The organism is Rhizobium sp. BE258 (assembly GCF_031457345.1).
Classification (GTDB): domain Bacteria; phylum Pseudomonadota; class Alphaproteobacteria; order Rhizobiales; family Rhizobiaceae; genus Rhizobium.
Genome location: NZ_JAVDWL010000008.1, coordinates 52646 through 107801, shown reverse-complemented (window position 1 = coordinate 107801; position 55156 = coordinate 52646). Strand labels below are relative to the sequence as shown.

Genomic DNA, 55156 nt, shown 5'->3' with positions numbered 1-55156 from the left:
GAGCTTGCAACCCGCACCCTGCCCGGTTGCAGCACGTGGCAGGAGAAGTGCCGGTGCATGCTGCGCATGAAGCCGGCCTTGTTGTCGTGCAATCTGACGAACACCACCTGGCCATCGGCCGTCGCCTGCAGCTGGCGGATCGCTTCGTGCGGGAACGCGCGGTTGAACTCGAGGATCGCGAGACCCATGTCGCGCAGCCCCTCTTCTTCCTTGTTCTGCGACGCCATGCGTGTCGCGACGAAAGCCAGGACAAACAGGCCAGCGAAAATGATCGACCAGATGATAATGCTCAACGCGGTCTCCAATCCCGAATTGCGGTTGCCGCCTTATAATGCCCGAGGCTTGCGCGAGTTTGAACTCGCCTCAGATTTTCTTGCGCATCAAGGAAAAGGTCATTCCCAGCTGACGGCGCCATTGCGGCTGCTGCAACGGCCTGTCGAACAACGCCGCCCCTACCCGTTGCGCCCCTGCCAGCACCGGGCCGGCAAGCGTTGCCGGCAGGAAAGCCGGAAAGACGGAGGGCGGGATTACCGCCTTTTGCGCCTTGGCAAGATGATCGCGGCCGAGCCCGGCAAAGGCTTCGATCGCTGCGGAAATCCGGGTCTTATCGGCGCCTGCGATGAAACTGTCGCGGTCGAGCCCGGTCGCGCTCAGGATCTCCAGCGGAATATAGACCTGGCCGCGGTGGCGGTGCAGCGGCATCAGCAGCAGCATACCTGAAATCGCCTGCGCGACACCCGCATGTCCGGCGGCATCGGCGGATTTCGCCGCGTCCTCCGGCGACAATACCAGGCTTGCCAGCTGGATCAGCGCCGAGGCGGTTTCCCCTGCATAGCCTTCCAGAGACGTGCGGCTCTCCATCGGATCGTCATAGAGATCGAAGATGCGGGATTCGATCATGTCGACCAGCGTCTGCCGCGGCAGGCGGTGGGTTTCGATCGCGCTCAGAAGCTCGGCGGCCACGGGATTTGCTTCGGTCGAGCCATGGGCGCTGCCCTCAAGCAGGTCGCGCCAATATTGCATGCGCACTTCACCCGGGAGGGGCTCGTGCACGAGATCGCGGATCTTGGCGAGCTCGGCATTGAAGGCATAGAGAGCGACAAGCGCTGCACGCTTGTCCGGCGGCGACAGCAGGCTTGCGAGATAGCGGTCCCGGTCGCTGTCGCGCAGCATCGCCAGGCAGATCTCCTGGTTGGTCATTGTCTGCTCGGCCATGGTCAGACCGCGATCAACGCTGCGGCGACGGCCCGCGATTCGGCCAGCATGATATTGTAGGTGCGCACGGCAGCGCCGGTGCTCATCGGATCGGACGAGATTCCGCGGGCCTTCAGCGCCTGCTTCAGCTCGGGCGGCAGGCGTTTCAGTTCCGGGCCGGTGCCGACCAGCAGCACTTCGATATCGCCGGCCTCTTCGAGCACGCGGATGAAATTTTCCGGCGACAGCGGCTTCGTCACGTCCATCTCCCAGCCATAGATGCCCGAAGGCAGGCAAAGGATGGAGCCGCGATGCGACATGTCGGCGAAGCGGAAGCCGCCGTTTCCATAGCTGTCGATGGGCGCCCGGCCGGGAAAATGTGCCGCGCGGATTTCGATGCCTCTTGCCATGACTTAGACTGTAGCCTTTCCGGGTGCGCCGCCCGCGGTCTCGTTTTCGTCCTCGTCGTCATAGGATTTCGGGCGAAGCCTGAAAAGGATCAGGACCGGCGCAGCAATATAGATGGAGGAAAACGTGCCGACGGCAACACCGAAGAGCATGATGAGCGCGAAGGGACGGATCACTTCGCCGCCGAACAATGTCAGCGCCAGAAGCGCGAGTAGCGTCGTGGCCGCCGTCAGGATGGTGCGCGACAGCGTCTGGTTGATAGAGGCGTCGATGAGGATCGGCAGCGGCATGCGCGTGTAGCGCTTCAGGTTCTCGCGCATGCGGTCGTAGACCACCACGGTATCGTTCAGCGAGTAGCCGACGATAACAAGCAGCGCGGCAATGCTCGTCAGATTGAACTCGATGCCCGTGACGACGAAGAAGCCGAGCGTCAGGATGACGTCGTGCAGCGTGGCGATGATGGCGCCGATCGCGAACTGCCACTCGAAGCGGATCCAGATATAGATCAGGATCGCAGCCAGCGATGCCAGAACACCGAGCGTCGCTGTGCGCGCCAGTTCGCCGGAGACGGCCGGCCCGACGACATCGACGCGGCGGAAATCATATTCGTCCTGCAATTCGCTGCGGACCAGCGAGATCGCCGATTGTTCGGCGTTGTCACCGCCGCCCTGCGACTGGAGGCGGATCGCAGCACTGTTCGGATCACGCAGGCGCTTGACCTCGACGTCGCCGAGATTGAGCTCGCTGAGCCGCGAGCGGATATCTTCGAGATCGGCAGGTCCCTGTTTCGAGCGTGCCTCGATCAGCGAGCCGCCGGTGAAATCGACACCGAGATGCAAGCCGGATGCGGCGACGCCCAGCATGCAGACCAGCGACAGCGCGGCAAGCGCCGTGAAGCTGTAGCGGCGGATGCCCATGAAGCGGATAGAGGTGCCGTCGAACACGTCGGTGTGCACGCTTTTCGGCAGATGCTTCAAGCGGCGGCGGCGCACCCAGGCCTCGACCAGCGGACGAGTGAACAGGAATGCGGTGAATGCCGTCGTGACGATGCCGGCCGCCAGCGTTACGGCAAAGCCGCGGATCGCATCGCTGCCGAGATAGAAGAGGATCGCCGACGCGATCAGCGTCGTGATATTGGCATCGACGACGGTCATGAAGGCGCGCGAATACCCCGCCGAGATCGCCTGATCGAGATGCAGTCCGGCCTTCAGTTCTTCGCGGATGCGCTCGTAGATCAGCACGCTGGCATCGACGGCAATGCCGATCATCAGCACGATGCCTGCAACGCCCGGCAGCGTCAGCGGCGCGCCGAGTACGCCGAGAACGGCGATGATCATCAGGACGTTGACGAGCAGCGCGAGGCTGGCGATGACACCGAGCATGCCGTAGAGGCCGATCATCAGCCCGGCAACGAGGACGGCGCCGATGATGCCGGCCAGCAGACCAGCGCGGATCGCGCCGCCGCTGAGCCCCGGATCAATCGTGCGTTCCTCGACGATGGTCAAGCCGGCCGGGAGAGGACCGGAGCGAAGCATTGCTGCCAGATCTTCGGTCTCATCAGGAGCGTAAGCCAGCGGAATGCGGCTGCTGTCGCCCACCTGCAGTTTGCTGATTTCGGGCGCGGCGAGCACCTGATCGTCGAGGAGGACCGCAAGTGTGCGTCCGGCATTCTTTTGGACGAGATCGGCAAAGCGTCTGGACCCGTCGAGATTGAAGTTGAAACTCAGGAACGAGTCGTCGGGCGAATTGCCCGGCTCGACGGCAAAGTCGCCGAGATCCGACTGGTGCATGACCTCGGCGCGTTCGACGAGATAGGCGATCGGCGGATCGTCCTGCGAGTAGACGATCTCGGAACCGGCGGGAACGGTGCCCGCCATGGCATCCTGCGGCGTCACGCTCGCATCGACCAGACGGAAGGTGATCTTGCCCGGCTGGCTGAGCAGATCCTTGAAGCGCTGCGGATCGCCGAGACCGGGGATCTGCACCGTCAGCCGGTCGCGGCCCTCGGTGGTGATCACAGGATCGGCTCCGCCGGCTTCGACGGCGCGATGCGCGACGATGGCGATCGAGCGTTGCAGGGCCGATGCCAGGTCGCGATCGATCGACTTGCCCGAGATTGCAAGGTTCAGCTGCCCGTCGGCACTCTTCGTGATCGTGAAATCGGGATCTGCTGATCCGCCCGAGGCGACTGCCAGCGGCGAAAGCAATGATGCGGCTTGGTCGGTCTGCGCGGGATCGGTAATGCGGACCTGGATGGTCTGATCGTTGCCTGCCAGACCGGTATAGCGGATATTCGCGTCGCGGAGCCGCGAACGAACACTGGCGACCGTGTTTTCGAGCCGGTTCTTGACGATATCGGCCCGCTCGATCTTCACCACCAGATGCGCCCCGCCCTCGATATCGAGGCCCGGCGTCAGCGCCTTATGCGGCAGCCATTGCGGCAGTGAAGAAAGCGTGTTGGCGGAGAAGAGATTTGGCGCGGCGGCCAATGCCGCCGCGGCGACGACAAGCCAGATCAGAAATGTTTTCCAACGGGAAAAGTGGTGCATGCTGCCTTTCCGATCCGGCTCGTCTGAAGCCGGTCTTTATGCGGCGTCTGCCTTGACGGGCTCGCCCTTGACGCGGACGTCTGCAATGCCGCTGCGGACGACGCGAACGCGAACGCCATCAGCAATTTCCACTTCCACTTCCTTGTCGTCAACGACCTTCGTGACCTTGCCGACGAGACCGCCGGCGGTAACGACCTGGTCGCCGCGGCGAATGGCGGAAAGGGTCTCGGCGCGCTTCTTGGCCTGGGCGCGCTGCGGACGGATCAGCAGGAAATACCAGACGACCATCAGAGGCACGAACAGGATGATCATTTCGAAGCCGGAGCCGAATGGCGACGCGGCAGTATCCGTTGCGGCCTGGGCAAATGCCGGGGTGATGAACATTGATAAACTCCTCAGCTGCGGGCGGCGAAATTCCGCCTCTCTTTTCAGTGGCCGGACTATAGTTGCGGTAAGAACGAATGCAACAAAAACAGCCGTGAGGCGTACCGAATCCGCCGCCTGATAACCTTTCGGCTGTGGAAAGGCCATGTTACGCCGCCACGAAGGACAAGAGGCGGTTCGCCGCAGTCTATTTTCAGGAGGACATAGCATGGCTGAAGAGATCAACAGCGTCATCCTGCAGGAATTGAAGCGGCTAACGGCAGCCGTCGAGCGGCTTGCCGGTCCCGCCCCTGCCGTGAACGACTGTAACGCCGCGGACTGTTTTGTCTGGTCCCCCGCCCGCCAGCACCTGCAGCCCGTGGCACGGCCGAACCGCGTGGCGCTGAAGCTCATCCGCGGCGTCGACCACGTGCGCGATATCCTGCATGAAAACACCGTGCGTTTCGCCGACGGCTTTCCGGCCAACAACGTGCTCCTGTGGGGCGCACGCGGCATGGGCAAGTCGTCGCTGGTCAAGGCAGTGCACGAGGATGTCAGGCGCGAAAGCGGCGTTTCGCTGAAGCTGGTTGAGGTTCATCGCGAAGACATCGCCAGCCTGCCTGCCCTTCTCGACCTGATGAAGGATGTGCCGCACCGGATCATCGTTTTCTGCGACGACCTCTCCTTCGATCATGACGACACGGCCTACAAGTCGCTGAAGGCGGCCTTGGATGGCGGCGTCGAAGGGCGGCCCGACAATGTGCTTTTCTATGCCACGTCCAACCGCCGCCATCTGCTGCCGCGCCACATGATGGAAAACGAGCAGTCGACGGCGATCAATCCATCGGAAGCGGTGGAAGAGAAGGTATCGCTTTCGGATCGTTTCGGTCTCTGGCTCGGCTTCCACAAGTGCAGCCAGGAAGACTATTTGACGATGATCGACGGCTATGCCGATCATTTCAAGCTGACGCTCGATCGCGACAAGATGCGGGCCGAGGCGCTGGAATGGGCAACCACGCGCGGCGCGCGCTCCGGCCGTGTCGCCTGGCAGTATATCCAGGACCTGGCTGGCCGCATGCGCATCAATCTTCCCCGCGACTGATGCTGCTGGCCCTCGCCCAAAACGCAAAAAGCCCGGCGCAAGGCCGGGCTTTCGCATTTCCCCGTACGCGCTAACTATTCGAGGAAGGTGATCGGGTTGACCGGCGAGGCATCCTTGCGGACTTCGAAATGGACCTGCGGCTGCTTGACGTTGCCGCTCATGCCGGAGACAGCGACGGTCTGGCCGCGCTGGATTTTCTGGCCGCGGGTAACGCTCAGCGTATCGGCATTGCCGTAAACGGTAACCGTGCCGTCGTCGTGGCGGACGAGAACGGTGTTGCCGAGCTCCTTCAGGCCGTTGCCTGCATAGATGACGACGCCGTTTTCAGCAGCCTTGATCGGTGTGCCCTGCGGAACCGAGATATCGATACCGTCGTTGCGGCTGCCGTTGACGTTGGCGCCGTAGGCAGCGATGACCGCACCGCGGACCGGCCAGCGATACTTGCCGATGCCGGTTGCCTCAGGCGCTGCGGAAGCAACATCGGACTTCTTCTCGACTTCATCGACGGTCTGCGTTGCCGCGGGCGCCTTGTAGCCCGCAGGCTGGTTCGACGCGGTCTCGGTTGCGGCAGGCGCGGCAGCCTTCGGCTCTGCGGCCTTGGCCGGGATCGAAGCCGTCTTCATCTGGTCGGTTCCGGCAGAGCCGCCCGGAATGGTCAGCGTCTGGCCGATGCGGATCGAGCTTGCCTGCAGATTGTTGGCCTGCTTGATAGAGTCGACGCTGGCGCCGGTGGCCTTGGCGATCTTGGCGAGCGAGTCACCCTGCTTGACGGTATAGCTTCCGGCGCCGCCGGGAGCCTTGCCGCCGGCAGCTGCAACCTTGCCCATGGCACCGTCAGCGCTGACCTGCGACTTGTCGCGTGCCGTATTGGCACCCGGCAGAACGGCGACGTTCTGCTCCGGCGTCTTGTAGGGCTCCGGAGCCTTGCCCGGCTTGGAGAGGTCAGCCGTCTGCGAGGCGGCCTTGGCCGCGTTGCTGCCGCCGTTGAAGGTCGGGATCAGGATCGACTGGCCGGGCTTGACGGCCGAAGCGGACTTCATGCCGTTCGCACGGAGGATTTCGTTTTCAGGAACACCATAGCGGCGTGCCAGCACAGCGAGGCTTTCGCCCGGACGAACAGTGACGGACGGAGCGTTGGCTGCAGACCAGCCGGTTGCCTTTGGCGTCGAACCCGTTGTCAGCGTGTCAGGTGCTGCAAGCTTCGGAGCAGTCTGCAGCTTGCGCGGTGCGGAAGCCGACTGCGATGCGGGGAACGGCTGAGCCAGGGCTTCCTGGCGTTCGCGGGATGCGACGGGAGCAGCTGCGCCCGGCGCCGAGAGCTCGGAGCGCTGAACCGTGACCGGCGCCGATGCGATGCGGGCATTGGAGCGGATCGCGCCAGTGGAAGCCGGGTAAGGCTGATTGTACGACTGGTTGCCGTAGGACTGATTGTTGTTGCCGTAGGCCGGCTGCATGGCGCCACCGCCCTGCATGTCGCCCTGCGGTACGGGATCGCCCTGCAGTCCGCTCATGCTGCGGCGCGGGACCGAACCCGTTGCCATCTGATCCTGACCGGAGCCGAAAAGACCACCGCTGAAGCGCGAAACATCTGAACTGCAGCCTGTCGCTGCACTCGCCAGCAAGGCGACGGCCAGAAGATTGAAGGCCGATTTTCCGAACTTTGGCGATACACAAAAACTCATGATACGACCCACTCACAACGCAACCATTTGTGGGAGTATTAAAGCGCGTTAGTATTACCACGCGGTTAAAGCGCTGGAATTGGAGCAGTTTTTTAGAGGAATTGATAACCATAGTCTTTCGGGTGAAAAATCGCACCCCGCGAAAGCGGCGCGAAATGCGCGCAGATCAGAGCTGCGAAGCGACCCGTGGAACGATCGGCAGATAGGGAACGGTGAAGAGTTCCTCGCGCTCGAAGCGGCTGCCGGTTTTCGTCAACCGCACCATCCGGCATTCTTCGTCCGATATCATCAGCGGCGCGATCATCGATCCGCCGGAGACCAGCTGATCGGTATAGACGCGCGGCATCGAGGCGAACGCGGCGGTCACGAGAATGCGGTCGAAGGTGCCCTCGCCCTGCAGGCCGTTGCTGCCATCGGCCTGGCGGACGATGATATTGCGCAGGCTGAGCTGATCCATGCGCTTCTGCGCATTGACCACCAGCGTCTTGTAACGGTCGATGGTCAGAACCCGTTCGGCAATCCGGCCCATGACGGCGGCCATGAAGCCGCTGCCGGTGCCGACCTCGAGAACGCGCTGGCCGGGCTTGACCTTCAGATGATGGAGAATGCGGACGGCAAGATCGACGCCTTCAAGAAACGAGCCGCACTCGATCGGGATCGTCCGTGTTGAATAGGCCTCATCGGCAAACTGCGCCGGAACAAAGCGCGAGCGCGGCGTCTGCTCGACCGCCGTCAGAAGGTCGATATCGGAAATACCCTGGGCCCGCAGTCTCAGGACGAGAGCCGCAAAACCTTCCTTCTCGACCAGCTGTGACGTCAATGCCTGCTTACTCCGTAACCGAAAGCGCCCGCTCGACGCGGTCCTTCACGGAATAATCAGTCAGATCCAGTTTCAAAGGTGTTACCGAAATCTTATTATGCTTCAAAGCGTGGATATCGGTGCCTTCGGCGAAGGCGCCGGCGCGCTCGCCGAACTTCAGCCAGTAGTACGGAAAGCCCCGGCCATCCGAGCGGGCGTCGACCTGCAGGTTGAAGGCAAGCTTGCCCTGTGCGGTAACCTCGACCCCATCGACGTCTTCGGGACGGCAGTTCGGGAAGTTCAGGTTGAGGAAGGTGCCCTCCGGCAGATCGACATTCATCAGCTTCTGCAGCAGAGCCGGTGCATGTGCCTCGCAGACCTCCCATGGCACAATGCGAGCGCCGTCCGCATAGACATAGGCCTGGCTGAGAGCGAAGGAGCGTACCCCCTGCATCGTGCCTTCGATGGCGCCAGCGATCGTGCCGGAATAGGTCACGTCATCGGCGACGTTGGAACCGGAATTGACGCCGGACAGGATGAGATCCGGCTTGATGTCCATGACCTGCTTGACGCCCATGATCACGCAATCGGTCGGTGTGCCGCGCAGCGCGAAGTGCTTGTCGGAAACCTTGCGCAGGCGCAGCGGCTCCGACAGACTCAGCGAATGGGCAAGACCGCTCTGATCAGTCTCGGGTGCCACGATCCAGACGTCGTCGGAGAGAGTGCGCGCAATCCGCTCAAGGGCTGCGAGGCCTTCGGCATGAATGCCATCGTCATTGGTGAGCAGAATGCGCATGGTCTCAGGCCGCCCGTTCGATCTTCTTCAAGCCGCCCATATAGGGAAGCAGCACATCGGGGATAGTCACCGAGCCGTCTTCGTTCAGGTAGTTTTCCAGAACGGCGATCAGGCAGCGGCCGACGGCGGTACCCGAGCCGTTTAGCGTGTGAACGAATCTGGTGCCCTTCTCGCCCTTGACGCGGTAGCGCGAATCCATGCGCCGTCCCTGGAAATCGCCGCAGACCGAGCAGGAGGAGATTTCGCGGAAGGTATCCTGCCCCGGCAGCCAGACTTCCAGATCGTAGGTCTTGCGGGCGCCGAAACCCATGTCGCCGGTGCAGAGCGTCATGGTGCGGAAATGCAGGCCGAGGCGCTTCAGCACCTCTTCGGCACAGGCGGTCATCCGCTCGTGCTCGGCGACCGCGCTTTCCGCGTCGGTGATCGATACGAGCTCGCACTTCCAGAACTGGTGCTGGCGCAGCATGCCGCGGGTATCGCGGCCGGCAGAACCGGCTTCCGAGCGGAAGGACGGGGTCAGCGCCGTGAAGCGCAGCGGCAGCTTTTCCTGCTCGAGGATTTCGGCAGAGACGAGATTGGTGAGCGTCACCTCAGCCGTCGGGATCAGCCAGCGCCCATCCGTCGTCTTAAAGAGGTCGTCGGCGAATTTCGGAAGCTGGCCCGTGCCGAACATCGCCTCGTCGCGTACCATCAGCGGCGACGACACCTCGGTGTAGCCATGCTCGCCGGTATGCAGGTCGATCATGAACTGGCCGAGCGCCCGCTCCAAACGCGCCAGCGGGCCGGTCAGGACCGTGAAACGCGAGCCGGAAAGCTTGGTCGCGCGGTCAAAATCCATGTAGCCGAGCGCTTCGCCGATTTCGAAATGCTCCTTGGGCGTATGGTTCCAGCGCGGCTTTTCACCGATCGTGCGCGTGACGACATTGCCGCTCTCGTCGACGCCGACAGGAACGTCATCGAACGGGATGTTCGGGATGCGTGATAGCGCGTCGTTGAGTTCGGCGGTGAACTGGCGCTCGTCGTCTTCGGCAGCCGGCAGCGTCACCTTGATGTCGGCGACTTCGGCCTTCAGTTTCTCGGCAAGCTCGGTGTTCTTCTGCGCCATCGCCGCGCCGATCTCCTTCGAGGCGGTGTTGCGGCGTGACAGCAGGTCCTGCGCCTTCTGCACGGCGGAGCGGCGCTTCTCATCGAGGGCTACGAGGGACTGGGCCAAAGCGTCCGCACCACGCTTTGCAAGCGCGGCGTCTAGAGCCTCGGGGTTCTCACGGATCCATTTGATATCGAGCATTGTCGTTCCGGGTCGTTACAAAACAGGAACCGGCCGGAGCCTGACCTGGCTGCGGCCGGAAGATACGGAAGCGTACGGGAAGAGATTGCGAAGCCGCTCAGACGCTGTCCGTGTTGGCAACATCCGCGGATCGTTCCGCCTCTTCGACCGACTGCCGCGCACGCTGGCGCTCGACGAGTCGAGCCGCGTGGATTGCAATCTCGTAGAGAAGGATCGTCGGCAGTGCAAGACCGATCTGGGACATCGGATCGGGCGGTGTCAGAACCGCAGCGACGATGAAGGCCATGACGATCGCGAACTTGCGCTTTTCGGCAAGCCACTGCGAGGTGAGCAGGCCGACGCGGGCGAGCAGCGTGGTGATGACGGGGAGCTGGAAGACCAGGCCGAAGGACAGCACCAGCGTCATGATCAGGCTCAGATATTCCGAGACCTTCGGCAGCAGCGAGATGGCGACGTCGCCATGGCCCGGCGTCTGCTGCATGGCCAGGAAGAACCACATGACCATCGGCGTGAAGAAGAAATAGACGAGTGCGGCGCCGAGCAGGAACAGGATCGGCGAGGCGATCAGGAACGGCAGGAAGGCCGCGCGCTCGTTCTTGTAGAGGCCGGGCGCCACGAACTTGTAGATCTGCGCGGCGATGATCGGGAATGCGATCACCACGCCGCCGAACATGGCGACCTTCACCTGCGTGAAGAAGAATTCCTGCGGCGCCGTGTAGATCAGCTGTGCCTTGTCGACATCCATGCCCGCCCAGATGACCGCGAGCTTGTACGGATAGACGAGGTAGTTGAAGAGATGCTTGGCAAAGAAGAAGCAGACGATGAAGGCGATGAAAAACGCGCCGATCGACCACATCAGCCGCCGGCGCAGCTCCATGAGGTGCTCGATCAAGGGCTGCGGCTTGTCTTCGATATCGCCGCTCATGCCTCATCCTTTTTCGTTGCCGCTGCCTTCTTCGGAGCAGCTGCGGTCTTCTTTGCTGGTGTGGCCTTTGCGGCCACGGTCTTGGCAGGCGCCTTTGCCGGGGCCGCCTTGGCGGCCGCAGTCTTTGCCGGAGCGGCAGAGGCCTTGGCAGCCGGTGCAGGCTTTGCCTTGGCCGCGGGAGCGGCAGCCACGGGCTCAACCTTTGCAGCAGCCACGGCACGCGGTTTGCGCACGGCCTTCGGCTTTTCAACGGCCGCGGCAACAGCCGGCTCGGGCAGCGGCGCCACGATCGGCGGCGTTTCCGGCAGGCTCATCGACGGTTCCGGGACGCTGACAGGCGGCACGTCGGTCTTGTTCTCGACCTTGGTGGCGCTCTGCAGATCTGCCTTGATGTCGTTGCCCATCTGGCGCAGCGGGTTCATCGCCTCGCGCAGCGTATTGGCCGGGTTCAGACGCTGGGCGTCGGCGAGTGTCTGACGCACCTCGTCGAGATCTGCCTCACGCAGCGCCTCGTCGAACTGTGCGCGGAATTCACCGGCGACCTTCTTGGCGCGCTGGGTCATTTTTCCAAACGCACGCAGCATCGGCGGCAGGTCTTTCGGACCGACCACAACAATCAACACGACCGCGATGACGAGCAGCTCGGTCCAGCCAATATCGAACATTCAAGGCTCCTGGATGGGAAGCGGGGCAAGCCACCCGTTTCCGGACTGGTTACTTCGTTTCGTCGGCCTTGTGATCGACGGTCTTGCCGTCGACCGGCGCGTCCTCGTCGTTCATGCCCTTCTTGAAGCTCTTGATGCCCTTGGCGACGTCGCCCATCAATTCCGGGATCTTGCCGCGACCGAACAACAACAGCACGATGACCAGAACGATCAACCAGTGCCACATGCTAAAAGAACCCATTACGCATACTCCCTGTTGCGATGTCTCTTCGATGTAAGAGTTTCCGCCATCGTTTCCAACACCAAAATTCCCCTTGGATTGACGCTTAATGTCACGGCTTCGGCCATTGTGACAAGTCATTGCGCCATCGAATTATGGTGATCACTATTGTTTTCGCCCTCGGTGTCAAAACAAAGACCAGCAACCGCTAATCTTCGGAGGCGCCGCCGGGGGCAAGAAGACCCAATTCCTCCAGATCCATCTGGGTGATCGGGTCCTCATCCTCCGTCAGTTCATCGCTCATCAGCGGTGACGGAATATTGAAATTCGCCGGGATACGGCCAGAGAGCAGCCCTGCCCCCTTGAGCTCTTCGATACCCGGCAGATCGCGCAGTTCCTCGAGGCCGAAATGGTCGAGAAAGTCCCGCGTGGTGCCGAGCGTGACGGGACGTCCGGGGGTGCGGCGGCGGCCGCGGAAACGAACCCATCCGGCCTCCATCAGCACATCGAGCGTGCCGCGGGATGTCTGGACGCCTCTTATGTCCTCGATCTCGGCGCGCGTCACCGGCTGGTGATAGGCGATGATCGCCAGGACCTCGAGCGCGGCCCGCGAAAGCTTCTTCGCCTCGTTCTCATCACGGCGGATCACAAATGAGAGATCGGCCGCCGTGCGGAAGGCCCAGGCGTCGTCGACCTGCACAAGATTGACCCCGCGCGGCGCATATTGCTCCTTCAACCGGAGCATGATGGCGCGGACATTGAAGTGCTTGGCAATGCGATCGGCGATGAAGGCTTCCGACACGGGCTGTGACGAGGCGAAGACCAGCGCCTCGGCGATACGCTCTGCCTCGAGCTCCGCCTGGAAATCCCGGCTTTCGGTGCCCTCGCCTTCCTCTCCGCCGATATCGTCCTCAGGATCGATCACAGCGGTGTCTCCTGCTCGATAACTTGCAATGTGGCGTGCTTCGGTCCGCGGCGCATGTAGAGTGGCTCAAAGGCGCCCTCCTGGCGGATTTCGAGCTTGCCCTCGCGCACCAGCTCCAGCGACGCCGCAAAGGCGCTGGCAATCGCCGTGACGCGTTCTTCCGGCGAGGTCATGTATCGCAGCAGGTAGTGCTCCAGCGCCGTCCAGTCGGAAACGTCACCGATCATCCGGGTCAACAGCTCGCGCGCTTCGGTCAGCGACCAGACGGTGCGCCGCGCGATCGTGACCTGCGTCACCGCCTGACGCTGGCGCAGCGACGCATAGGCGGTCAGGAGATCATACAGGCTGGCATCGTAGGCGGACCGGTGGCGATCCGGGATATGTTCGGGCGCACCGCGAGCGAAGATATCGCGGCCGAGACGGTTGCGGTTGACGAGACCGCTGGCGGCCTCACGCATCGCTTCCAGGCGTTTCAGGCGGAAGGCAAGCGTTGCCGCCATCTCCTCGCCCGACGGGCCGTCGTCCTTGATCTGCTGCGGGATCAGGAGGCGCGATTTCAGATAGGCAAGCCAGGCCGCCATGACGAGGTAATCGGCGGCCAGTTCGATGCGGATGCGGCGGGCGCTGTCGACAAACAGCAGATACTGCTCGGCAAGTGCCAGAACCGAGATCCGCGACAGATCGACCTTCTGATTACGGGCGAGATAAAGCAGCAGGTCCAACGGGCCCTCGAAGCCCGCGACGTCGATCACCAGCGCCGGCTCGTGGGTGGCGCGTTCGGCCCCGTTATCCTGCCATAGCTTGTCCATCGGCGTTGCTGACGACGGCGACCGCTCGGGACCCTTGACTACGTTCAACTCTGCCTCGCTTCCAGTTTTCAGACGGTGGCGAACATCGCATCGAATTCACTGCGGATTGCAGCTTCCTCGGATTGATCGGGCTTCGGCATGCCGGCCAGGACCGCGTCGGCGCGCTTCAGCGAAGCGTCCGACAGGACCGGAACATTGGCGACCACCTGCAGCATCTCGTCCATGTGGCCGTTGCAATGCAGCACGATATCGCATCCGCCTGCAATGATATTCGCGGCGCGCTCGCCGATCGTGCCAGCCAGCGCGTTCATCGATGTATCATCGGAAAGCAACAGGCCGTTGAAGCCGATGTGGCTGCGGATGACGCCGTCGATCACCTTGCGGGACGTGGTTGCCGGATTGGCATCGTCGATCGCCGTGAAGACGACATGGCAGGTCATCGCCGCGAGTTCATCCTTCATGGCGATGAAGGGCGGGAAGTCGTGGGCTTCGAGCTCCTCGCGCGAAACGGTGACGACGGGGAGTTCATGATGGGAATCCGCAAAGCCGCGGCCGTGACCGGGCATATGCTTCATCACGGGCAATACGCCGCCGGCCTTCAAACCATCGCTGGCAGCACGGCCCATCGCGGTCACCGTCTGGGGATCGCCGCCATAGGCGCGGTTGCCGATGACATTGCTGCTGCCTTCGACCGGCACGTCGAGCACCGGCAGGCAATCGACATTGATGCCGAACTTCAGAAGATCGAACGCGTGCAGGCGCGACATCAGCCAGGCGGCGCGAAGCCCCTGCTCCCGATCCTGGCGATAGATGTCGCCGAGCGCCTGACCGGATGGATAGTGCTTCAGAATCGGCGGACGGATACGCTGGACGCGACCGCCCTCCTGGTCGATCAGCACAGGCGCGTGCCAGCCGACGCTTTCGCGCATCTCGGCGACGAGATCGGCGATCTGCTGCGGCTCGGAGATGTTGCGTCCAAAAAGAATGAAGCCCCAGGGGCGCTCGGCCCTGTAGAAGGCCTTTTCTTCCGGGGTCAGTGACAGGCCGCTACAGCCCAGGATCATCGCTTTTGATTCGGTCATACCCGAATCATAGAGGTGCTGAGGCGAATTGCGATAGAGGTCAACAGGCATTCACAGGAAAGGCTGGGCAAAACGAAAGCGGCGGGACCATGCCCGCCGCCTTGAATGCGTGTGATCGTGCTTACTTCGAGATCAGGCATGTGCCGCCGGCGGCACGATACTTTTCGCAAAGCGCTGCGGCTTCATCCTTTGAGCCGGCCGGGATACGGACGCGGTAGAAGGTGCCCTTGCCAGCGATATCAGCCTTGCGGATTTCGAAGCTGCGGCCAGCCAGAACGCTGCCAAACTTCTTCGAGAGGCTTGCATAAGACTTGTTGGCCTCGGCCTCAGAGGGCAGCGATGCGATCTGGACACCGTAGCCGCCGGAAGGCGCTGAAGCCTGCGGCTGGGTGGCTGCGGGCGCCACAGAGGCAACCTCGGCCGGCTTCGGCGGCTGGGGAGCTGCGGCGGCTGCAGGCTTGGCAGCCGGGCGGACTGCCGGGACCGGAGCAGCATCTGCAGGCTTTGCTGCCGCAGCCTGGGGCTCGACCGGCGTCGACTGAACCTGACGGACCGGCGGCTCGACATTGGCAGGGTTGCTCGCGGCAACCTTGGCAAGGACCGATTCGGACGCGCCAGCCTGGGCAGGCGGCGTTGCCGTGTTCTCGACCGGGGTCGAGCGGATGTCGGCAGATGCGACTTCGGTGCTGGCCGGGAAGCTGGCAGCCGAGCCGTTCGGCGTGATCGTGGTCGTCTTGACCTGTTTGACAACAGGCGCGTCGACGGGTGCTTCGTCCTCACGGGCTACCAGAGTCCCGTCAGGCTTGACGATCATCGTGCGGACCTTGCGTGGCGAAACGGCCGGGACGCGGTCTGCGTCGCCGTCATTTGCGGCCTGCTCTGGCTGGTTTTGGTCCGGAAGAAGACGCGGATCCTGCGTATCGCTGACCGGCGTGCTCATCGCCTGATCGGTGACATCGCCGTCATTGTCTTCAGGGGCAATCTCAGGCGTCAGCGTGCGCTGAACGACGTCGACAGGTTCCTCATCCGAAGACACCAAGGCCGTCTGCTTCGGCGTCTCGGTGGCGCCAGCGACACGGTCGTAAACGGCCTTGTCCTGGTTCGGAACGGTCTTGCCGCCCGGATTGTCAGGAACGACCTTAACAGGTTCCTTGTCGGCGGAAATGATGCGCGGCTCGCCCGAGCCACCGGCAATGCCTGAGTCGGCGACGACCGTGTAGAGACCGTAGGCACCGCCTGCGAAAACCACCACCATGGCAGCGGCGGCAAGCATACGCTTCATCGAGCGGGCGCGGTGCATGTCTTCGGCAGCGCCTGCGGACTGGATGTGGACCTCCGCGAGCTGCTCGGTGCGCTGCACCGGTTCGCGCATGCTGCGGCGAAGGTCTTCCTCAAGCGCGCGCTCCAGATCGTCAAGACCAGCAACGGCAGGTGCTGCGACAGGCTTCGCGGCGGCAGGAGTAGCGGCCGGCGGCGCCCAGGCGGGAGCAGCGGCAGGTGCACGCTCTGCAGACTTCATCGGCTCGAAGAGGCTGGCAATCTCGGCGTCGACGTCGAAATCGAAATCAGAAGTCTGCGCGACAGGCTTGTGCTGTTCGACAGGCGGCAGCGCCGGAACATGCATCTCCTCGACAGCTTCCGGATGCCCGTCGGCGTCGGCAATCATCGACGGGTCGAAAGGCAACTCTTCAACCGGCTCAGGTGCCGCGGCCTGTACGGGAGCAGCCCGCTGCGGCGCCGGCGTGAAGACCGAGGCTGCGGGCACATAAGAAACGGGCGCAGGCGTATAGGCAGGCTGCATCACCGGACGCGGCGCTTCATCAAGCACGGGAGCGGGCGCAATCGGGCGCGCGGCGGCGACGGGTGCCGGAACGAATACGGCAGCAGGCGTAGCCACCGGTGCCGGAGCAGCAGCGACCGGCTCGGGCAGCGGCTTCACGGGTTCGGCGAAATCAAGATCAGCGAGTTCCAGTTCGATGCCCTCGAGATCGAGCTCGAAGTCATGACCGGCAAACGGGTCTTCCTCTTCCGGAGCAGCCAGCTTGGCAGCAACGGGAGCAAAGGCCTGAACCGGCTCGGCATGGCGAACGGGAGCAGATTCGACGGGCGCCTCATGATGAACCGGCTCGGCAGCGCGCTGCGGGACCGGATAGCGCGAGACGTCAGCCAGCAGATTATCGATATCGAACGCCGTGGCCGCATCCTGCGGCAAAGCTTCGGTCAGCGCGGCATCCGATGCCACGACGCCATCCTTGGCGGCGGCGGCAAGATCGAAACCGGCATCGTGCGAAACGGGTTCGGCGTAGGCTTCGACGGCTGCCGCTTCGGCAACCGGCTCGTGCTGCGGCAATTCGGCGACTTCGTGGCGATCGATCTCGGCTGGGAAGCCACCGGAAACCGGCGGAAACTCATCGGCGACATCGAGAGCTGCAAGTTCGTGAATTGCAGCTTCGGATGGAATGGTCTCGACGGCCTGCGGCGCGGCGGCAACGGGCGCAGCGGCGACCGGCTCGGGAACCACGGCGACAGGAGCCGCCGGCTCTTCGCGGCGAGCCGTGTGGAAATTGGCAAGCGGCAGCTTGATGCTGGCAGCCGACCACTGCGGCGCCTTCGGAGCCGGTGCCACCGGCTGAACAGCTGCAGCCGCACCGATCGACATTTCAAGCTCTTCGATCAGATCACGGGCGCCGTTCGACACCGGCTCAGACTGCTGCGCAGTCCAATCCGCCGAAGCAAAGGCTCCCGCAGCATTCCAGGCGGAAGCGGCTGCCGCCTCGGCATGGACGACCGGCTCAGGCTCTACGGCCTGTGTCTCGTAATAGGTCGGCTCCGGCTCGACCTGCGCAGCCTGCTCGTAAGCGACGGGCTCGTAGGCCGCGACCGGCTCGGCCGGATGGTCGACAACATCCGGTGCGCGCGGCGCATCGTAGCTTTCGAATTCCCGCAGCAGCTCGTCTTCGAGATCGAAGGCGGGCTCCTGCCGGACCGGCTCTGAAACAGTATTGGCGGCTACCCGCGGCTCGAAGCCAACGATGCGCGCGAGTTCCGCAAGCGGATCGTTTTCATCGAACAGCTCCGTCTTCTGTCGCGCGTCATACGCAAGTTGTTTGTCTGCCATACCCATCCCACTCAAAAGCCAACGCGGTCAATGCCAGCGCAATGTGGGGATTTGGTGACGTTTATCGCATTTCATCCGGTGCGGCGGTACCAGTAATGGCAAGACCCGACTTCAAAACCGAAGCGACAGCGTACACCAGCCCTAGTCTGGCAATACTCGATTCTCGGCTCTTATCGTTAACAAATCGTAATTCAGTCTGATCTTTACCTTTGTTCCAGTGTGCATGGAACGAACTGGCGAGGTCATAGAGGTAGAAAGCGACCCTGTGAGGCTCCTGTGCCTGGGCCGCGGATTCGACGACGCGCGGGAACTCCGCAGCCTTCGCAATCAGCTGCAATTCCGCGGGATCCGAGATTCCGGAGACGGCTTTCGCAAGCTGTTCCGGCGTCACGTCGAGGCCCGGAAATGCCTCCCTCGCCTGCCGGAAAACCGACATGCAACGGGCATGCGCATACTGCACGTAGAAGACCGGATTATCCTTCGACTGCTCCGTTACTTTAGCGAAATCGAAGTCGAGCGGCTCGGAACTCTTCCGGTACAGCATCATGAACCGAACCGAATCGCGGCCGACTTCCTCGACCACATCGCGCAGCGTCACGAAGTCACCGGAGCGCTTCGACATCTTCACCGGCTCGCCATTGCGATAGAGCTTCACGAGCTGGCAGAGCAGCACCGTCAGCTTCGAATTGCCTTCCGAAACGGCGCGCGCGACAGCTTCCAGACGCTTGACGTAACCGCCATGGTCGGCGCCGAGCACATAGATCATTTCGTTGAAACCGCGGTCGAACTTGTTCTTGAAGTAAGCAACGTCGGCGGCGAAGTAAGTATAGGAGCCATCCGACTTGATCAGCGGACGATCGACATCGTCGCCGACCTCGGTCGAGCGGAACAGGGTCTGCTCGCGGTCTTCCCAATCCTCGGGCAGCTGGCCCTTCGGCGGCGGCAGCGAGCCCTTGTAGACGAAGCCCTTGAAGGTCAGGTCGTTGATTGCCGTGCGGATGGCAGCGGCACCGCCATCATGCAGCGTGCGCTCGGAGAAGAAGACGTCGTGGTGGACGTTCAGTGCTGCCAGATCCTCGCGGATCATCACCATCATCGCGTCGATCGCCTTATCCTTAACGATAGGCATCCACTGCTCTTCCGGCATATTATGCAACCGCACGCCGTATTCACTGGCCAGTGACTGGCCGACCGGTACGAGGTAATCGCCCGGATAGAGACCTGCCGGGATCTCGCCGATCTTCTCGCCGAGGGCTTCGCGGTACCGCAGGAAGACCGAGCGCGCCAGCACGTCGATCTGCGAGCCGGCATCGTTGATGTAATATTCCTTCTCGACGGCATAGCCGGCGAAGGCCAGCAGGTTCGCCAGCGCGTCGCCGACGACGGCGCCGCGGCAGTGGCCGACATGCATCGGGCCCGTCGGGTTTGCCGAGACGTATTCGACATTGACCTTGCGGCCGGTGCCGAGCGTCGAGCGGCCGTAATCGGTGCCGGCGCCGATCATCGACGCGAGCAGCCGCTGCCAGTAGCCGACGGACAGCTTGATGTTGATGAATCCAGGACCGGCGACGGAGACGTCGGCCACATCCGGATCTTCCTTCAACTTGTCGATGATGATTTCGGCGAAGGCCCGCGGGTTGGTGCCGAGCGGCTTGGCCAACACCATCGCTGCGTTGGTCGCAACGTCGCCATGAGTGGCGTCACGCGGCGGCTCGACGGCGATGCGGCCGAAATCGAGCTCGGATCGCTTTTCCTTGACCAGATCGATCTGTTCAAGGGCGGTTTTAATCCTGGCTTCGAAATCGGTAAAAAGGTTCATCGCACTCTTCCATGCATAGGCTGTGCCACAAGGCATCGACCGGCCTTTTGCCGGGCGCGTGCTGCCTATCGCAAATCGGGAGTGTGGTCAAACAATCGCCTGTGGGCGCTGATGGCATAGGTGTCAGTCATGCCGGCCAGATAGTCGCCGACATGGCGGGCTTTCGGGGCGTCTGCAAGGCCTGCGATATGATCGACCCAGTAGTGGCTCTGCATCTCCTTCGGGTTCGCCATATAGGCGCCGAAGAGGTCGGTGACGATCTGCGCGGCCCCTGCCCGGATGCGCATGATCTCGGGATGGCGGTAGATGCGCTTGAAGAGCATCTGCTTGATCAGCCTGTCGGTTTCGGCCATCGCCGGCGAGAAGGTGGCGATGACGCGGTCGGCGTGACGGATATCGTCAGCGCTCTCCGGCTTGATCTGCGACAGGCGCTCCTGCGCGACGGAAATGACATCCTCGACCATGCGGGTGATCTGACGGCGCATGATTTCATGGGTGAAGCGGCTCGCCTCGAGGTTCGGATAGCGCTCGCGCACTTCCGCCATCAGCCCGGCGAGGAAGGGAATTTCCTCCAGCATCTCGAAGGTCAGGTACCCGGAGCGCAGGCCGTCGTCGATATCATGGGTATTGTAGGCGATGTCGTCGGCAATAGCCGCCACCTGCGCCTCCAGGCTTGCATAGGTGTCGAGCTGCAGGTCATGGATCTCGCAATAGTCGAGGATCGGCTGCGGGACCGGGCCGCGCGTGCCCTGCCCGTCCTTGGTCAGCAGCGGGCCATTGTGCTTGACGAGGCCTTCGAGGCTCTCCCAGGTCAGGTTGATACCGTCGAATTCCGCATAGCGGCGCTCCAGCTTGGTGACGATCCGCAGTGACTGGGCGTTGTGATCGAAGCCGCCATAGGGCAGCAGCACCTCATGCAGCGCATCTTCGCCGGTATGGCCGAAGGGCGTATGGCCGAAATCGTGGACCAATGCCACGCCCTCGGCCAGATCTTCATCCAGCTTGAGTGCGCGGGCCAGCGCGCGGGCGATCTGCGCCACCTCGATCGTGTGCGTCAGGCGCGTGCGGTAGTGGTCGCCGTCCTGGGCGATGAAGACCTGCGTCTTGTGTTTCAGGCGGCGGAAGGCCGTGGTGTGGACGATGCGGTCGCGGTCGCGCTGGAAATCGGAACGTGTCGGGCTGGAGCTTTCGTCATAGAGCCGCCCGCGGGTCGTCCAGGGGTCTGCCGCGTAGACTGCCCGTTCGCTGTTTCCAAAACCCAATGCATGCCTGTCGATCGTCATTCTTCACCGTCATTCGAGCTCGCGGCCGGATCGCCCATTGACGCCGCTTCACGCTCTTCATACCTATAGTCAGTATATACGGCAAAGCGGCGCTTTCTTAACCGCTTTCCGCAATAATGCGTTTCAACGACGCATGTGATAAATTCTTTTGATATCAGCCGTTTGAAAGATCATCGGCTTCTATCAATTCTCTCCGGATCTTGACCCCGGCAGGAGGAAGCATGACAGAGACCACAGTAACCCTCTCCGATGCTGCGGCAAAGCGAATCGCCGCCATCGTCGGCGCCGAAGCCGGCAAGAGCGCCCTTCGCGTCTCCGTCGAAGGCGGCGGATGTTCGGGATTTTCCTACAAGTTCGATCTCGCCGATGGCGTTCAGGACGACGACGTGATCGTCGAGAAGAACGACGCGAAGGTGCTGATCGACAGCATGTCGCTGATCTACATGGCGGGCTCCGAGATCGACTTCGTCGACAACCTGCTCGGCCAATCCTTCCAGATCAACAATCCGAACGCGGTCGCCAGCTGCGGTTGCGGCACCAGCTTTTCGATCTGAACAACATCAGAGCACCCAAATCAGACCGGCCGAAGAAATCTCTTCCGGCCGGTTTATCGTCTTGTCCGGACGCGGCCCATCACGATACAAGATCGGCACGAAGCAAGAGGTGATGGATGAAGATCGCGACCTGGAACATCAACGGCGTCAAGGCGCGTATCGACAACCTCACGCAATGGCTGAAGGATTCTAGCCCTGACATCGCCTGCCTGCAGGAAATCAAGACCGTGGACGAAGGGTTTCCTCGCCTCGAGATCGAGGCGCTCGGCTATCACGTCGAAACCCACGGCCAGAAGGGTTTCAATGGCGTCGCGATCCTTTCCAAGAGCAAGCCTGACGAGGTGAACCGCGGCCTACCCGGCGATCCGCTGGATGAGCAGGCGCGCTTCCTGGAGGCCGTCTTTTCGTTACCCGGCAACAAGGCGCTTCGCATCGGCTGCCTCTACCTACCGAACGGCAACCCTGTTGATACCGAGAAATACACCTACAAGCTCGCCTGGATGGAGCGGCTGCGGCAATTCGCGATCCAGCGCCTCGAATATGAGGAAGCCTTCATCCTGGCCGGTGACTACAACGTCATTCCGGAGCCGCATGACTGCTTCGATCCGAAGGTCTGGGAGAGTGACGCGCTGTTCCTGCCGCAGACGCGCGAGGCTTTCCGCAGGCTCGAAGCCCTCGGCTTTACCGACGCGGTGCGCGCGACCACCGATGCGACACAGCTCTATTCATTCTGGGATTATCAGGCCGGTGCCTGGCCGAAGAACAACGGTATTCGTATCGACCATCTGATGCTGTCGGCCGAGGCTGCCGACCGGATGACGTCGACGGCGATCGAAAAACATGTCCGCGCCTGGGAAAAGCCGTCGGACCACGTGCCCGTCGTCGCCTACTTCGACTTCGCAGCGTAAAGCTTAAAATCAGTCGCCGCTGGTGGCGATATTGTGGGAGAGCGATACCGCCGCGCGGCGGTCGCCTTCGGTGGCGACCGAGAAGGCCTGCTCCTGCAGCGATTCCATCCAGCCACAGTCCTTCGGCTTGCAGCGGTCGAGCGCCGCCGTCATCATCGCCAGACCGCGGGCCGACTGGCCCTCCTGGAACAGAATATTGCCGAAGACCGACATGGCACCGGGATGGCCGCTCTTGCGGGCCTGGTTCAGCCACTTCTTGGCCTGCAGCGGATTGGCGCTGCCGCCATCGCCGGACAGCATCATCTGCGCCAGCTGGAACTGCGCCTCCGGCACGCCGAAGGTGGAGGCGACCTGGAAATAAAGCTGGCGGGCCTGATTGAGGTCAGTCTTGACGGGGCTGCCCGGAATGCCGTGTTTGTAGTAGCTGGCAAGCGACAGAAGCGCATTGATGAAGAAGCCGGTGTCTTCGGAGCCGGGCTCGACGCCCTGCTGGGCAATCTCGCTGTAGATCTTAAAGGCCTCGAAATCGTCCTGGGTAACGCCATCGCCATCGGCATACATATTGGCCAGCGCCCAGCGCGAGCCGGTGTGCCCCTTTTCGGCGGCGTATTTATAGGCTTCGACGGCCTCTTCCTTCTGGCCGCTCTTGTAAGCCTTGAAGCCGAACTTGAAGAGATCGAAAGGACCGGATTCCTTGGTGACGCCGGCATTGATATCAAACGCGCCGGCTGGGGATGCAATCGCCGCTGAAAGAGCGATGGACAGCCCCATGATAGATGATCTGAAAAGTCTGAACTCAGATGTCAGCATTTCACTCGGTTTCTTTCGCTTCCATCGCAGACCAGCCCGGCAGCAAAAACTCCGCTGCCACGCGTCCCGGCGTATTCCCTCCAGGCGAGCGATCCCGCGGCGAGCTCTCTGGCTCCTTTGCCCGCGTCGCATCCAGCCTTTCGCCCTTCTTCGAGGGCGTGAATTTCCCGCGCATCGCGATAGACCGCCCGGTTTCCGGCCCGGCCCGCCTGCAATGCCTGCGGCGTCATTTTTGCGGAGGAAATGCCTCTCTCTCCGCCTCGCCAATAGTCGTAAACACCAAATGTGACCAAACCGGTATCGGCGTGATCGCAGCGTTCTTCAGCGCCCATCATGGACGCGGAAACATCGGAGAATGGACAGATGGAAGACACGACCTGAGAGCGAAGTTTTCCGGCGGAATCGCCTTGTGAGAAAAGCTGAATCGCCAATGGAGCGGAATGAAATCCAGCCCCCGATCGGCCCTTGCCTGTCCCTGAAAAAACTCGACCCATCTTACTTTTCAAACGCACCCTACGCCTGCCATTCCCTTGCCCGAAGATACCGCTGCGCTCTGTTTGTGGCGGGAAATGGACAAATTGTCCCTGGAGAGAGCTTACGCCAACTGTCGTAAAAAACTGTTGCGGATTCGTCACAAAATGGGATGGCCAAAAGGCATGATTAATATGGCAGCAAGCAAAGAAAAGCCCGGCGCTGGGCCGGGCCTTGTGTTTGGCAGGTCTTGATTAGAACTTGACTTTGAGGCTGGCGGAGAGTGCCGTTACAAGATCGTTGCCGAAATCGTATGAAACTCCCTCGCCGTATGTGATGCCGTCATAGGTTACGGCGTGTGAAGAACCGCTGGTCAGCAATCCAATTGCTCCGGCCAACCGCAGTTCGACATTCTCCGTCGGAGTGTACGACGCGCCCGCGCCGATGGTCCACGAGTCAGTCTGCGCGCCGTATCCCTGACTGGTCCCGCGATCCCAAGTGAGGCTAATTGCGCCAGCCCACTGATCGTTGAACTTGTGTCCGACACCTCCGGTGATCGTCCAGCCGTCACGGTAAAGAAGGTCAAGCGATGTGAGCTCGGTCGCCCCGCCCGAGGTGCATTTAACGCCCTTGGTTGCTGTCGGGCAGAAGGCGATCGACTGCAATACGCTCCAGTTTGTCCACTTTACCGAGCCGAAAGCGAGCCAATCAGGCGCGATACCGCTTTGCAGCTTGAGCTCAAGCGAGTCTGGTGCATCGGCAGAGCCGAAAACGTCCGTCCGCTTGCCCAGCGCCGGATTGGTCGGGTCGAGGAATGCCGGAACCTGGGTGAGGTCAACCGTACCGTCGAGATTGTCGTATTTCACCCGGCTGTTGTAAACGAGGCTTGCCCGCAAAGCATATTCGGGAATTTCGTAGGCGACACCAGCGCGCCAGCCCCAGCCTTCACCCGTCAAATCGAGCCGGCCGATACCCGTTCCCAATACCGGCGGGATGGTGATAACCTGGCGTTCCTTGAACGCATCGATCTCCTGGTAGAAGGCGCCGCCGATCAGGCGAAACTGGCCTTGGCCGACATCGAACTTGTATGAACAGGTTCCGGCGTAGTTGTGGCTCGTGACCTTGGTCTCGATATTGTCGTTCGCCCCTGCCCAGTTCACGCCAGGATTTGTATGCGCACCGAAGGGCTCCGAATAATCGACCAAGCAGTCGATGTCTCCGACGTTACCCCTGAAACCGGCGTAGGGAACCGCATAATTCTCGGTCTCGTCAGCGTAGTTCGGACGTCCGCTCAGGTCACCACCACCGTTGATGGTCATCGATGTGTCTTCGTCCTTCACATTCTTCAGCTTGCGCTGCGGCATCACATAGGTAACGCCCGAATTGAACGAAAACGGACCGGTATCGAACAGCTGATCGATATTGTAGCCGCCGCGTTCCAGACCGCCCGCAAAGGACGGCGTCGCGACGGACGAAAGGATAATGAGCGATGCTACGCCCTTGGAAAACATACGAGATGCCATTGTGTCTCCCCCACTCAAGCAATGCAGATGCTGCACCTTGCAAAGGAATAGCGCGGATGACAATGCGCGCCTTCATGACGCCACAATGCATGCAAGAAGTTAAATTGACGTAAGAAATTGACGAGCACGTCAAATTTTTGCGTATGGTAAAATTTTATCCCAATAAACTAATCATTCCGGGTTAGTTTTGGATTATCCTTCCAAGCCGATCTGCCCCTGTATCAATCTGACAACAGTCAGTTTTTTCGGCCCTACCCACTGAATAATTTGCAAAACCGCCCGATTCAGCGTGATCGGCGGCGCATATGAGCAAGTTCTTCCGAGTCGGATTGCTGCGAACGCAAAACGGCGCCCGTGCAAGGCCGGACGCCACTTTGGAATAGTTTACTACCAAGAGTGGATTAAGCTTCGTTCACCCTCGCCAGCGCAACCGTCAGGCTTTCCATCTGCCCCTGCAGTTCGGCCAGGCGCTCGCGCTCGGCTTCGACCACTTCGGGATTGGCGTTGGCGACGAACTTCTCGTTCGACAGCTTGCCGTTGATGCGGGCCATCTCGCCTTCGGTCTTGCCAATCGCCTTTTCGAGACGCGACTTCTCGGCCGAAAGGTCGATCAGGCTGCCGAGCGGCAGGCAGGCCGTGGCTTCGCCGACGACGATCTGCGCCGCGCCCTTCGGCGCAGCGTCAGCTAGCGAGACAGCTTCCACGCGCGCCAGGCGCTTGATCGCCGCGTCGTGGCGCGACAGGCGCTCCTGGGTCAGCGCATTGGCGTTGACGAAGACGAGCGGCGCGGTTGCCGCCGGCGGGACGTTCATCTCGGCGCGAACCGAGCGGATGCCGGACACCAGATCGATCAGCCAGTTGATCTCGTCGGCAGCCGCATCGTCCGAGAAGGACGGTGATGGCCAGTCGGCGTGGCAGACGAGTGTATCGCGCTCGATGCCTTCGCCTGCGGTATGCGCCCAGAGTTCTTCCGTCATGAACGGCATGAACGGATGCAGCAGCTTGTAGATCTCTTCGAGAATATAGGCGCTGCAGGCCTGGGCTTCCGCCTTGGCAGCCTCGTCCTCGCCGCTGAAGACCGGCTTCAGCAGTTCCAGATACCAGTCGCAAACCTGGTTCCAGACGAAGCGGTAAAGCGCGCCGGCCGCATCGTTGAAGCGGTAGGCCTCGATGGCTTCCGTTACGTCACGTTCCGCACGGGCAAGTTCCGTCAGGATCCAGCGGTTGATGGTCAGCTTGACGCTATCAGGCGCGAAGTTCGGGTCGCTCTTGGCGCCGTTCATCTCGGCAAAGCGCGTGGCATTCCAGAGCTTGGTGCCGAAGTTGCGGTAGCCGGCGATACGCGCCGGGTCGAGCTTCACGTCGCGTCCCTGCGCCGCCATGATGGCCAGCGTGAAACGCAGCGCGTCGGCGCCGTATTCGTCGATCAGTTCCAGGGGGTCGATGACGTTGCCCTTCGACTTCGACATCTTCTGGCCGTTCTTGTCGCGGACCAGCGCGTGGATGTAGACGGTATGGAACGGCTCGACCGGATTGCCGTCCTCGTCCTTCATGAAGTGCAGACCCATCTGCATCATGCGAACTACCCAGAACGGGATGATGTCGAAGCCGGTGACCAGAACGTTAGTCGGGTAATAGCGCGCCAGTTCAGGCGTCTTTTCCGGCCAGCCGAGCGTCGAGAACGGCCAGAGCGCCGACGAGAACCAGGTATCCAGAACGTCTTCGTCGCGGGTCAGGATCTCGCCCGGCTTGAAGTTTTCGAGCAGGTCCTCGACATAGGCCTTCATCGGGCCTTCATGCGACAGATAATGCTGGATCGCAGCCTGCAGCGCTTCCTCTTCGGTCTTCTCGACGAAGACCTGACCATCCGGGCCGTACCAGGCGGGGATCTGGTGTCCCCACCAGAGCTGGCGCGAGATGCACCAGGGCTGGATGTTTTCCATCCATTGGAAATAGGTGTTTTCCCAGTTCTTCGGCACGAACTTGGTGCGGCCTTCGCGAACCGAGGCGATCGCCGGCTTGGCGAGCGTCTTGTTGTCGACCCACCACTGTTCCGTCAGGCGCGGCTCGATCGGCACGCCGCCGCGGTCGCCATGCGGAACCATGTGCTTGTGCGGTTCGATCTTGTCGAGCAGGCCAGCCTCTTCGAAGATTTCGACGATGATCTTGCGCGCCGCGAAGCGATCCTGGCCCTCGAGACGATCCCAGGCGCCGTGCAGGGCCGCCGGATTGTCGAGACCTTCCAGAAAGTCCTCGTTTTCCTTGATGGTGACCGAACCGTCGACATCCAGCACGTTGATGGCGCGCAGACCGGTGCGCCGGGCGACGTCGAAGTCGTTGAAATCATGCGCCGGCGTCAGCTTGACGGCGCCGGTACCGGCCGTTGGATCGGCATAGCTGTCGGCGACAACAGGAATCTTGCGGCCGACGATCGGCAGGATGACATGCTTGCCGACGATCGACGTGTAACGATCATCGTCCGGGTTGACGGCAACACCGGTGTCACCAAGCATCGTTTCCGGGCGGGTCGTGGCGACGACGAGATAATCGCGGGTTTCGAATTCGGTCGGCTTGCCATCTTCGTCGAAGGCAACCGGATGCTGGTAGGTGACGCCCTCTTCCAGCGGATAGCGCAGATGCCAGAGGTTACCCTTGACCTCTAGCTGCTCGACTTCCATGTCCGAAATCGCCGTCAGCAGCTTCGGATCCCAGTTGACGAGACGCTTGTCCTTGTAGATGAGCCCCTGCTTGTAAAGCGTTACAAACACTTCGAGAACGGCCTGCGACAGGCCCTCGTCCATGGTGAAGCGTTCGCGCGACCAATCGCAGGAGGCGCCAAGGCGCTTCAGCTGGTTGAAGATCAGGCCGCCCGATTCAGCCTTCCATTCCCAGACCTTGTCGATGAAGGCGTCGCGGCCCATGTCGCGGCGGCCCGGAAGCTGCTGTTCCATCAGCTTGCGCTCGACGACCATCTGCGTGGCGATACCCGCATGGTCCATGCCCGGCTGCCACAGCACATCCTTGCCGCGCATGCGCTCGAAACGGATCATGATATCCTGCAGCGTATTGTTGAGCGCGTGGCCCATGTGCAGGGAGCCCGTCACGTTCGGCGGCGGGATGACGATCGTGAACGTTTCGGCACCGGGCTTCTTGTTGGCGCCAGCGCGGAAAGCATCGGCTTCGTCCCATTTCGCAGCGATTTTCGGTTCGACTGCGGCGGAATCGTAGGTCTTGTCGAGCATTTTATGACCAAACTTCGGGGTTTTAGGATGGGGTTTGTAAATAGGATGGCTGCGGGCAAGTCAATAAAAAAGCCGCCCCGGAGACCGGAGCGGCTTGTTCGGTAAAAAGCGTTTCCGGTTAGCGGCGCGGACCGCGCGCCACGCGCTCGATTTCTTCACGCACGAGGCGTTCGACCAGCGTCGGCAGATTGTCGTCCAGCCATTCACGCAGCATCGGACGCAGCATGTCTTCGGCGATCTCATCCAGCGACCGGCGCTCGGCGCCATCGATGGCAAGCGCCAGCTCTTCGAAGGAACGTGCGACCTGAAGGCTGGCGTCCTGGGAGATCAGCGCCTGGGCTTCTTCCATGATCTGCGGCAGAAACTGGGGCACGGCAGCCGGGACTTCGGCGACGGGTGCCTCCGGCGCGATTTCGACCTGCGGAGCGATCGTTGCCTGTGGCTCCGGGAACACCTCTGTGGCGGCGGCCGCTACCGGCTGAGGAGCAACGTCCACCGGTGCGGCTTCGGCAACAAGCGGCGCCAGCTTTGGTGCCGGCAGCGGGGCGACGACGGGAGCGGATACATGCTCGACCGGCGCGCGGACCTGTTCAGCGACGGGCTCGGCCGCGGGTTCCGGCTGGCGGAAGACCGGCGGAAGCTCGCGGGGCGGCTGGGCCGGCAGACGCTCGGAGGCGGCGCGAACGCGGGCGGCGACATCGGCGAGCGACATGGAGCGCGCGGGCTCCTCGATATCGCGCGTGCCTGCCGAATTGGCGGCGACGAAGCGTGGATCGGCCTGCATCACCGGCTCGGGAAACTCGACATTGGCATAGGTGTCGTCGACGGTAAGACGGATGTTGGAGTCGCTGCCCTCGTCTTCGCCGTCATCGCCGTAAACCGGCGGCAGAGATTGGGAAATGGCCTTGCCGGCACCCGGATCATTGCTCTCGATGATCTGGCGGATCGACGCCAGGATCTCTTCCATGGACGGTTCACGCGCTACGCTTGGCTGAGCCATATCTATCCCCGTTATGCTAAAAGCAACGATCGGATTGCGTGGTGTGGGCATCCGAATCACCCAGACACTAGAATACCCAAGACGCGAAAAAAATCATCGCGAATCAAATGAATGCGTCCATGCACAGTTTTGTTGGATGAACTGCGGGCCGTCTGCCCGGCCCGGTTTCAGCGCCGCAAACGCAAACGGGCGCCCGAGGCGCCCGCATTGTCAAAGAGCAATGCAATGCTGCTCAGAACACAAATTCGCGCAGCTTTGCGAAGCCCGGCAGCGGCTTGACCGACGCGTTGAAGAAGACATTTTCGGAAACGGCGCCGCGCTCGGAAACGAAGACCTTGGCGCGGGCGGCGTTGCCGTAACCCTCGACCGTGACCAGACGGCCGCCCTCGGCGAGCTGGCCGAGAAGAGCTGCCGGAACCTGCTCGACGGAACCGTTGACGAAGATCAGATCATAAGGCGCACCGGCCGTATGGCCCTTCTCGAGACCGCCGGTGACAACGGCGACATTCGGATAGGCTGCGAGATTGGCCTTTGCCGTTGCGGCAAGCGCTTCATCGGATTCGAGAGCGGTAACCGAACCGGCGATCAGCGACAGCAGCGCCGAGGTGTAGCCGGTACCGCAGCCGACTTCGAGAACCGTGTCGTCCTTGGTGATCGCGGCAAGCTGCAGCAGCTTTGCCAGCGGCGAGGCTTCCATCAGGAAGCGGCCGGGACAGATCTCGACGTCATTATCGATATAGGCCAGCGCCTTCGACTTTTCAGGCACGAAAGTTTCGCGCTCGACCGTCAGGAACGCGCTCAACACGGAATGGGACGTCACGTCCGTCGTACGGATCTGGTTGTCGACCATCTTCACGCGTGCTGCTTCGAAATCCATCTTATCCTCTTGCCCGTTTTCAGCGGCTACATGCGTCTCTTAATCCCGGGTTCGGATGCTTTCAAGGCTCCGCGCGCGGCTGCGGCAAGAATACTTGAGTGGACGCGGCGCTGTCGCGTGCGCCGGAGCGCATTCCAAACTCCGAAGTGGCATAAAGCGTGGCCCTGTGGTATTCTTGCAACCGGAGGAAATGAGGAGGAGCAGGCCATGTCTGCCATGTTCGTGCATTTCACACTCTTCGACTTGTTCATCGGTGCGGCGCTCGTCGGCATTCTTTGCTGCGGGCTGGTCAACAGCCGGACGAGTTGAGGACAATCACAGCGCAGCAGGCAGGAATCAGTAGGCCCGCTCTTTAGGTTCGAATGCGAAGCACGGGTTTTACGATTTTCATTCTGCTGCTGATCGCCGCCGCAAGCGTCATTCTTGCGGGCGTCTTGTCCATGCGGCTATCCCTAGCGGGAACGCTCGGAGATTGCTTCACTGGCGCATGCGGCTACACGACCGTATTCATCGCCTGGCCGGGCTTGACGCTTAGCTTTTTTGCCATCGGCGCCTATCTTTATCTGAAATCCGCACCAAGACCCTGAACAGCGTTTCAGGAACCTGTCAGCTTCGCTTGCGATAAAGGCCGCAATCGAAGCGAACGCGGAATAGGCATGAACAGATCCCTGATACTCGGCGCCTGTTTTATCGGCGGTTTCGTCGCAATCATTCTCTGTATTCCACTGATCGGCTCTGCCGCACCCAGCGTCACCACAGGTGGCGTCTCGCCGATTGCCGCGCTTCAAAGATCGAATTGAGGCGTTGGATAGCCGCGCGGATCAGCGCATGGTCTTCAAAAGCGCCGCCAATGCCGCGGCATCCGCCCTCGCCAGCCGCTCCTGCATATGCCCTTCGGCAAGATAACCAACGGCATCCAGTGCTTCCTGCTCACTCCATCCGGCGGCAACCGCCGCCTCGATCAAATCGCGGAACGCAAATTGCAGCGCGTCCTGGCACCGGATGTGGCGGTCGGGATCGTCCCTGGTGACAAAGGGTTTTGAGATATTCCTCATATATGGACAATGAGCGGATTCGCTGAATGATCAAGGGCGCCGGATGCCGATTGACGGTGGACGAGTTGCTGCCGGTCAAGATTTTTCGAAAAACACCTCTTGCGGTTTCCTTTGGATCATTCTAAATCCGCGCCACCACTGAACAAGTCGTTCACGGATGGCCTCGTGGCGGAGTGGTGACGCAGAGGACTGCAAATCCTTGTACCCCGGTTCAATTCCGGGCGAGGCCTCCAAATTCAACAATCCAAGCTTGTATTGCCGCAATACATCCCCGGCCCTGCGGCCGGCGATGTATTATCCATTTTTGGGATAATGCTGTTTAAGCTAAAGCTTATCTGTGAATATAATCAGACTCTACTTCTGATAATATAGACATGATCAAAATCCCATGTGAAGTTGCATCCTGCGTATAGAAGCGGGATGACACATGGCGAAAACGAGATACATTTTCGATCATAAGTCTGAGAAAGCGGTCCTATTTCAAGCAGGCAAGTTTTTGTTCCCAATCGGCGGAAGCAAGGCCGAGCACTGGATCGACGGAGACTATGTTTTCTCCCTGACGACGCAAAAAATTACCTACTGGATCCTCGGCCAGGACTTGTATGGCCATATCGGCAACGGCGAACTGACCCGCGAGCCGCTGTTCTACTTCGGTGAATGAGCAGACTTGACTATTCGCTTAAATGAGAACAAAATAGGAACATCAGACGGAGGTTCCTATGACCCATGCCGAACAGGTAATTGCGAATGCGCTTGCGACCGTGGCTGCCAGCCGCGCCGAGCGGGAAAAGGACGAGGAGCGCAGACGGCGCGTGTTCGGCAAGATCGATATCGGCCTGCCCCTGCCTCAGATCAAGAACCGGCAGCTGACACTCGACCTTCATTAAAAGAATCGTATTCCCGAGGCTGTGTGAAACCTGCCTCAAACGCGTGGAAAAGCCTGCTGGCGCGGTATGTTCGGCCCGGCTTTTATTGCAACAGGACCCCATTTGTGACAGTTGCGTGACAACTCAAGCATTCACGGGGTCGCCATGTTAAGCTGGTTTCGCAAACTTCTTCCGCGCGAAGATCGATTCTTCGATCTTTTTGCTCAGCACTCGCGCACCGTCGTCGGCGCGGCGGAATCGCTGAACGAATTGTTGGCCGGAAACGATACCGAGCGGCATTGCAACCGCATCGTCACGCTGGAAAACGAGGCCGACGATATTACCCGCGAAGTTTTGCTGGCCGTGCGCCGCAGCTTCATCACGCCATTCGACCGCGGCGACATCAAGGATCTGATCCAGTCGCTCGACGACGCGATCGACATGATGCACAAGACAGTCAAGACCATCCGCCTGTTCGAACAGAAGAGCTTCGATCCTGGCATGCAGGAGATGGGCAAGGAAATCGTCAAGGCGGCACATCTGATTGCCGAGGCGATTCCGCTTCTCGACCGCATGGGCGCCAATGCGCAGCGGCTGACGTCGATCGCCGAGGAAGTGACCCGGGTCGAAGGTAAGTCTGACGAGCTTTACGATCTCGGTCTGAAAGACCTGTTCCGCCGTCACGGCGCCTCCAACCCGATGGCCTATATCATCGGCAGCGAGATCTATGCCGAGCTCGAAAAGGTCGTCGACCGGTTCGAGGACGTTGCCAACGAAATCAGCGGCATCGTGATCGAGAACGTCTGATGGATGCCACCCTCGCCTTTCCGCTGCTGATCGGACTGATCGCGGTCGCGCTGTTCTTCGACTTCCTGAACGGACTGCACGACGCGGCGAACTCGATCGCGACGATCGTCTCGACGCGTGTGTTGAAGCCCCAATATGCCGTGATGTGGGCGGCGTTCTTCAATTTCATCGCTTTCCTGTTCTTCGGCCTGCATGTGGCGGAAACGCTGGGCACCGGCATCATCAACCCTGAGATCGTCAGCCCGCTGGTGATTTTTGCCGCCTTGATGGGCGCGATCATCTGGAACATCGTCACCTGGGTCTTCGGGATACCGTCGAGTTCGTCGCATGCACTCGTCGGCGGTCTCGTCGGCGCCGGTCTCGCCAAGGTCGGCTTCAGCTCGATCGTCTGGGGCGGCCTGCTGAAAACGGCCGGGGCCATCGTGCTGTCGCCGATGATCGGCTTTCTGCTGGCGCTGTTCCTGGTGCTCGCCGTTTCGTGGATCTTCGTGCGGCAGACGCCGTTTGCCGTCGATAGCACCTTCCGCATCCTGCAGTTCGTCTCCGCCTCGCTCTATTCGCTTGGCCATGGCGGCAATGATGCGCAGAAGACCATGGGCATCATTGCCGTGCTTCTCTATTCGCAAGGCTATCTCGGCGGCAGCTTCCACGTTCCGCTGTGGGTCGTGCTTTCCTGCCAGACGGCGATGGCGCTCGGTACGCTCTTCGGCGGCTGGCGAATCGTCCACACGATGGGATCGAAGATCACCAAGCTCAATCCGATGCAGGGTTTCTGCGCCGAGACCGGCGGAGCGCTAACGCTGTTCGGCGCGACATGGCTCGGCATTCCGGTTTCGACGACGCATACGATTACCGGTGCCATCATCGGCGTCGGCGCGGCAAAGCGCGTCTCAGCGGTGCGGTGGGGGCTTGCCGGCAATATCGTCATCGCCTGGGTGGTGACGCTGCCGGCGGCGGCATTGATCTCGGCGCTGTTCTACTGGGCCGCGGGCTTCTTCGCCTGATTCCAGACTTTAGCTACCGGCGGGCCTGCCCCGCCGGTGCCACCAGACCGACAGCCTGCGGCGCCAGCGGCGCGCCAAAGGCAGATCGTGCGACAGCACGATGAAGCCCAGCGGCAGCATCCAGAAGCCGAGGATGGGCAGAAACCCCAGGAAGCCACAGACAATCAGCAGCAGTCCGATGCCGATCCGCGCCATGCGCGAGCGCGGCAGCGGGATGCGCCAGGAGCCAAGAACGAGCTCCCCGGTCGCATGATCGATGCCAAAGCGCTTGGCGCGCGAATTTCCAGTGTTGTTTTTCCCGTCAGTCATCCACAGGAGATGGGGATAAGTGCAGCAATTGCAAGCAGATGTCATTTTTTTGAAAAAACCGCTTGGCAAATCGAACAAGCATTTGTATTAGCCCACTCACACCGCGGCAAGCGGTGATCCCTGGTAGCTCAGCGGTAGAGCATTCGACTGTTAATCGACAGGTCGCCGGTTCGAATCCGGCCCGGGGAGCCAGATTCATCAGCATAGCTGATAGATTGAATGAGCCGGTTCGTCAGCGAACCGGCTCTTCTTTTTTCTGCACTTCGATGTGTGGAACAAACCCCGCCCTCACCGCTTACCATCTGATGGCAGAGGATTTTTCAGAACGGTGCGAGCAGGCCCTTCAGCGGTTCATGGCGGAGTTCGGCATAACCGAGCGCGACAAAGCGATGCGCCATATCGTGCAGGATTGGCTGATCAGCCAGGGCTATGCCGAAACGCGCGAAGGCAAAGCCGAACGCACCGAAGGCGATAGCGGACGCGATCCGGAATTCGTGCAATATCCAAGCTATTACAAGGATGGCGGCACGCTCTGATCAGAGCGACGACGTTGCCGTGTTGATCAGATCGCAATCGATGCGCAGGCCGATCTCGCTGACGCAGAAGCGCCCGCTGTCTTCGCCATCACCCGACGCGAAATTCAGCGGCGGCGGCACGCGGACCGGTTCAGCCGTCCAAAGGACCGGCCGCGACAGGTCAAGACGCTGGCTCTCGGCGGATTCGCTCTTCAGGATGGCGGTGGCGGCCATCATACCGCCGATCGTCACGGCAACCGACAAGGCAGCCTTGAACGACATATCCGCTGCTTCGATAAAGGAAATGACCACCTGAACCCCACGCGCCGCATCATGCGACATGGCGCTTCCTAATCACGCGGCAGAAGCCGTGACCAGCGCCTTCGCCTGTTAAGGTTTACGCGTAACCACACCGGCTTTTGCGGACTGAAACTTCAACGGGAAATTTCGGAACAATGGCTCGCCCCACGGGTTTCGCCTTGGTCACCCAAAGTGAAGAAGCAGAATAGGAGGAGTTTCTCCATGCGTAAGACATTTGCCGCAGCATCGCTGCTCGCCATCGGCCTCGCCGCGCCCGCCTTCGCGCAATCGGCACCGGCCTACGATACGACGGCACCGGATGCACCGCGATATTCGTCTGATATGACAACAGATAACAACGGTACGCATCCTGTTCGTGTCGAGCCGGTCGATCCGGTGACGACCGAGAGCATCGGCGAGCCGCGTGGCGTGCTGGATTGCCCGAGTATGCCGCAGCAGGGCGTGGTCGATAGCCGTGCCGGCCAGGGCGGCGCATCGATCAGCGACCGCTGCCGCGAGTATGACAACTGACCGACATAGTTCCCAGGAAAGGGCCGGTTTCTACCGGCCTTTTTCATGTCCGCCTGACGTGTGAATAAAACTGTCTCTCCGTCTGAAACTTTTGATCCAGAGGCGCCGTAAGTGCGTAGCAGACCAAAAGAACAGAACAGGGAATGACAACGTTGGCGAAGGCAGTGGAAAAACCGGTTATTGTCTGGTTTCGCAAGGATTTGCGTCTGGACGATAATCACGCGCTGCACGAGGCTTGCGCCTTGGGAAAGCCGGTCATTCCTGTCTATATCCGCGAGCCCGAATCGTCGGGCAATGGCCCGCTTGGCGCTGCCCAGGCCTGGTGGCTTCACCACTCTCTTGAAGCACTCGACCGGTCGCTTCAAAAACATCACAGCAAGCTCTTGCTTTTGAGCGGCAACGCGCTCGATGTGCTGCACGCGCTGATCAAATCGACGGGTGCCGAAACGGTGCTCTGGAACCGCCGCTACGATCCGCCCGGGATCGCCATCGACACGCGCATCAAGCACGAGCTGGAACGGCAGGCCGTACAGGCGCAGAGCTTTGCTGGCCAGTTGCTGCATGAGCCTTCGAAGCTGAAGACCGGCGGCGGCACGCCCTACCGGGTCTACACGCCGTTCTGGCGGGCGCTCGAGGGCTCCGGAGAGCCGCCGCATCCGCTGGAAGCGCCGAAGAAGATCGCGTTCCCCAGCCACTGGCCGCAATCGGAAAGCCTTGCTTCCTGGAAGCTGCTGCCGGCGAAGCCGAACTGGGCGTCGGCCTTCGACGAGGTCTGGACGCCTGGCGAGGATGCGGCGCTGGAGAAGCTTGCCGATTTCGTCGACGATCGCCTGAGCGGCTACAAGAAGGATCGCGACTTCCCCTCGGTTACAGCCACCTCGATGCTGTCCCCGCATCTGGCACTCGGAGAAATATCGCCTGCCCGCATCTGGGATGCGACGCGGGGATTGTCGAAACGTGTTTCGCCGGATGATCTCGTGCATTTCCGCAAGGAGCTTGCCTGGCGGGAATTCTGCTATCATCTGCTCTTCCACTTCCCGAAGCTGCCCTACGCCAACTGGAACGATCGTTTCGACGGTTTCGAATGGCATAACAACAAGGCGCATTTCGACGCCTGGACGCGCGGCCTGACGGGATATCCGATCGTCGACGCCGGCATGCGTCAGCTCTGGCGGCATGGGATCATGCACAATCGCGTCAGGATGATCACCGGCTCGTTCCTGATCAAGGATCTGATGATCGACTGGCGGCGCGGCGAAAAGTGGTTCCGCGACACGCTTGTCGATGCCGATCCGGCGAGCAACGCGGCCAACTGGCAGTGGGTCGCGGGCTCCGGCGCCGATGCCTCGCCATTCTTCCGCATCTTCAATCCGGTGCTGCAGGGCGAGAAGTTCGATCCAGACGGCGCCTATGTGCGCGAATTCATCCCCGAGCTCGCAAAGCTCGACACCAAATACATCCACCGCCCCTTCGATGCACCGGCTGCGGTGCTTGAGAAAGCTGGCATCATTCTTGGTGACACCTATCCAAAACCGATCGTCGATCACGCCGCCGCCCGCGACCGCGCGCTGAAAGCTTACAACGCCATAAAGGACGCTGCATGAACGCGCATTTTCACATCGCCCGGCCACCGCAGGAACGCTTGAGGATCGCCGTGATCGGCTCCGGCATTTCGGGTGCTTCGGCTGCCTGGGCGCTCAATCCGGTGCATGACGTCACGCTGTTCGAAAAGAACAGCCGCCCCGGCGGGCACACGGCGACCGTCGACGTCGATTATGGTGGAAAGCACATTTCCGTCGATACCGGCTTCATCGTCTATAACGAATGCAATTACCCCAATCTGACCGCGCTGTTTGCGGAGCTCGACGTCGCAACGCATGCCAGCGACATGAGCTTCTCGCTGTCGCTGGACGAGGGCCGTCTTGAGTGGAGCGGCTGCGGTCTCTCCTCGCTGTTTGCCCAAAAGCGCAATCTGCTGCGTCCGTCCTTCCTGCTGATGATCCGCGAGATCCTGCGCTTCAACAAGACCTGCCTGGAAGACCGCGCCGCCGGCCATCTGGCATCACGCTCGATCGGCGATTATCTCGATTGGCGCGGCTTTTCCCCCGGGTTCACCAACAATTACCTGGTGCCGATGGCGGCTGCCATCTGGTCGACGCCGTCGCAGCGGATGATGCAGTTTCCGGCCGAGCACTTCGTCAACTTCTTCGACAATCACCGGCTGATCTATACCAAGCAGCATCAGTGGCGGACGGTGACCGGCGGCAGCCGCAACTATCTGGAAAAGTTGCTGGCGCCGCTCGGCAGCCGGTTGAAGCTTTCCTGCGGCGTGCGCGGCGTGATGCGTAACGCTGATGGCGTGACCGTGATCGACGACAGTGGCAACGAGCAGCATTTCGACAAGGTGATCTTCGCCTCGCACAGCGACCAGACGGCGAGAATGCTCGTCGATGCCACCGATCGCGAGAAGCGGTTGCTCGGGGCCGTACCCTACCAGCCGAACCGCGTCGTGCTGCACCGCGATCTGTCGCTGATGCCCAAGCGGCAGAAGGTATGGGCATCGTGGAACTACCTGCGCTCCAGTGAGGACGATGGCCGCGCCGAGGTTGCCGTCAGCTACTGGATGAACCGGCTGCAGGGCATCGATCCTGCGCTGCCACTGTTCGTGACGCTCAATCCCGGGCGCGAGCCGGATCCGGCGAAGGTCTTTGCCGAGTTCAGCTACGAGCATCCGCAATTCTCGGCGGAAGGCATGGCGGCCCAGCGGGAGATCGCGTCGATCCAGGGAAACAACAATTGCTATTTCGCGGGCGCCTGGACGGGCTACGGGTTCCATGAGGATGGACTCGTATCCGGCCTGGCGGCGGCGGAAGCCCTGGGCGGGGTGATCCCCTGGCGGGCCACCCAGGCTTCTTCCCGCGAACCTCTTCTGGACGCGGCGGCATGACTGTCCGCCCGCAAAAGCATGGCGCAAGCATGGGGCGGAATGGTCCGCCGCCGGATACCGCCGCCGCGCTCTATTGCGGCAGCGTCATGCACCAGCGCATGAAGCCCTTCGGACACCGCTTCCAGTACAAGGTCTTCTCGCTGCTCGTCGATCTCGACCGGCTTGCGGAAGCCGACCGCCTGTCGCCGGTATTCTCCGTCAACAGCCGCAACCTCGTCGCTTTTCACGAAGCCGATCACACCGGTACCGCCGGGATGCCGCTGCGCGCCTATGCCGACCGGCTGCTTGAGGACGCCGGACTTAGCGAGAGGGCGGCGCGCATTCTGCTCGTCTGCTATCCGTGTATCCTCGGTTACGTCTTCAATCCGATTTCTGTCTATTATGCCTATGGTGCGTCCGGCGACCTCATCGCCATGATCTACGAGGTCAGGAACACTTTTGGCGAGCGGCACACCTATGTTTGCCCCGTCGGTCTTGGCGAGCTTTCGGACAGCGGGCTACGGCAGAGCTGCAGCAAGCTTTTCCATGTTTCTCCCTTCATCGGCATGGATATGGACTATCACTTCCGCATGCTTCCGCCGGGCGACGAGATCCGCTGGCGGATCCTGGAGACAGATCGGCAGGGACCGCTGCTCGCAGCGACCTTCTCCGGTGAAATGAAACCGCTGACCAGCGCCACCCTTGTCGGGTTGACGGCGCGCATCCCCTTCCTGACCTTCAAGATCGTGGCAGGGATTCATTGGGAGGCGCTCAAGCTCTGGATCAAGGGGGCGAAATACATCTCGCGTCCTGCCCCGCCGCCACCGGTAAGTGTGCGCCATCCATCCCATATTGCAGAAGCTGCTGAATGACATTAGCGTTCGCAGAAATGCCGGGGGGCTGGCTCATGCAATCTCTGTCCTTAACCGGCTAACGGCTGGAGGAACCGATCATGACCACTGCAGAAGACTGGAATTCCTTTGCCCGCGGCGCACTGGCGCTGACGGCCGATAATCTGGGCCGCTTTTCGAAGGGCCTGCCACTGAAGGCGAAGTTCGCGCTGCGCGGCCTCCTGCAGATGCAGCACGGTGCGCTCGCGCTCGAACTTCCGGACGGACGCAAGGCGCTGATCGAAGGCCGGATCGAGGGCCCCCGCGCCGCCGTCAAGCTGAACAACTGGAACCTTGCCAGCCGGGCGATGACCAGCGGCACGATCGGCGTGGCCGAGACCTATATGGACGGCGACTGGCAGAGCCCCGACATTACCGCCTTCCTCGAACTGTTCCTGATCAACGGCGAGGCGGCGGAGAAATATTCGAACGGCAGGAAGGGCATCATGCGGGTGTTCGAGCGCATCCGCCACTGGATGAACACCAACACCAAGACCGGCTCGAAGCGCAACATTTCGGCCCACTACGATCTCGGCAACGACTTCTACAAACAGTGGCTCGATCCGACGATGACCTATTCGTCGGCGCTCTATTCCACCGGCGCCAACGATCTGCAGTCGGCACAGAACGCCAAATACCGGGCGCTCGCCGAAGCGACCGGCATCAGGCCCGGCGATCATGTGCTGGAGATCGGCTGCGGCTGGGGCGGCTTCGCTGAATTCGCCGCCAGCGAGATGAATTGCAAGGTGACGGGATTGACGATCAGCCGCGAGCAGCTGGCCTTTGCCGAAGAGCGCATCCGCAAGGCGGGGCTTGCCGACCAGGTCGAGCTGCGCTTCCAGGATTACCGCGACGAGAAAGGGCTCTACGACCGGATCGTCTCGATCGAGATGTTCGAGGCCGTCGGCGAAAAATACTGGCCTGCCTATTTCTCCAAACTGCGCGAATGCCTGAAGCCGGGCGGCAAGGCCGGGCTGCAGATCATCACCATCAAACCAGAGGCTTTCGATCAGTATCGCAGCAATCCCGACTTCATCCAGAAATACGTCTTCCCGGGCGGAATGCTGCCGACGCAGGACCATCTGGCGGAACTCGGCCGCAGGGTCGATCTGTCGCTGGTGAAGGATTTCGGCTTCGGCCTCGATTACGCCCGGACATTGGCCGAATGGCGCGAACGCTTCTGGAATGTCTGGGAGCGGGTCCGGCCGATGGGCTTCGATGAGCGTTTCAAGCGCCTCTGGGAATTCTACCTCTTCTATTGCGAGGCAGGCTTCCGCGCCAAGAATATCGACGTCCGCCAGGTCGTCTTTTCGCGCAGCTGACGGCAGCGGATGAGCGGCGAGCGGCATGGAGCAAATGTGACAGCCGCGACCCGCCTCGCCTATGCGCTGCCCGCCGCCCCGCTCGCAGCGCTCGGCCTGCCGCTCTATGCCGTCGTTCCGACCTATTACACCGAGACGCTCGGCCTGCCGCTTGCGGCCGTCGGGCTGACGCTGCTGCTGGTCCGTGTCTTCGATGCGGTCTGCGACCCCATTATCGGCTTGCTTGCCGACCGCTACCGGCCGAGATTCGGGCGACGGCGGTTCTTCTTCGTGCTGTCGCTACCGGTGGCGGCGATCGCGGCACTGGCGCTCTATGCTCCGCCTGCCGGTGCGACAGTGGTCTGGCTCGGTCTCTGGGGCTGTCTTCTATCCCTCGGCTTTACGCTGGCGCTGGTGCCCTATTCGGCCTGGGGCGCCGAACTGGTGAGCGATTATGCGGGGCGGACATCACTTGCCGCACAGCGCGAAGCGACGACGCTGGTGGGAACCCTGATCGCGATCGTCCTGCCCTTTGCGATCGGCCTTGATCCGGCGGGCGGGATTTCGGGATTGGCCGTGCTTGGCATTGCCGTCGCCATTTCGCTGCCGGTGATCGGCGCCTTCACGCTCTGGAAAGTCCCGGAACCTTCGGACCATACGGCTGCGATACTCGTCTGGCGCAAGGGGCTCGGCTATCTCGCGGCCAACCGTCCATTTGTCCGGCTGCTCTCCGCCTATTTAATGAACGGGCTTGCCAACGGAATACCCGCCACGCTGTTTCTTTATTTCGTCTCTGCGAGGCTCGGCATGCCCGAGGCACGCGGTCCGCTGCTTTTCATCTATTTCCTTGCCGGAATAGCCGGGGTGCCGCTGGCGGCGTTTGCCGCCAGACGGGCAGGCAAGCACCGCGCCTGGTGTCTGGCAATGATCGCCGCTTGTCTGGTGTTTGCAACGGCACCTCTGCTGCCTCCGGGTGCCATCTATTCGTTCGGCCTTATCTGTGTCCTGACCGGGCTGATGCTGGGCTTCGATCTGTCGCTGCCGCCTGCGATGCAGGCCGACGTGATCGACGAGGATACGGCGAATTCGGGCGAACAGCGCAGCGGCCTCTATTTCGCCGCCTGGGGACTGGCGACCAAGGCCTCGTTGGCCGTGGCTGCCGGACTGGTGTTTCCAACCCTGGCGTTGTTCGGCTTCGATGCCGCGAAGGGAGCAGAGAACGCTCCTGCTGCGCTGACGGCGCTCGGCGTCATCTACGCATGGGTGCCGATCGCACTGAAGCTCGGCGCCGTCGCATTGATGTGGAATTTTCCGCTCGACGAGGCGAAGCATCGCGAGTTGCGCCATCGGATCGAAAGCCGCTGATCACTCGGCCGGATGTGGAGTGACGGGGTGATGGCTGTGCTTTCCGACCGGCCGTTCGCTCCAGCCGGTGGAGCGGTTGAGCAGCCAGAAATACAGGCTATAGGGCAGCATGCGCAGCAACTTCAATTGATAGGTGAAGCGCTTCGGGAAGCTGATCTCGAAGGATTGGGATTTGAGGCCGGCGGCGATCTCCGACGCCGCTTCCTCGACGGATATCAGCGACGGCATCGGGAACTCGTTCTTCTGCGTTGCCGGCGTATCCACAAAGCCCGGGCAAATAACCTGGATGCGGATGCCCATCTTGTCGAGGTCGAACTTCAGGCTTTCGGCCATATTGATGAGCGCGGCCTTGCTGGCGCCGTAGGCAGCGCTTGTCGGCAGGCCGCCATAGCCCGTGACCGACGATACGATGGCGATCTGTCCCTGCCCCTTGCCCTTCATGTGCCGGACGGCAGGCACCAGACAGTTGACGACGCCGGAGAGGTTCACCGCAAAGGTCTTTTCGAAGTCGGCAATATGCAGCTCTTCGGCATGAACGGGCAGATAGACACCTGCATTGAAGATCGCCATGGCGAGCGCGCCGTGTTCATATTCGATTGAGGCGAGCACATGTTCCATGTCCTCGGCATCGGTCACGTCACCATCGAGAACGATGATGCCGCCCGGAAGGCCGTTGGCTTCGGACTGCAGTTCGGCGAGCTTTTCGTGATCCCGGGCAGTGACGGCAACCTTGTAGCCCTCGCCTGCGAGCTTCAGCGCCAGAGCCCGGCCAATGCCGGAGCTGGCGCCTGAAATCCAGACGATGCCGTGTTCGGGGCGGGCAATGAAATCGCGCATATGAAATACCTCCAGGACTGCCGGATTCAACACCAAACCACGTCCGGAAGTTCCCCGAGTGCTCCCGGATTCAAGCTCATATCACGCTATTGTGGCTGCTTTCAGCCGATCAGATCGCCGATCAGCTGGCGGAACGATCCCGTGAGCTTGATCGGTGCATCGAGCACGGAAAAAGCAATGCACGGACGCTCCTTTTCGGCGACCGGCCGGTGGTCGAGGGTCTCGTCGGCAACGGAAATATCGCCCGGCCCGAAGCGGCCCCGTTCATCGATGAACGCGCCGTCTAGGATGAGGATCAGCTCCATGCCCTTATGGGTATGGGCGGGAAGCGCACGGCCGGGACGGATCCACATCAGGCTGACCTCGCAGCCATCTATATCCGTCGAATATTCCTTGAATCCGGGGAGTTTGGTCTTCCACGGCACGGTATCGGCATCGAAGCCAACAAGCTCACGGATGGGGCGTGGGAAGACAGGCTTGGCAGAGTTCGGCATGCGGGCAGCCGATGGCATGTCTTTTGAAGCAAAGATCGCCTGCAGGCGCTGGTCGCGATCGGCGATCGGCGTGCCGTCCGTCAGCTCGAGGGCTTCGCCGGCGAGCAGCTCTAGATCCGTCACCAGGCCGCGGTTATCCGGCTTCAGTTCCAGGTGGGACGCCACGAGCACGCGCGCCGGTTCTGGCAATGAACCGGCGACATAATGCGCCATCAATGCATCGACACTGTCTATATGCTCATGAACCATATCGGCTTCGGCCACGCCCTGTTCCTGCGCTCCGCAATTGCTTGTCGTCGTCCATACGCGGAAAGTCAATCTTCGGATCACCCGCCACTTTTGGGGCCGACTTCGAGACTTCCCGAAACTGAAGACTAATTTTACCGGCGCGGGCAATGGCGAGGAATAGCATTTCTTGCCAACCCTGCCTTGTGAAGGGAAAAGACCGTTCTTACAGTAAGAGCTCCAAAGAGGCAGATTCCATGACCTTCTACCCCTCCGTGATCGAAGCGATCGGCAACACCCCGCTCATCAAGCTGAAGGGCGCGTCAGAAGCGACCGGCTGCACCATTCTCGGCAAGGCTGAATTCCTCAATCCGGGCCAGTCGGTGAAGGATCGCGCCGCGCTCTACATCATCCGCGATGCCGAGAAGAAGGGTCTGCTGAAGCCCGGCGGCGTGATCGTCGAGGGGACCGCCGGCAATACCGGTATCGGCCTCACCGTCGTCGCAAAGGCGCTTGGCTACCGCACCGTCATCGTCATTCCCGAGACGCAGAGCCAGGAAAAGAAGGATGCGCTCAGGCTGCTCGGCGCTGAACTCGTCGAAGTGCCTGCCGTCGCTTACAAGAACCCGAACAACTACGTCAAGGTTTCGGGACGTCTTGCCGAACAGCTGGCAAAGAGCGAACCGAACGGCGCCATCTGGGCCAACCAGTTCGACAATGTCGCCAACCGTCAGGCACATATCGAAACCACAGCCAGGGAAATTTGGCAGGATACAGACGGCAAGGTCGACGGCTTCATCTGCGCTGTCGGTTCCGGTGGCACGCTGGCTGGCGTCGCGGCTGGTCTGAAGGGCTTCAACAAGGACATCAAGATCGGCCTTGCCGACCCCGAAGGCGCGGCACTCTACGAATTCTACAAGAACGGCGAACTGAAATCCTCGGGCTCCTCGATCACCGAGGGCATCGGCCAGGGGCGCATCACCGCCAATCTCGAAGATTTCACGCCTGATTTTGCCTATCAGATCACCGATGCCGAAGCGCTTCCCTATGTCTTCGATCTTGTCGAGCATGAGGGGCTTTGCCTCGGCGGATCGACCGCGATCAACATCGCCGGTGCCGTTCATCTCGCACGGGATCTCGGACCAGGTCACACGGTGGTGACAATCCTCTGCGACTACGGCAACCGCTACCAGTCGAAGCTTTTTAACGCCGACTTCCTCAAGTCCAAGGGCCTGCCGGTTCCGGGCTTCATCAAGTCCGCGGCAGATCTCAACATACCCTACGAACCAGCAGCGTGAGACCCGATGCCAGTCAATGCCCTCTACCGTGACGACTTCTACCTTTCGACATCGGAGGCGGTCGTCACCGCCGTTCACGACGATGGGGGCATCGAACTGGACCAGACCTGCTTCTACGCGACATCGGGCGGACAGCCCGGTGACACAGGCTTTCTGGAACGCGAAGACGGCTCGAAGATAGCGCTCGGGCAGACGAAGCATGGCGCCGCCAAGGATATCATCATCCATGTGCCGCTCGACGGGCAGCCGGTTCCCGCAGTCGGCGAAAAGCTGGTGCTGCATGTCGACTGGCCGCGCCGCTACAAGCTGATGCGGATGCATACCGCCTGCCATCTGCTCTCCGTCGTCTGCTCCTTTCCGATCACCGGCGCCGCCGTCGGTGAGGACGAAAGCCGTGTCGATTTCGACATGAGCGAAACGATCGACAAGGACGAGGTGACGGCAAAGATGATGGAGCTGGTGAACCAGAATCATCCCGTCTATCTGCAGTGGATCACCGAAGACGAGCTTGCCGCCAACCCTGGTATCGTCAAGTCAAAGAACGTGCGCCCGCCAATGGGTCTCGGGCGCGTCAGCCTTGTCTGCATAGGCGAGAATTCCGCGATTGACAGCCAGCCATGCGGCGGGACACATGTGTCGGAAACGCAGGAAGTCGGGCAGATTCACATTGCCAAGATCGAAAAGAAGGGCAAGGAAAACCGCCGCTTCCGCATTCGCTTCGGCGCTCCCGGCGACGAGGCGTAAGGCAGCCGTTTAAAGGCTGCATCAAGAGATCAGGGAGAGCAGAATGAGTGAAGACAAGAGCCGCTTCGTCGTTTCGGCCGATTGGCTGCAGGGCGAGCTTGGAAAGCCTGATCTGCGTATCCTCGACGCCTCCTTCTATCTGCCGGCACAGAAGCGCGACGCCGATGCCGAATATGCGGCAGGCCATATCCCGGGTGCGATCCGCTTCGATCAGGACAAGATCGCCGATCACTCGACCAATCTTCCCCATACAATCCCCTCGCCCGGCTATTTTGCCACTGAGGCGGGCAAGCTCGGCATCAGCGAGAACGACCGGATCGTCGTCTATGACGGCATCGGCATGTTTGCCTCGCCACGCGTCTGGTGGCTGTTCCGGGTGATGGGCGCAAAGAACGTCTTCGTGCTCGACGGTGGTCTCGATGGCTGGAAGGCCGAGGGACGTCCGCTGGAAACGGCAAAGCCGGATTATGCGGCTGCGACCTTCAAAACCAACTATGACGAGGCCCGCGTGGTCACGCTCGATCGCATGCGCGACATCGTTTCGAGCGGCGCGCTGCAGATCGCCGATGCCCGCAGCGCCGGACGCTTTGCCGCCGCCGAGCCCGAGCCGCGCGCAGGCATGCGCTCCGGCCATATGCCCGGCGCCCGCAGCCTTCCCTCCGGCGTCTTCGCCACACAGGGCCGCTTCAAGTCGCTGCCCGAACTAAAGCAGACGATCGAGGACGCCGGCATCGACCTGTCGAAGCCCGTCGTCACGTCCTGCGGTTCTGGCATCACCGCGGCGATCATTACGCTGGCGCTGGAATCACTCGGCCATACCGACAACAAGCTCTATGACGGCTCATGGAGCGAATGGGGCAGCCGCGACGACACGCCTGTCGTCACCGGCCCGCCCGATCCGATCAAGGCTTGAGCGCATGGCAAAATCCCCTTCGTCGCTCTCCGCCCATATCACTCGCCTTGAAATGACCTCGCCGCCAAAGGCGAGCCTGCCGATGCCCGTCAATATCCAGACGGCCATCATGCGGACGACCGAGATCCCGCTGCCCTTCTACCGCCACCTCTACCGGCAGGTCGGGGCCCGCTGGCAATGGGTCGATCGTCTTCGATTGAGCGACGAGCAGCTGACCGCAACGCTGCACGACAAGCGCAACAATATCAGCGTGCTCTATGTCAACGGTGCACCAGGCGGCTTCTATGAGTATTTCTGTCAGGACGAGGACACGATCGAGCTGTCGCATTTCGGCCTGATCGAACACGCGCTCGGCCTCGGCATCGGCAAATGGTTCCTGCTCCAGGCACTCTATGCGATCTGGACGCTGAACCCGAAGCGGGTGCTGACGACGACCAACAATCTCGATCATCCCCGCGCCCTGCAGCTCTACCAGATGTTCGGCTTCTCCCCGGTTTCGACCGGCACCGGCATCGTCCGGCCGCTGAGCGACAAGGAATTGCTGGAGCTGGCGAAACGCGGCTGACCGCAACCGGAATACACCCTGGGTTGCCGACTGAAGTGCAACTCAAGATGGATTAACGATCTGCGAAGCGCTATTCTCTTCCTCATCAGAGGGAGAGAAGACAATGCCGATAGGTATCTACAACCACCCGCTTTTCGGGGTCGTGAAATTCAAGACGCAGCATAACGATTGGCGGCGTGGCGACCCGATCACGTTCATCGATGGCTTCAGCTCATCCGATGTCGTCAACGTTACCGTACCGCAGCTACGGCGAATCCCGCATACCAACGGTGGCGTCATCAAATTCCACAAGCGCGGTCAGAACCAGCTGCTGGCAGCATTTGAGGACATCGAGCGGCTCGGATTGCTGAAGCATATCGACAGCTGTGCAGGCGCTTTCCATCAGCGGCTGAAGAAGCCAGTATCTGGGGCGCTGAGCAAGGAGCCATCCAACCACTCATTTGGGATCGCTATCGACCTCAACTCGGACGACAAATGTCTCGGCTGCACGACCGCACCCCTTGCGCCGGTTTTCCAACACCACGGCTTTCGCTGGGGCAAAGCTTTCAACGATCCGATGCACTATGAGATCGTCAAGTTCATCGACAACGACGCGCCGTCGGTCAAGGACGTGACGATGAACGTGAACAGCAATCCTCTCGCAGCGGATGTGAAGAGCATATTCGGCGATCTTTTCGTGACGGTCGCGGATGTCGGCAAGATACCGGGGCTGAAGGTTACGGATATCGGGCCGTCAGAAGTCGCTGTGGATGCGGCTCATAGCAGCGAGACATTCCCAACACTGCGGTTCGGAGAAGTGAGTTTCGCGCCCCTGCCACAGATCCTGGGGTTTGCAGGCCTGAAATCGGTCTTCGACAACGGCGCGAAAATTCTCGACGCTGACAAACTCGCTTAGCGAAACCTCACAGGAATCGGGTGGTTCGCTTCCTGATAAAGGCGCATTTCATGGCGGACCCCTGAGGAGACCGCCATGACCGATATCCGTTTTTCCGCAATGCCGACTGCCGACGCCGAACAACTCTGGAATGGCGGCACCGATTCCTATGGCTTCCTGCCGGAAACGATGGTGTCCGATGGGCCCGGCCATCCCTGCCGTCACTGCCTTGGCAATATCGATGCCGGAGAAGAATTGCTGGTTTTCGCCTACCGGCCGTTTCCCGAGATGCAGCCCTATGCCGAAACCGGGCCGATCTTCCTGCACAAGCGCCGTTGCGAGCGTTACCAGGCCGAAGAGATCGTCCCGCCCGTTCTCAGCAGTACCGACTACATCGTCCGCGGCTATTCCGACAACAACCGCATCGTTTACGGCACTGGCGCGGTAACGCCGACGCGTGATATCCCGGCCTATGCCGGTGGCCTGCTGCAGCGGCCTGGTATCGCCTATGTGCATGTCCGCTCGGCACGCAACAACTGCTTCCAGTGCCGCATAGAAAAGGCGCCGGACTCTCGCGAAGCCGGCGCCTTCATCTAACGTAGCGTGATGGGAATTACGCTACGTTGAGGACGCTTTCCGGCGCGTAGGCTTCGTAGCCCAGTGCTTCAGCAACCGGCTTGTAGGTGACGCGACCCTTGTGGACGTTCAGGCCGTTGCGCAGGTGCTTGTCTTCGGCAATGGCGCGCAGGCCGCGGTCGGCGAGCGCCAGGCCGTGGACCAGCGTTGCGTTGTTCAGCGCATGCGCCGAGGTGACGGGCACGGCGCCCGGCATGTTGGCGACGCAGTAGTGCACCACGCCGTCGACTTCATAGGTCGGCTCGGAATGGGTCGTTGCATGTGAGGTTTCGAAGCAGCCGCCCTGGTCGATGGCGACGTCGACGATGACGGAGCCCTTCTTCATGCCCGAGAGCATTTCGCGGGTGACGAGCTTGGGCGCGGCAGCGCCCGGGATCAGCACGGCGCCGATGACGAGGTCGGCCGAGAACACTTCTTCCTCGAGCGCCTGGATGCTGGAATAACGCGTGTGGACGCGGCCGTTGAAGATATCGTCAAGCTGGCGCAGGCGCGGCAGCGAACGGTCGAGAATGCTGACATCGGCACCCAGACCGGCCGCCATCTTGGCGGCATGCAGGCCGACGACGCCGCCGCCGATGACGGTGACCTTGGCAGGCAGAACGCCGGGGACGCCGCCAAGGAGAATGCCGAGGCCGCCATTGGCCTTCTGCAGCGCGGTGGCGCCAGCCTGGATCGACAGGCGGCCGGCAACTTCCGACATCGGCGCGAGTAGCGGCAGACCGCCGCGCTCATCGGTAACGGTCTCATAGGCGATCGCGGTCACGCCGGAGGCGAGCAGACCCTTGGTCTGTTCCGGATCCGGCGCGAGATGGAGATAGGTATAGAGAAGCTGACCGTCGCGAAGCTGCGCCCATTCGGAGGGCTGCGGCTCCTTGACCTTGACGATCATATCGCACTTTTCGAAGATGTCCTTGGCCGTGGCAGCGATCTTCGCGCCGGCGGCGGCATAGGCGGCATCATCGGCACCAATGCCGGCGCCTGCCTTGGTTTCGACCCAGACTTCATGGCCATGGGCGACATATTCACGAACCGAAGCCGGTGTCAGACCGACACGATATTCATGGTTCTTGATTTCCTTCGGGCAACCGACACGCATTAGGCGTTCCTCTCATTTTGAGCCCGCTTGGTGCGGGCGTTTTCAATGGACAAATCCAACCACCGCTGCTGCGAAATGTCCTTGCAAAGAGGAGTTGCCTGACGACTGTTTTTCGAAGATTGTGCGGTTTCATGAATTCAAACCGAAGGTTCTTCGAATGTCTGAACTCGACAGTATCGATCTTGCGATTCTGAGAGCGCTTCAAGCAAACGCCCGGATTACCAACGCCGAACTTGCCAACAAGGTGGGCCTCTCGGCTTCGGCCTGTTCGCGGCGTCTCGATATCCTCGAAAAGAACGGAGCGATCGCCGGCTATCATGCCCGCCTTTCCAACAAGGTGCTCGAATACAAGATGATCGCGATCGTCCACATCTCGCTGTCGGGCCAGTTCGCCAAGACGCTGTCGGAATTCGAACTGGCGGTGAAGCGCTGTCCGAACGTGCTGGTGTGCTATCTGATGTCGGGCGAATACGACTATATCCTGCGGGTCGCCGCCCGCGATCTCGAAGACTACGAGCGCATCCACCGCGACTGGCTCTCGGCGCTGCCCCATGTCGTGAAGATCAATTCCAGCTTTGCGCTGCGCGAAATCTTCGACCGGCCGAATGTCGGCTTCTGAGACCTTGCAAAGCACCGGGAATCCTGACCAAGCTTGTGCCAAGCGGACACTCCCAATGCCTGACTGCAAGACATGAAATCCAAGACGCAAGGCTATATCTTCGTCCTTCTGGCGCTGACGATCTTTTCGGCACAGGATGCGATCTCCAAGCATCTCGGCGGCCTCTACCCGCCGATCTTTGTGACGATGATCCGCTACTGGGCCTTTGCGCTTTTCACCATCCTGCTGGCCTCCAAGATGCGCGGCGGCATCCGACAGACGGCGCGCACCAAGCGGCCGCTGCTGCAGGTGACACGCGGCGTACTGCTCGCCGTTCAGGTCGTGCTTGCCATTACCTGCTTTGCGGTCATCGGGCTGGCGCATTCGCAGGCGATCTTTGCGGCGACGCCGATCATCATCGCCCTGCTCTCCATGCCGATCCTCGGTGAGCGCGTCGGCTGGCGGCGCTGGACGGCGATCGGCGCCGGGCTTTTCGGCGTCCTGCTGATCCTGAAACCGGAGGGCGAGTTCTTCGACGTCAAGCTGATGCTCGCCATCGTCTCGTGCTTCATCTTCGCCTTCTATGTCATCGCCACGCGTCTGGTGTCGCGCGACGACAGCTCGATGACCAGCTTCTTCTATACCGGCGTCGTCGGCGGCATCACCATGACGCTGATCGGTCCCTTCTACTGGACCTGGATGCTGCCGGGCGATTGGGGCTGGATGGCGCTGGTCTGCATGACCAGCATTTCCAGCCATTATTTCCTGATCCGCGCCTACGACATGCTGGATGCGGCAGCCGTGCAGCCGCTCACCTATCTGCAGCTCGTCTACGCCTCGATCCTCGGCGTCACCATTTTCGGCGAGAGCATCAGCCTGACCACAGTCATCGGCTCGGTGATCGTCGTGGCGGCTGGCATCTTCACCATCTGGCGCGAGCATGTGGTGTCGCGGCAGGCCGCCAAAGCGCATTAGATTTCGTGCAATTTTATCGAACTGTCTAAAAAGATTTCAATTTTCCGTTGCTACAGTTCCCTCAAATCGTTTTGGGGAGCTGTATGACACGCAATCTGAACATCATCACCCGCAAGTCCGAGCGCAAGCGCTGCCGCATATTCGGCAAGCTGCGCTATCTGAACCAGATCATCGACGCGCGCATCGTCGATCTGTCGACGACAGGCATCGCCGTCGATCTTCGAACGCCGGTCGCTGCCTCGTCGGGCAGCCGCGTCTATATCGAAGCCGAAGACCTGGGAACGCTGGACGGAATCATCCGCTGGAGCCACAACGGCCGCCTCGGCATTCACTTCGATCCGAACTCGAACGCGCGCGCCAAGGTCGCATCCTACTTCCGCTTCTTCCACCGCGACGTGAAGCCGGTATTGGCGCGCTGACGCAATCCTGAAGCCATCACCGTGGATCGGCCCGCTTTCGACCGCGTGCCGATCCACTGTCATTTTACGGATGCACTCCCGTGCAAATCATTCTACGTTCGACCCCGGGCTGGGCGTTGCGTGATTTTTTGAAGGAGTGTTTGATGTCTTCCATTCTCGATTTGCACCCGATTAGCCGCAGGTCTCTGCTGAGCGGAATCGCCGCAACCTCGGCCCTCGTCCTGCTCCATCCCTTCACCGCCCGCGCCGCCGCCAACCAGGCGCATCTCAGGCTGATGGAAACGACGGACATTCACGTCAACGTCTTCCCCTACGACTACTATGCCGACAAGCCGAACGACACGATGGGGCTTTCACGCACCGCGACAATCATCGATTCGATCCGTGCGGAGGCCGCCAACTCGCTGCTGATCGACAATGGCGACGTGCTGCAGGGCAATCCGATGGGCGATTACATGGCCTATCAGCACGGCATGAAGGATGGCGATGTCCACCCTGTGATCAAGGCGATGAACACGCTGGGCTACACCGTCGGTACGCTGGGAAATCACGAATTCAACTACGGTCTCGACTTCATGTTCAAGGTGCTTGGCGGCGCCAACTTCCCGTTCGTCTGCGCCAACCTGACGAAGGGGCAGCTCGCCTCCGATCCGAAGAAAGACGACCTGTTCTTCAAGCCCTACATGATCGTCGAGAAGCAGATCAAGGATGGGGCCGGTAACGAAAGCCCTGTGAAGATCGGCTTTATCGGCTTCGTGCCGCCGCAGATCATGCTCTGGGATATCAAGAATCTTGAAGGCAAGGCGCAGACCCGCGATATCGTCGAGGCCGCCAAGGCCTGGGTGCCCGTCATGAAGGAAGAGGGTGCGGATATCGTCATCGCGCTGTCCCACTCCGGTATCGACGGCACTGCACCCTCAGAGAAGATGGAAAACGCCTCGCTCTATCTGGCTGCCGTCGATGGCATCGATGCGATCTTCACCGGCCACCAGCATCTGGTCTTCCCCGGCCCCAAGACCTGGGACGGCATTGCCAATGCCGATCCGGTCAAGGGTACGCTGCATGGCAAGCCGACTGTGATGGCCGGTTTCTGGGGATCGCATCTCGGACTGATCGACCTGCTGCTGGAGAAGGACGGCAAGAGCTGGAAGATCGTCGATTTCACTGCCGAGGCGCGACCGATCTATCACCGCGACGAGAGCAAGAAGGTGGTGGCCGACGTCGCCGACAAGAAGGAAGTGGTGCAAGCCGCCAAGGCCGAGCATGAGGCAACGCTTGCCTATGTCCGCACGCCTGTCGGCAAGACTTCAGCGCCGCTCTACTCCTATTTCGCGCTGGTCGCCGACGATCCCTCCGTGCAGATCGTCAGCCAGGCACAGACCTGGTACATCAAGCAGATGCTCGCCGATACCGAGTTTAAGGATCTGCCTGTTCTTTCGGCAGCAGCGCCCTTCAAGGCCGGTGGCCGCGGCGGCGCCGATTACTATACCGACGTTCCGGCGGGCGACGTGGCGATCAAGAATGTCGCCGACCTCTATCTCTATCCGAACACCGTGCAGGCGGTCGTCATCACCGGCGAGCAGGTGAAGAACTGGCTGGAAATGTCGGCCGGGATGTTCAACGAGGTGAAGGTGGGGTCCAAGGATGCGCCGCTGCTGAACAATGACTTCCCGTCCTACAATTTCGATGTCATCGACGGTGTCACCTATCAGATCGACCTGTCGCAGCCGCGCAAGTACGACAATGACGGCAAGGCGGTGAATGCGGCTTCGAACCGCATCCAGAACCTGCAATTCGAAGGCAAGCCAATCGATCCGAAGCAGAAGTTCGTGGTGGTGACCAACAACTATCGCGCCGGCGGCGGCGGCAAGTTCCCCGAGATCGCCTCCGACAAGGTGGTATTCCAGGCGCCGGATACGAACCGCGACGTGATCGTCCGCTTCATCCACGATCAGGGCACGATCAATCCGTCGGCTGACGGCAACTGGACCTTCAAGTCCCTGCCCGGCACCACCGCCATCTTCGAAAGCGGGCCGAAAGCGAAGCAGTTCCTGGGTGACATCAAGGGCGCCAAGATCGAGGAAGCTGGCGATGCCACCGAGGGCTTCGCCAAGTTCCGGCTGGTTCTCTAAGGCGATGACAATCTGAGGAAGGAGGCCGGCGGCAGCGCCGGCCTATTCTGCCGCTTCCTGCACCGAGGTCAGCGCGGCAAGCTGCTCCTGGAATTCGCTGTGGCTCGGGCACATCGACAGGAGATTGCGGAAGCGATCGATCAGCCAGGCGGTGGCCGGACCCGGGGGATTGGCGATCTTGTGAAGACTGTAGATCGGGTACTCGCCCTGCTCATAGGCAGGAAGATCGAGTTGCACGAGCTTGCCGGAATTCAAATCGTCGCGTGACACCGAAGCCGGCAGACCACCCCAGCCGAGACCGCCTGCAATCAGCTGGTGCTTGATGGCGATGTCGCTGACGCGCCACGTCCGGTAGGACAGCACGTTGAAATCGCGGCCGTTGGTGATGCCAGACGTATCGCGCACCACCATCTGAACCTCTTCGCGGACATCCGAAAGCGTCAGAGGACGGCGAAGCTTAGCGAGCGGATGGAAGGGCGCGGCGACGGGGATCATGAAGGAATGGCCGATCCGCTCTGCAACCAGCGTATCGTCCTGCTTCATAAGTGCGCCGCCGATGCCAACGGTCGCATCGCCGGTTGCCACCATGTTCATGACTTCACCGAGTTCGCCGACCATCAGGTTGACGGTCACCGACGGGAATTTGACACGGAATTCGCGTAGCACCATCACCACGGCCTGCGACGGCACCATGACGCTGATCGCGATCGACAGCTCAGCCTCCAGCCCTTCCTTCAGGTTTTTCACGCGGGCGCGCATCACTTCCAGATCGGCAACAAGGCGGCGCGCGTCGGCGAGCATCGCATGACCGGCCTTTGTCAGCTTCGGCTGGCGGGCGCCGGAGCGCTCGAAAAGCTCGACCTCCAGCTGCGCCTCAAGATTGGCGATCGTGTAGCTGATCACCGATTGCGCACGGTTCAGCACGCGCGAGGCGGCCGAGAAGCTGCCGGTATCGGCAACAGTCAGAAACACCTGCAGCTGGTCGAGGGTGGGGTTCGGGAGCATATCTAATCCATCGATAATTTTGATCTATATTATCCCAGTTTTTTAGATAGCTGGCCAGACCTAT

56 protein-coding genes and 2 tRNA genes (1 of these 58 only partly in view) are annotated in these 55156 nt (G+C 61.1%); 27 read left to right on the top strand and 31 right to left on the bottom strand.

Annotated features, from left to right (window positions below; translation table 11 throughout):
* From J2X43_RS25345 to yajC, 5 genes are all read right to left on the bottom strand, one after another.
* Positions 1-293, bottom strand: the 5' portion of a protein-coding gene (locus J2X43_RS25345) for a hypothetical protein (protein ID WP_310298988.1). It extends 178 nt beyond the left edge of the window; 293 of the gene's 471 nt are visible here — the first part of the coding sequence; its start codon is at positions 291-293; its stop codon lies beyond the left edge, outside the window.
* A 70-nt stretch (positions 294-363) separates the two neighbouring features.
* On the bottom strand, positions 364-1215 hold the full coding sequence (locus tag J2X43_RS25340; protein WP_310298986.1) for a phytoene/squalene synthase family protein: 852 nt from the start codon (positions 1213-1215) through the stop codon (positions 364-366).
* Positions 1216-1217: 2 nt separating this feature from the next.
* Complete coding sequence (locus J2X43_RS25335) at positions 1218-1604, bottom strand: Mth938-like domain-containing protein (RefSeq protein WP_112518656.1); 387 nt, start codon at positions 1602-1604, stop codon at positions 1218-1220.
* Between the two features lie 3 nt (positions 1605-1607).
* A complete protein-coding gene (secDF, locus tag J2X43_RS25330) occupies positions 1608-4151 on the bottom strand; it encodes a protein translocase subunit SecDF (RefSeq protein WP_310298981.1) in 2544 nt (847 codons plus the stop codon).
* A gap of 36 nt (positions 4152-4187) precedes the next feature.
* The gene (gene yajC / locus J2X43_RS25325) at positions 4188-4535 is read right to left on the bottom strand and encodes a preprotein translocase subunit YajC (RefSeq protein WP_112387978.1); all 348 of its coding nucleotides are present in this window, start codon (positions 4533-4535) and stop codon (positions 4188-4190) included.
* A 208-nt stretch (positions 4536-4743) separates the two neighbouring features.
* Here yajC and J2X43_RS25320 point away from each other — a divergent pair, with 208 nt between their 5' ends.
* A complete protein-coding gene (locus J2X43_RS25320) occupies positions 4744-5616 on the top strand; it encodes an ATP-binding protein (protein WP_310298977.1) in 873 nt (290 codons plus the stop codon).
* A 74-nt stretch (positions 5617-5690) separates the two neighbouring features.
* Here J2X43_RS25320 and J2X43_RS25315 read toward each other — a convergent pair whose 3' ends face one another.
* The 13 genes from J2X43_RS25315 to J2X43_RS25255 form a co-directional block, all read right to left on the bottom strand.
* Complete coding sequence (locus tag J2X43_RS25315; RefSeq protein WP_310298973.1) at positions 5691-7298, bottom strand: peptidoglycan DD-metalloendopeptidase family protein; 1608 nt, start codon at positions 7296-7298, stop codon at positions 5691-5693.
* 166 nt (positions 7299-7464) lie between these two features.
* Positions 7465-8118, bottom strand: coding sequence for a protein-L-isoaspartate(D-aspartate) O-methyltransferase (locus J2X43_RS25310; RefSeq protein WP_112387975.1), 654 nt, complete (start codon positions 8116-8118; stop codon positions 7465-7467).
* Between the two features lie 7 nt (positions 8119-8125).
* Positions 8126-8893: a 5'/3'-nucleotidase SurE gene (surE, locus tag J2X43_RS25305; protein WP_310298969.1), complete on the bottom strand. Its 768-nt coding sequence runs from the start codon at positions 8891-8893 to the stop codon at positions 8126-8128.
* Positions 8894-8897: 4 nt separating this feature from the next.
* Positions 8898-10181, bottom strand: a complete 1284-nt coding sequence (gene serS / locus J2X43_RS25300) for a serine--tRNA ligase (RefSeq protein WP_310298965.1) — start codon at positions 10179-10181, stop codon at positions 8898-8900.
* A 97-nt stretch (positions 10182-10278) separates the two neighbouring features.
* Positions 10279-11106: a twin-arginine translocase subunit TatC gene (tatC, locus tag J2X43_RS25295; RefSeq protein ID WP_112387972.1), complete on the bottom strand. Its 828-nt coding sequence runs from the start codon at positions 11104-11106 to the stop codon at positions 10279-10281.
* The gene (tatB, locus tag J2X43_RS25290) at positions 11103-11771 is read right to left on the bottom strand and encodes a Sec-independent protein translocase protein TatB (RefSeq protein ID WP_310298962.1); all 669 of its coding nucleotides are present in this window, start codon (positions 11769-11771) and stop codon (positions 11103-11105) included. Before tatB ends, tatC begins: the two co-directional genes overlap by 4 nt.
* A 49-nt stretch (positions 11772-11820) precedes the next feature.
* Complete coding sequence (locus J2X43_RS25285) at positions 11821-12012, bottom strand: twin-arginine translocase TatA/TatE family subunit (RefSeq protein WP_112387970.1); 192 nt, start codon at positions 12010-12012, stop codon at positions 11821-11823.
* A 187-nt stretch (positions 12013-12199) separates the two neighbouring features.
* Positions 12200-12916: an SMC-Scp complex subunit ScpB gene (gene scpB, locus J2X43_RS25280; protein WP_310298960.1), complete on the bottom strand. Its 717-nt coding sequence runs from the start codon at positions 12914-12916 to the stop codon at positions 12200-12202.
* The gene (locus tag J2X43_RS25275; RefSeq protein ID WP_112387968.1) at positions 12913-13773 is read right to left on the bottom strand and encodes a ScpA family protein; all 861 of its coding nucleotides are present in this window, start codon (positions 13771-13773) and stop codon (positions 12913-12915) included. Before J2X43_RS25275 ends, scpB begins: the two co-directional genes overlap by 4 nt.
* Before the next feature lie 20 nt (positions 13774-13793).
* A complete protein-coding gene (nagZ, locus tag J2X43_RS25270) occupies positions 13794-14807 on the bottom strand; it encodes a beta-N-acetylhexosaminidase (RefSeq protein WP_310298956.1) in 1014 nt (337 codons plus the stop codon).
* Between the two features lie 121 nt (positions 14808-14928).
* Positions 14929-17925 carry an SPOR domain-containing protein gene (locus J2X43_RS25265; protein WP_310298953.1) on the bottom strand — a complete coding sequence of 999 codons (2997 nt, stop codon included), beginning with the start codon at positions 17923-17925 and terminating at the stop codon, positions 14929-14931.
* Between the two features lie 61 nt (positions 17926-17986).
* On the bottom strand, positions 17987-19744 hold the full coding sequence (gene argS / locus J2X43_RS25260) for an arginine--tRNA ligase (protein WP_310298950.1): 1758 nt from the start codon (positions 19742-19744) through the stop codon (positions 17987-17989).
* A gap of 65 nt (positions 19745-19809) precedes the next feature.
* The gene (locus J2X43_RS25255; protein WP_310298944.1) at positions 19810-21027 is read right to left on the bottom strand and encodes a deoxyguanosinetriphosphate triphosphohydrolase; all 1218 of its coding nucleotides are present in this window, start codon (positions 21025-21027) and stop codon (positions 19810-19812) included.
* Positions 21028-21248: 221 nt separating this feature from the next.
* Here J2X43_RS25255 and erpA point away from each other — a divergent pair, with 221 nt between their 5' ends.
* Positions 21249-21581, top strand: coding sequence for an iron-sulfur cluster insertion protein ErpA (gene erpA / locus J2X43_RS25250; RefSeq protein WP_112387964.1), 333 nt, complete (start codon positions 21249-21251; stop codon positions 21579-21581).
* A 116-nt stretch (positions 21582-21697) separates the two neighbouring features.
* Complete coding sequence (gene xth, locus J2X43_RS25245; RefSeq protein ID WP_310298941.1) at positions 21698-22489, top strand: exodeoxyribonuclease III; 792 nt, start codon at positions 21698-21700, stop codon at positions 22487-22489.
* Positions 22490-22498: 9 nt separating this feature from the next.
* Here xth and exoR read toward each other — a convergent pair whose 3' ends face one another.
* The 6 genes from exoR to J2X43_RS25215 all read right to left on the bottom strand — a co-directional run bounded on the left by exoR (position 22499) and on the right by J2X43_RS25215 (position 30412).
* The gene (exoR, locus tag J2X43_RS25240; RefSeq protein ID WP_112387962.1) at positions 22499-23299 is read right to left on the bottom strand and encodes an exopolysaccharide production regulator ExoR; all 801 of its coding nucleotides are present in this window, start codon (positions 23297-23299) and stop codon (positions 22499-22501) included.
* Positions 23293-23793: a hypothetical protein gene (locus J2X43_RS25235; RefSeq protein WP_310298937.1), complete on the bottom strand. Its 501-nt coding sequence runs from the start codon at positions 23791-23793 to the stop codon at positions 23293-23295. The genes exoR and J2X43_RS25235 overlap by 7 nt, the downstream gene beginning before the upstream one ends.
* 231 nt (positions 23794-24024) lie before the next feature.
* Positions 24025-25293 carry an OmpP1/FadL family transporter gene (locus J2X43_RS25230; RefSeq protein ID WP_112539679.1) on the bottom strand — a complete coding sequence of 423 codons (1269 nt, stop codon included), beginning with the start codon at positions 25291-25293 and terminating at the stop codon, positions 24025-24027.
* A gap of 401 nt (positions 25294-25694) precedes the next feature.
* Entirely contained in the window at positions 25695-28535 is a 2841-nt protein-coding gene (locus tag J2X43_RS25225; RefSeq protein WP_310298934.1) for a valine--tRNA ligase, read from the bottom strand.
* 118 nt (positions 28536-28653) lie between these two features.
* The gene (locus J2X43_RS25220; protein ID WP_310298931.1) at positions 28654-29535 is read right to left on the bottom strand and encodes a DUF2497 domain-containing protein; all 882 of its coding nucleotides are present in this window, start codon (positions 29533-29535) and stop codon (positions 28654-28656) included.
* A gap of 232 nt (positions 29536-29767) precedes the next feature.
* On the bottom strand, positions 29768-30412 hold the full coding sequence (locus J2X43_RS25215; RefSeq protein ID WP_112387958.1) for a protein-L-isoaspartate O-methyltransferase: 645 nt from the start codon (positions 30410-30412) through the stop codon (positions 29768-29770).
* Positions 30413-31068: 656 nt separating this feature from the next.
* Between J2X43_RS25215 and J2X43_RS25210 the strand changes: the two genes are divergently transcribed.
* Complete coding sequence (locus tag J2X43_RS25210; RefSeq protein ID WP_162705969.1) at positions 31069-31212, top strand: hypothetical protein; 144 nt, start codon at positions 31069-31071, stop codon at positions 31210-31212.
* A 21-nt stretch (positions 31213-31233) separates the two neighbouring features.
* Here the strand turns inward: J2X43_RS25210 and J2X43_RS25205 are convergent, their stop codons facing one another.
* Positions 31234-31467, bottom strand: a complete 234-nt coding sequence (locus tag J2X43_RS25205) for a hypothetical protein (protein WP_310298924.1) — start codon at positions 31465-31467, stop codon at positions 31234-31236.
* A gap of 159 nt (positions 31468-31626) precedes the next feature.
* Between J2X43_RS25205 and J2X43_RS25200 the strand changes: the two genes are divergently transcribed.
* From J2X43_RS25200 to J2X43_RS25180, 5 genes are all read left to right on the top strand, one after another.
* Positions 31627-31700: transfer RNA gene (locus J2X43_RS25200), tRNA-Cys, on the top strand.
* A gap of 194 nt (positions 31701-31894) precedes the next feature.
* Positions 31895-32128 carry a hypothetical protein gene (locus J2X43_RS25195; RefSeq protein WP_112539689.1) on the top strand — a complete coding sequence of 78 codons (234 nt, stop codon included), beginning with the start codon at positions 31895-31897 and terminating at the stop codon, positions 32126-32128.
* 58 nt (positions 32129-32186) lie between these two features.
* The gene (locus J2X43_RS25190; protein WP_310298919.1) at positions 32187-32354 is read left to right on the top strand and encodes a hypothetical protein; all 168 of its coding nucleotides are present in this window, start codon (positions 32187-32189) and stop codon (positions 32352-32354) included.
* A 144-nt stretch (positions 32355-32498) separates the two neighbouring features.
* Positions 32499-33140 (top strand): DUF47 domain-containing protein, encoded by a 642-nt coding sequence (locus tag J2X43_RS25185; protein ID WP_112387954.1) that lies wholly within the window; start codon positions 32499-32501, stop codon positions 33138-33140.
* Positions 33140-34144, top strand: a complete 1005-nt coding sequence (locus J2X43_RS25180) for an inorganic phosphate transporter (RefSeq protein ID WP_112387953.1) — start codon at positions 33140-33142, stop codon at positions 34142-34144. The genes J2X43_RS25185 and J2X43_RS25180 overlap by 1 nt, the downstream gene beginning before the upstream one ends.
* A 9-nt stretch (positions 34145-34153) precedes the next feature.
* Here J2X43_RS25180 and J2X43_RS25175 read toward each other — a convergent pair whose 3' ends face one another.
* Complete coding sequence (locus J2X43_RS25175; protein WP_112513818.1) at positions 34154-34453, bottom strand: hypothetical protein; 300 nt, start codon at positions 34451-34453, stop codon at positions 34154-34156.
* Between the two features lie 117 nt (positions 34454-34570).
* Here J2X43_RS25175 and J2X43_RS25170 point away from each other — a divergent pair.
* Positions 34571-34645, top strand: a tRNA-Asn gene (locus J2X43_RS25170).
* A 23-nt stretch (positions 34646-34668) separates the two neighbouring features.
* Positions 34669-34989, top strand: coding sequence for a hypothetical protein (locus J2X43_RS25165; protein ID WP_310298916.1), 321 nt, complete (start codon positions 34669-34671; stop codon positions 34987-34989).
* Here J2X43_RS25165 and J2X43_RS25160 read toward each other — a convergent pair whose 3' ends face one another.
* Positions 34990-35310 (bottom strand): hypothetical protein, encoded by a 321-nt coding sequence (locus J2X43_RS25160; protein WP_310298912.1) that lies wholly within the window; start codon positions 35308-35310, stop codon positions 34990-34992. It abuts the gene before it with no gap.
* A gap of 180 nt (positions 35311-35490) precedes the next feature.
* Here J2X43_RS25160 and J2X43_RS25155 point away from each other — a divergent pair, with 180 nt between their 5' ends.
* The 6 genes from J2X43_RS25155 to J2X43_RS25130 all read left to right on the top strand — a co-directional run bounded on the left by J2X43_RS25155 (position 35491) and on the right by J2X43_RS25130 (position 42281).
* On the top strand, positions 35491-35799 hold the full coding sequence (locus J2X43_RS25155; protein WP_310298910.1) for a hypothetical protein: 309 nt from the start codon (positions 35491-35493) through the stop codon (positions 35797-35799).
* A gap of 152 nt (positions 35800-35951) precedes the next feature.
* Positions 35952-37403 carry a deoxyribodipyrimidine photo-lyase gene (locus J2X43_RS25150; protein ID WP_310299624.1) on the top strand — a complete coding sequence of 484 codons (1452 nt, stop codon included), beginning with the start codon at positions 35952-35954 and terminating at the stop codon, positions 37401-37403.
* Positions 37400-38746, top strand: coding sequence for an FAD-dependent oxidoreductase (locus J2X43_RS25145; RefSeq protein WP_310298906.1), 1347 nt, complete (start codon positions 37400-37402; stop codon positions 38744-38746). The genes J2X43_RS25150 and J2X43_RS25145 overlap by 4 nt, the downstream gene beginning before the upstream one ends.
* Positions 38743-39597, top strand: a complete 855-nt coding sequence (locus tag J2X43_RS25140) for a DUF1365 domain-containing protein (RefSeq protein WP_310298903.1) — start codon at positions 38743-38745, stop codon at positions 39595-39597. Before J2X43_RS25145 ends, J2X43_RS25140 begins: the two co-directional genes overlap by 4 nt.
* Before the next feature lie 80 nt (positions 39598-39677).
* Positions 39678-40937, top strand: coding sequence for a cyclopropane-fatty-acyl-phospholipid synthase family protein (locus J2X43_RS25135; protein ID WP_310298900.1), 1260 nt, complete (start codon positions 39678-39680; stop codon positions 40935-40937).
* A 36-nt stretch (positions 40938-40973) separates the two neighbouring features.
* Complete coding sequence (locus J2X43_RS25130) at positions 40974-42281, top strand: MFS transporter (RefSeq protein ID WP_310298898.1); 1308 nt, start codon at positions 40974-40976, stop codon at positions 42279-42281.
* Here the strand turns inward: J2X43_RS25130 and J2X43_RS25125 are convergent, their stop codons facing one another.
* Both J2X43_RS25125 and J2X43_RS25120 read right to left on the bottom strand, forming a co-directional pair.
* Positions 42282-43118, bottom strand: a complete 837-nt coding sequence (locus tag J2X43_RS25125; protein ID WP_310298895.1) for an SDR family NAD(P)-dependent oxidoreductase — start codon at positions 43116-43118, stop codon at positions 42282-42284.
* Between the two features lie 101 nt (positions 43119-43219).
* Positions 43220-43861 (bottom strand): ChrR family anti-sigma-E factor, encoded by a 642-nt coding sequence (locus J2X43_RS25120; RefSeq protein WP_310299621.1) that lies wholly within the window; start codon positions 43859-43861, stop codon positions 43220-43222.
* A gap of 233 nt (positions 43862-44094) precedes the next feature.
* On the opposite strand from J2X43_RS25120, the gene J2X43_RS25115 reads away from it, so the two are divergent.
* From J2X43_RS25115 to J2X43_RS25090, 6 genes are all read left to right on the top strand, one after another.
* Positions 44095-45135 (top strand): cysteine synthase A, encoded by a 1041-nt coding sequence (locus tag J2X43_RS25115; RefSeq protein ID WP_310298892.1) that lies wholly within the window; start codon positions 44095-44097, stop codon positions 45133-45135.
* A 6-nt stretch (positions 45136-45141) separates the two neighbouring features.
* Entirely contained in the window at positions 45142-45879 is a 738-nt protein-coding gene (locus J2X43_RS25110) for an alanyl-tRNA editing protein (protein ID WP_310298889.1), read from the top strand.
* A gap of 43 nt (positions 45880-45922) precedes the next feature.
* Positions 45923-46792: a 3-mercaptopyruvate sulfurtransferase gene (sseA, locus tag J2X43_RS25105; RefSeq protein WP_310298886.1), complete on the top strand. Its 870-nt coding sequence runs from the start codon at positions 45923-45925 to the stop codon at positions 46790-46792.
* Between the two features lie 4 nt (positions 46793-46796).
* Positions 46797-47357, top strand: coding sequence for a GNAT family N-acetyltransferase (locus tag J2X43_RS25100; RefSeq protein WP_310298883.1), 561 nt, complete (start codon positions 46797-46799; stop codon positions 47355-47357).
* 103 nt (positions 47358-47460) lie between these two features.
* A complete protein-coding gene (locus J2X43_RS25095; RefSeq protein ID WP_310298881.1) occupies positions 47461-48252 on the top strand; it encodes a M15 family metallopeptidase in 792 nt (263 codons plus the stop codon).
* A gap of 75 nt (positions 48253-48327) precedes the next feature.
* Positions 48328-48828: a DUF1203 domain-containing protein gene (locus tag J2X43_RS25090; RefSeq protein WP_310298878.1), complete on the top strand. Its 501-nt coding sequence runs from the start codon at positions 48328-48330 to the stop codon at positions 48826-48828.
* Positions 48829-48844: 16 nt separating this feature from the next.
* Here J2X43_RS25090 and ald read toward each other — a convergent pair whose 3' ends face one another.
* Positions 48845-49963 carry an alanine dehydrogenase gene (gene ald, locus J2X43_RS25085; protein WP_310298873.1) on the bottom strand — a complete coding sequence of 373 codons (1119 nt, stop codon included), beginning with the start codon at positions 49961-49963 and terminating at the stop codon, positions 48845-48847.
* Between the two features lie 157 nt (positions 49964-50120).
* Here ald and J2X43_RS25080 point away from each other — a divergent pair, with 157 nt between their 5' ends.
* From J2X43_RS25080 to J2X43_RS25065, 4 genes are all read left to right on the top strand, one after another.
* Positions 50121-50582, top strand: coding sequence for an Lrp/AsnC family transcriptional regulator (locus J2X43_RS25080; protein ID WP_112513844.1), 462 nt, complete (start codon positions 50121-50123; stop codon positions 50580-50582).
* Between the two features lie 72 nt (positions 50583-50654).
* Positions 50655-51536 carry a DMT family transporter gene (locus tag J2X43_RS25075; protein WP_310298869.1) on the top strand — a complete coding sequence of 294 codons (882 nt, stop codon included), beginning with the start codon at positions 50655-50657 and terminating at the stop codon, positions 51534-51536.
* Between the two features lie 83 nt (positions 51537-51619).
* Complete coding sequence (locus J2X43_RS25070) at positions 51620-51955, top strand: PilZ domain-containing protein (RefSeq protein WP_112513846.1); 336 nt, start codon at positions 51620-51622, stop codon at positions 51953-51955.
* A gap of 143 nt (positions 51956-52098) precedes the next feature.
* On the top strand, positions 52099-54087 hold the full coding sequence (locus J2X43_RS25065) for a bifunctional 2',3'-cyclic-nucleotide 2'-phosphodiesterase/3'-nucleotidase (protein WP_310298865.1): 1989 nt from the start codon (positions 52099-52101) through the stop codon (positions 54085-54087).
* A gap of 42 nt (positions 54088-54129) precedes the next feature.
* On the opposite strand, the gene J2X43_RS25060 is transcribed toward J2X43_RS25065, so the two are convergent.
* Positions 54130-55092 carry a LysR family transcriptional regulator gene (locus J2X43_RS25060; RefSeq protein WP_112387932.1) on the bottom strand — a complete coding sequence of 321 codons (963 nt, stop codon included), beginning with the start codon at positions 55090-55092 and terminating at the stop codon, positions 54130-54132.
* Positions 55093-55156: the final 64 nt, after the last annotated feature.

What these genes read in the sequence shown, in the direction of transcription:
- J2X43_RS25190 (WP_310298919.1), top strand. Translation starts at nt 32,187, where the DNA reads ATGACCCATGCCGAACAGGTAATTGCGAATGCGCTTGCGACCGTGGCT.
- exoR (WP_112387962.1), bottom strand. Translation starts at nt 23,299, where the DNA reads ATGCTGACATCTGAGTTCAGACTTTTCAGATCATCTATCATGGGGCTG.
- J2X43_RS25100 (WP_310298883.1), top strand. Translation starts at nt 46,797, where the DNA reads ATGGCAAAATCCCCTTCGTCGCTCTCCGCCCATATCACTCGCCTTGAA.
- J2X43_RS25080 (WP_112513844.1), top strand. Translation starts at nt 50,121, where the DNA reads ATGTCTGAACTCGACAGTATCGATCTTGCGATTCTGAGAGCGCTTCAA.
- J2X43_RS25195 (WP_112539689.1), top strand. Translation starts at nt 31,895, where the DNA reads ATGGCGAAAACGAGATACATTTTCGATCATAAGTCTGAGAAAGCGGTC.
- J2X43_RS25215 (WP_112387958.1), bottom strand. Translation starts at nt 30,412, where the DNA reads ATGGATTTCGAAGCAGCACGCGTGAAGATGGTCGACAACCAGATCCGT.
- J2X43_RS25210 (WP_162705969.1), top strand. Translation starts at nt 31,069, where the DNA reads ATGAACAGATCCCTGATACTCGGCGCCTGTTTTATCGGCGGTTTCGTC.
- secDF (WP_310298981.1), bottom strand. Translation starts at nt 4,151, where the DNA reads ATGCACCACTTTTCCCGTTGGAAAACATTTCTGATCTGGCTTGTCGTC.
- J2X43_RS25110 (WP_310298889.1), top strand. Translation starts at nt 45,142, where the DNA reads ATGCCAGTCAATGCCCTCTACCGTGACGACTTCTACCTTTCGACATCG.
- ald (WP_310298873.1), bottom strand. Translation starts at nt 49,963, where the DNA reads ATGCGTGTCGGTTGCCCGAAGGAAATCAAGAACCATGAATATCGTGTC.
- J2X43_RS25160 (WP_310298912.1), bottom strand. Translation starts at nt 35,310, where the DNA reads ATGTCGCATGATGCGGCGCGTGGGGTTCAGGTGGTCATTTCCTTTATC.
- J2X43_RS25320 (WP_310298977.1), top strand. Translation starts at nt 4,744, where the DNA reads ATGGCTGAAGAGATCAACAGCGTCATCCTGCAGGAATTGAAGCGGCTA.
- J2X43_RS25095 (WP_310298881.1), top strand. Translation starts at nt 47,461, where the DNA reads ATGCCGATAGGTATCTACAACCACCCGCTTTTCGGGGTCGTGAAATTC.
- J2X43_RS25255 (WP_310298944.1), bottom strand. Translation starts at nt 21,027, where the DNA reads ATGACGATCGACAGGCATGCATTGGGTTTTGGAAACAGCGAACGGGCA.
- J2X43_RS25265 (WP_310298953.1), bottom strand. Translation starts at nt 17,925, where the DNA reads ATGGCAGACAAACAACTTGCGTATGACGCGCGACAGAAGACGGAGCTG.
- sseA (WP_310298886.1), top strand. Translation starts at nt 45,923, where the DNA reads ATGAGTGAAGACAAGAGCCGCTTCGTCGTTTCGGCCGATTGGCTGCAG.
- argS (WP_310298950.1), bottom strand. Translation starts at nt 19,744, where the DNA reads ATGAACCTTTTTACCGATTTCGAAGCCAGGATTAAAACCGCCCTTGAA.
- J2X43_RS25335 (WP_112518656.1), bottom strand. Translation starts at nt 1,604, where the DNA reads ATGGCAAGAGGCATCGAAATCCGCGCGGCACATTTTCCCGGCCGGGCG.
- J2X43_RS25090 (WP_310298878.1), top strand. Translation starts at nt 48,328, where the DNA reads ATGACCGATATCCGTTTTTCCGCAATGCCGACTGCCGACGCCGAACAA.
- J2X43_RS25185 (WP_112387954.1), top strand. Translation starts at nt 32,499, where the DNA reads ATGTTAAGCTGGTTTCGCAAACTTCTTCCGCGCGAAGATCGATTCTTC.
- J2X43_RS25070 (WP_112513846.1), top strand. Translation starts at nt 51,620, where the DNA reads ATGACACGCAATCTGAACATCATCACCCGCAAGTCCGAGCGCAAGCGC.
- J2X43_RS25155 (WP_310298910.1), top strand. Translation starts at nt 35,491, where the DNA reads ATGCGTAAGACATTTGCCGCAGCATCGCTGCTCGCCATCGGCCTCGCC.
- tatC (WP_112387972.1), bottom strand. Translation starts at nt 11,106, where the DNA reads ATGAGCGGCGATATCGAAGACAAGCCGCAGCCCTTGATCGAGCACCTC.
- J2X43_RS25175 (WP_112513818.1), bottom strand. Translation starts at nt 34,453, where the DNA reads ATGACTGACGGGAAAAACAACACTGGAAATTCGCGCGCCAAGCGCTTT.
- J2X43_RS25060 (WP_112387932.1), bottom strand. Translation starts at nt 55,092, where the DNA reads ATGCTCCCGAACCCCACCCTCGACCAGCTGCAGGTGTTTCTGACTGTT.
- J2X43_RS25230 (WP_112539679.1), bottom strand. Translation starts at nt 25,293, where the DNA reads ATGGCATCTCGTATGTTTTCCAAGGGCGTAGCATCGCTCATTATCCTT.
- J2X43_RS25140 (WP_310298903.1), top strand. Translation starts at nt 38,743, where the DNA reads ATGACTGTCCGCCCGCAAAAGCATGGCGCAAGCATGGGGCGGAATGGT.
- nagZ (WP_310298956.1), bottom strand. Translation starts at nt 14,807, where the DNA reads ATGACCGAATCAAAAGCGATGATCCTGGGCTGTAGCGGCCTGTCACTG.
- J2X43_RS25135 (WP_310298900.1), top strand. Translation starts at nt 39,678, where the DNA reads ATGACCACTGCAGAAGACTGGAATTCCTTTGCCCGCGGCGCACTGGCG.
- J2X43_RS25180 (WP_112387953.1), top strand. Translation starts at nt 33,140, where the DNA reads ATGGATGCCACCCTCGCCTTTCCGCTGCTGATCGGACTGATCGCGGTC.
- J2X43_RS25315 (WP_310298973.1), bottom strand. Translation starts at nt 7,298, where the DNA reads ATGAGTTTTTGTGTATCGCCAAAGTTCGGAAAATCGGCCTTCAATCTT.
- J2X43_RS25340 (WP_310298986.1), bottom strand. Translation starts at nt 1,215, where the DNA reads ATGGCCGAGCAGACAATGACCAACCAGGAGATCTGCCTGGCGATGCTG.
- surE (WP_310298969.1), bottom strand. Translation starts at nt 8,893, where the DNA reads ATGCGCATTCTGCTCACCAATGACGATGGCATTCATGCCGAAGGCCTC.
- J2X43_RS25125 (WP_310298895.1), bottom strand. Translation starts at nt 43,118, where the DNA reads ATGCGCGATTTCATTGCCCGCCCCGAACACGGCATCGTCTGGATTTCA.
- yajC (WP_112387978.1), bottom strand. Translation starts at nt 4,535, where the DNA reads ATGTTCATCACCCCGGCATTTGCCCAGGCCGCAACGGATACTGCCGCG.
- erpA (WP_112387964.1), top strand. Translation starts at nt 21,249, where the DNA reads ATGACAGAGACCACAGTAACCCTCTCCGATGCTGCGGCAAAGCGAATC.
- serS (WP_310298965.1), bottom strand. Translation starts at nt 10,181, where the DNA reads ATGCTCGATATCAAATGGATCCGTGAGAACCCCGAGGCTCTAGACGCC.
- J2X43_RS25120 (WP_310299621.1), bottom strand. Translation starts at nt 43,861, where the DNA reads ATGGTTCATGAGCATATAGACAGTGTCGATGCATTGATGGCGCATTAT.
- J2X43_RS25145 (WP_310298906.1), top strand. Translation starts at nt 37,400, where the DNA reads ATGAACGCGCATTTTCACATCGCCCGGCCACCGCAGGAACGCTTGAGG.
- J2X43_RS25225 (WP_310298934.1), bottom strand. Translation starts at nt 28,535, where the DNA reads ATGCTCGACAAGACCTACGATTCCGCCGCAGTCGAACCGAAAATCGCT.
- J2X43_RS25075 (WP_310298869.1), top strand. Translation starts at nt 50,655, where the DNA reads ATGAAATCCAAGACGCAAGGCTATATCTTCGTCCTTCTGGCGCTGACG.
- xth (WP_310298941.1), top strand. Translation starts at nt 21,698, where the DNA reads ATGAAGATCGCGACCTGGAACATCAACGGCGTCAAGGCGCGTATCGAC.
- J2X43_RS25235 (WP_310298937.1), bottom strand. Translation starts at nt 23,793, where the DNA reads ATGGGTCGAGTTTTTTCAGGGACAGGCAAGGGCCGATCGGGGGCTGGA.
- J2X43_RS25065 (WP_310298865.1), top strand. Translation starts at nt 52,099, where the DNA reads ATGTCTTCCATTCTCGATTTGCACCCGATTAGCCGCAGGTCTCTGCTG.
- tatB (WP_310298962.1), bottom strand. Translation starts at nt 11,771, where the DNA reads ATGTTCGATATTGGCTGGACCGAGCTGCTCGTCATCGCGGTCGTGTTG.
- J2X43_RS25285 (WP_112387970.1), bottom strand. Translation starts at nt 12,012, where the DNA reads ATGGGTTCTTTTAGCATGTGGCACTGGTTGATCGTTCTGGTCATCGTG.
- J2X43_RS25220 (WP_310298931.1), bottom strand. Translation starts at nt 29,535, where the DNA reads ATGGCTCAGCCAAGCGTAGCGCGTGAACCGTCCATGGAAGAGATCCTG.
- J2X43_RS25115 (WP_310298892.1), top strand. Translation starts at nt 44,095, where the DNA reads ATGACCTTCTACCCCTCCGTGATCGAAGCGATCGGCAACACCCCGCTC.
- J2X43_RS25205 (WP_310298924.1), bottom strand. Translation starts at nt 31,467, where the DNA reads ATGAGGAATATCTCAAAACCCTTTGTCACCAGGGACGATCCCGACCGC.